Origin of the sequence: Vibrio sp. Isolate34, from assembly GCF_022397915.1 — a bacterium.
In the GTDB taxonomy this organism is placed as follows: Bacteria; Pseudomonadota; Gammaproteobacteria; order Enterobacterales; family Vibrionaceae; genus Vibrio.
In genome coordinates this window covers 1-57,671 of sequence record NZ_JAKEUO010000002.1, presented here as the reverse complement: position 1 = coordinate 57,671, position 57,671 = coordinate 1, and the positions used below count along the sequence as shown (strand labels likewise).

Below are 57,671 nucleotides of genomic sequence, written 5' to 3'. Positions count from 1 at the left end.
CGTTGGAAACACCCTGTCGAAGGCTACATCAGCCCTGCTGCTTTCATCCCAGTTGCAGAACGTGCAGGTCTTATCGAGCAGCTTGGCCGAGTGGTGATGCGTGAAGTATTCGCGACAGTTAAACGCTGGAAGATGCAAGGAATTCTCCCGGGTCGTGTGGCAATCAACCTTTCTCCTGAACAGTTTGGTAATCCAAAGCTGATTGATTACATGGAAAAACTGCTGCGTTCGACAGAACTAGACCCAAGTGCGATTACGTTTGAGCTAACGGAAAGCGCGGTGATGAGTGATAGTGAACACACACTTCAAATGCTTAACGCCATCAAGAAACTTGGCTTTGCTCTCTCCATTGATGATTTTGGTACCGGCTACTCTTCACTGTCTTACCTTGCTCGCTTCCCAATTGATGAACTTAAGATTGACCGGGCTTTCATCTCGGACATCGATACCCTGCCAAAGCAAATAACCGTGATTGAAAACATCATCAATCTGGGTAAGTCTCTCGATTTAACCGTGGTTGCAGAAGGTGTCGAAACCAGTGAGCAAGCGACGCTGCTATCGAACCTCAACTGTAGCTCCATTCAAGGTTTCCACTTCTATCGCCCACAGCCGAAACAAGATGTTGAAGAGCTGTTCGCACAAAACCGCCGTCATAAAAACTAATTAGACGATTCGAATACGCACCTCATTCAAAGCCAAAGCAACACACAAAACCACCGTTTGTCAGTACCTCAAACGGAGTAAAAGCAGATTTATCCATCTAAACCTGCCTTACATCAATTCCGTCATTCACAATTCTTCATAAAATGCTCGCTTCAACTTAATTCTACTGGTAGTGAGCAAATGGAACTCTTATGCCCAGCGGGTAACTTACCTGCTTTGAAAACCGCCATTGATTGCGGTGCGGATGCTGTCTATATCGGATTCAAAGACGATACCAATGCCCGACACTTTGCAGGCCTAAACTTTGCGGGTAAAAAGCTCGATCGTGCTGTGCAGTATGTGCATGACCGCAACAAGAAAATTCATGTTGCCTTAAATACGTTTGCTCACCCAAATGGCTTCGAACGCTGGACTAACGCCGTAGACAACGCAGCTGCGTTGGGTGTCGATGCACTGATCATCGCAGACATCGCGGTACTCGAATATGCGGCAAACAAATATCCAGACCTTGAATTGCACTTATCAGTACAAGCGTCAGCAACCAATGCCGCTGCTATCGACTTCTACCATAAAAACTTCAACGTTAAGCGTGTGGTATTACCGCGTGTATTATCGATTCATCAGGTCAAACAGCTTTCTCGTAACATCACTTCTGACGTTGACCTTGAAGTATTCGCTTTCGGTAGTTTGTGCATCATGGCAGAAGGCCGTTGCTACCTATCTTCATACATGACAGGTGAATCACCAAATACAGTGGGCGCATGCTCTCCTGCGAAATACGTTCGCTGGCAAGAAACTGAAACTGGCCTAGAGTCTCGCTTGAATGAAATCCTTATTGATAAATATGAAGCAGGTGAGAACGCGGGCTACCCAACGCTGTGTAAAGGTCGCTTTGAAGCGGAGATCGACGGTGAGCGTAAGCGCTACCATGCACTTGAAGAGCCGACTAGCCTTAACACTCTCTCAATGTTGCCTGAGTTGTTCGCCGCGAATGTTGCTTCGGTGAAGATTGAAGGTCGTCAACGCAGCCCTGCTTATGTAGAACAAGTAACTCGTACTTGGCGCGCAGCCATCGACCGCTACTTAGCAAATCCAGAACAATACCAAGTAGAACAAGCTTGGAATGCGACACTGGCGAATGTATCGGAAGGTACACAAACCACGCTTGGCGCTTATCACCGTAAATGGCAATAGAGCCAAATGGAGAACTCAATGAAATACGCATTAGGCCCTCTACTTTATTTTTGGCCAAAACAAGACGTTGAAAGCTTCTATGAGCAAGCGAAATCAAGCTCTGCTGATATCATCTACCTCGGTGAAGCCGTGTGTTCAAAGCGTCGTGAGATGAAAGCGAAACACTGGATGGACATCGCTAAAGAGCTGTCTGCTTCAGGTAAGCAAGTGGTACTGTCGACCATGGCATTGTTGGAAGCGCCAAGCGAAGTCAACATCATGAAGAAGTACATTGATAACGGTGACTTCGCGATTGAAGCCAATGACGTGTCTGCTATTCAACTGGCAAGCGAAAGCAAAGTCCCTTTCGTTGTCGGCCCAGCAGTAAACACCTACAACGCGCGCACGCTGAACCTGTTCTTGAAGCAAGGTATGACACGTTGGTGTATGCCGGTTGAGCTTTCTCGTGAATGGCTTAGCAATGTCATGACACAGTGTGAAGAGCTCAATATTCGTAACAAGTTCGAAGTCGAAGTATTTAGCCACGGTTACTTGCCTCTAGCTTACTCAGCACGCTGCTTTACCGCTCGCGCAGAAAACAAAGCTAAAGACGATTGTGAAACCTGTTGTATCAAGTACCCAACCGGACTACAGGTCGAGAGCCAAGAAGGCCAATCGGTATTCAATCTTAATGGTATCCAGACCCAATCGGGCTACTGCTACAACCTAGTGAATGATTTACCCAACATGCACGACTTGGTTGATGTGGTTCGTTTAAGCCCACTCGGCATCGATACCTTCTCTGAAATTAATAACTTCAGAGCTAACGAGCAAGGTCAAAACCCGATGAAGATTGAAAGCCGCCAATGTAATGGTTACTGGCATCAACTTGCAGGTTTAGACGTAAAAAACATCTAGTTCGATAATTAAACCTATCAGCAACAGATACAAAAAAGGTCTAGCATTCGCTAGACCTTTTTAGTTCAGTTCAAGAAACACGACCTATGCCGTCGCTGTTTCCAGTGGTGAAGCATCGAGCTTCTTTACGTCTTTGTAGAGCATCACCATTACCACCACGCTTAGCGCAATGTTAGACAATGGATACGCAATCCAGATCCCCGGCACACCGTACAACTTAGGCATAATGTACAAGAAAGGCAGTTGGATAAGCATATTGCCTATCGTCACAAACATCGCCTTGCTGCCCTTGTTCACTGCTTGGTAATAAGCGCCCGCGACCACTAAGAAACCATCAAGTGCCAATGCAAACATGTGTAGTCGAATACCCAACACTGTGTACTCTACTAACTGTGGTTCGTCCGAGTTAAAGACTGACACGAACTCACGAGGGAACGCGTTGAGAAGCAACACAAACGCCACACCAATCAATACTGAACTCAGCATCGCAATCTTCAGGAGCTTACGAATATTCGCTTGGTTACACGCACCATGGTTGTAACTCACTAATGGTTGCATACCGTTGGCGATACCTTCTGCCGTGAGATAATAAACCGTCACGATGTAGCCCAAGATAGCGTAAGCACCAATCATCAACTGGTCGCCATATTGAGAGAACAACGCATTGTGCAATGCCACCATCATCGAGCCATAGGCGTACATAAAGAAGCTTGATGTACCAATCGCGAAGATCTGTGGGATAACAGATAGCTTCAATCGCAGTTCATTCCAACGTAAGCGTAAGTTTGCTTGACATGAAAAGAAGTAAGCCAGACCCAAGCCTGTTACCACAAATTGTGCAATTGCTGTGGCTAATGCCGCGCCCATCAACTCCCAACCAAACTGAGCGATAAACAGGTAATCGAGCACGATATTAATCACCGCACCGACAATCATCAGTATCGTGGCTAAGTTCGGGCTGTCATCGTTACGCAGCAGAAACGGCATCGCGATAGAACCCAAAGTGAAGACACTGGCACCAATCAGGATGTGTAAATATTGCAGACCAAGTTCGTACACACGCCCTTCTGCACCCTGCCAAAGCAAAAAGTTGTCGGCAAACAGATACAGTAACGCGGAAACAATCGGTGTTATCGCCAGTAGCAAGGTTAGACCGGTCGCCAGGATCTGCTTAGCACCTTGAGTGTCTTTTTCACCTTGGCGAATCGAGACAAGCGCACCAGTACCTACGCCCACCAGCATACCAAGACCGAGAATCGAACCAATCACAGGCCACGCGACGTTAATACCCGCGAGTCCATCAGCGCCAACATAGCGGCCAATGAAAATGCCATCCACCACTTGGTACAGGCCATTAACCAACATCGCCGCCACGGTAGGGATTGTATATCGCCAAAATTGACGACTAATTGAGTTACTCATTTCTTACTCTACTTTCATTTGTGAGTCGCATATCAACGAGATATAACTCGAAAAATTAGTTAACAAGGCTAACTAAATATCTAAATTATTTACTTCAACGCTTTGTCTAATAATAGGTTCAGTTGCTTAGATTCTTGATCAGACAAACGACTTTCTAGTATTTGAGCCATCACTTGGTAGATCTTGCTCTCTTCTTCTAAGCCCAACTCCGCTTTGTTGGTCAATACCACTAACTTGGATCTTGCATCTTCAAGTGACGCCTTACGCTCAACCAGGCCTTTTCTCTCAAGCCTTTGCACCATAGTGGTCGCTGAGGGCTTAGTCACCTGCATTTCAATGGCAAGGTCAGTCAATCGAATCGGCTCTGGAGAAGCCTGAATGACCTTCAAATAGTCATACTCATTGAAGCTCAATTGGCAGATAGGATCTTCATTCACCTGAGTGCGCCATACCTTAGAAGCAAAGCGCTCAATCTTTTCTAAATTCTGGTTCAGCATACTCACCCTATCAAATAATAGCATTTAGTTAGTAAGGCTAACTATTTTAGTGTTGTTTAAATTAAAAGCAATCAAAAACAAGGCCCAGTTTATAAAAATACTGGAGCATAAAAAAACCGCTGACAGGCAGCGGCTTTTCGAAATCAAAATGTGTTGCTTATTTAGCGTTGGCTGCTTCTTCGGCCTCAGCCAACTTAACTTGCGCTAAATGTTCGGCTTTAAGCGTGGTGAAGATGCGGCTTAGCTCTAAGAAAGAGTAGCGGTGTTCTACATATTCATACACGTTGAAAGACACTGACAACTTATACAAAGAGATCGCATTCGCGTAGTCACCATTCATGTGGTAACGCTTAGCAAGGTAGAAATACGTCTCTGTAAGACGCTGTGCAAGTAACGTGTTGTCACGAGTACCCGTTAAGATCGCCTTGAAAGCCTGCTCTTCAGTAATGTCATCAAGCATAATCGCAACTAATACCCACCCCCACTGCTCATCACGACTCTCGTAACGCTTTTGCAAATCAAGCTTGGCTTGTTCTGGCGTTAGCTCATGTTGAATGATGTATAGCCACAAAGCGCGAAACGGATCGCTAGGATCATCGGCATAGTGCTTCATCATCTCTTCATTAGCTAAGTCGTAACGTTCGCCGTAGTAGAGAGCAATAGAGCGGTTTCTTTCTGCATAAGAGTTTGCAGGATCAAGCTCTAGCGTAGAATCAAAAGACTCGTAAGCCGCATCAAACTCCCCTACCTGCGTAAAGTAAACACCCAAAAGATTGAAGATATCAGGTTGAGCAGGGTTCAATGAAAGAGATTGGTTGAAGTCGAGACGCGCTAAGTCACGCAGACCAACACTGTCGTAGTAGTTACCACGTTCAAACAGCATCTTAGCTCTAACTTCATCGTTCAAATCCGGGCGCTGCAATAACTGACTAAGGCGTGCAATTTGAACTTCTTGCTGAACGCTTGGTTGCAGTGGTACAGCCATTGGTGGGTAAACCCAACGTGAGGCGTTATCTGATGTTGTTGCACAACCAGTTAGTACAAGCAGTAAACACATACTCGCGGTTTGAAACCATTTCACAAATAATTACTCCTGTTATGACCGCAATAAAAAAAGGGGAGCGATATGCTCCCCTTTATAACATGCTTTGTTGACGATAGGTTAGAAATCACTAAAAAGCGATATCACCATCGACACACTGAGAATTACTCAGCAGCAGGTGCTTCGCCTTCAGCTGGCGTTTCAACTGCTTCTTTCATGCTTAGACGTACACGGCCTTGACGGTCAATTTCAAGAACCTTAACAGGCACTTCTTGACCTTCAGTTAGGTAGTCAGACACTTTCTCAACACGCTTGTCAGCGATTTGAGAGATGTGTACTAGACCATCTTTACCTGGAAGGATAGTGACGAATGCACCGAAGTCAGCTAGACGAGCAACTTTACCTTGGTAAATGCGGCCAACTTCAACTTCAGCAGTAATCTCTTCGATACGACGGATAGCTTCTTTAGCAGCTGCGCCTTCAGTAGCAGCAATCTTGATTGTGCCATCGTCTTCGATTTCGATAGTAGTACCCGTTTCTTCACAAAGAGCACGGATAACTGCGCCGCCTTTACCGATAACATCTTTGATCTTATCAGAGCTGATTTTCATTGTGTGGATACGTGGAGCGAATTCAGAGATATCTTCACGAGCACCAGAGATAGCTTCATCCATTACAGAAAGGATGTGCTTACGTGCACCTTGCGCTTGGTTAAGAGCAATTTGCATGATCTCTTTAGTGATACCTTCGATCTTGATGTCCATTTGAAGAGCAGTGATACCTTCGTTAGTACCTGCTACTTTAAAGTCCATGTCACCTAGGTGATCTTCGTCGCCAAGGATGTCAGAAAGAACAACGAAGTCGTCGCCTTCTTTAACAAGACCCATTGCGATACCCGCAACAGAAGACTTGATTGGAACACCAGCATCCATAAGCGCTAGAGATGTACCACATACAGAAGCCATTGAAGAAGAACCGTTAGATTCAGTGATTTCCGATACAACACGAACTGTGTACGGGAACTCATCAACAGAAGGCATTACTGCAGCGATACCACGCTTAGCTAGCTTACCGTGGCCGATTTCACGACGCTTAGGAGAACCTACAAAACCAGTTTCGCCAACACAGTATGGAGGGAAGTTGTAGTGTAGTAGGAAGTTGTCTTTACGCTCGCCTGTTAGCTCATCGATGATTTGAGCGTCACGTTGTGTGCCAAGAGTAGCAGTAACGATAGCTTGAGTTTCACCACGAGTGAATAGAGAAGAACCGTGTGTACGTGGAAGAACACCAGTACGTACGTCTAGCGCACGAACCATGTCTTTTTCACGACCGTCGATACGTGGGTTGCCAGCGATGATGCGGCTACGTACAACGTTTTTCTCTAGAGAACCAAGCATGCCGCGGATTTCGCGCTCGTTTAGTTCTTCGTCTTGAGCTAGTAGTGCTTCAACAACGTCGTTCTTGATTGCGCCAACTTGCTCGTAACGAGCCATTTTTTCAGTGATTTGGTAAGCGTCAGATAGACGAGCTTCTGCAAGCTCAGCAACACGAGCTTTAAGCTCAGTGTTTACTACTGGTGCTTCCCAGTTCCACGCTGGAGTAGCAACTTCTGCTGCGAACTCGTTGATAGCGTTGATAACAACTTGTTGTTGATCGTGACCGAAAACAACTGCAGAAAGCATTTCTTCTTCAGTTAGGTTATCAGCTTCAGATTCAACCATAAGAACCGCGCCTTCAGTACCAGAAACCACTAGGTCTAGTTTAGAAGTTTCAAGTTCAGTTGTGCTTGGGTTAAGAACAAGTTGACCGTCGATGTGACCTACACGTGCAGCACCGATTGGACCGTTGAACGGGATACCAGAGATAGCAAGAGCTGCTGAAGTACCGATCATTGTTACCATGTCAGGTTGAACGTCTGGGTTTACAGACATTACTGTAGCGATAACTTGAACTTCGTTCTTGAATGAATCTGGGAAAAGAGGACGAATTGGACGGTCGATTAGACGAGCCGTTAGTGTTTCGCCTTCAGATGGACGACCTTCACGCTTGAAGAAGCCACCTGGGATTTTACCAGCAGCGTATGTACGCTCTTGGTAGTTAACTGTTAGAGGGAAGAAGTCTTGACCTTCTACCGCTTCTTTTTTACCAACAACAGATACGAAGACTGAAGTATCGTCCATTGTTACCATAACTGCTGCAGTAGCTTGACGAGCAATAACGCCAGTTTCTAGAGTAACTGTGTGGTTACCGTACTGAAACGTTTTTACAACTGGTTTCTCAAACATTGTATTTCCTTTATCTAAAGAGTGCTCTTTAGAGTCAGTAAGTTGGAACCCAGAAATCACCAATCGCGACTAGTCAAAGCAGACGGAATTGATTCGTTATATCAAAAATACAACGAGCATCCACTTTGAATAGTCGCGACCTATTGGCCGACATCTGTGACTGTAACTTCTGAGTCGTATAATACCTATACAGATAGCTGTACAGGCGAGGCATAGTATAAACTATTTTTATATACAGGGATATTTTCGCGCTGAAAAAGCTCCGTGAATTACTTCAAACTCTGTCTTTCAGGCACAAAAAAAGGAGCAATAAATGCTCCTTTTCTTCAAACAGTCTTTGCAGACATCGCTATTAGCGACGTAGGCCTAGGCGCTTGATTAGATCTTGGTAACGAGAAAGGTCTTTACCTTTCAGGTAGTCAAGAAGCTTACGACGGCTAGAAACCATACGTAGAAGACCACGACGGCTGTGGTGATCGCCTTTGTGTGCTTTGAAGTGACCTTGAAGGTGGTTGATAGAAGCAGTTAGTAGTGCTACTTGTACTTCTGGTGAACCAGTATCGCCTTCAGCGCGTGCGTATTCTGCAACGATTGCTGCTTTAGTTTCTGCATTCAGAGACATAATTCTCTCCTGATAAGAGTAGTTTAATATTTGTAGCAGCCAATCTCTGATTCAGCCGCTACGCGAGCCGAGGATTATAGGGAAGTTTGCCAGTTGGTGCAATAACAATCGAACGCCTTAAAAACGAAAAAAGCGAACCGCCTAAATTAGGCGTCCGCTTTCTGTCTTATTTGCTCGTCTTTAACGACTCAGCGCGAATATCTCACTCGATTTAAGCACTCGCTTGTGGTTCTTCATCTCTGAAAACAACCAAACGTTTCGGTGCTACTCGGCCATCTTCAGCAATTTGAGCAACGCCAACAAACAGCTTTTCTTCACCGCTTGTCATGCGAACCGTACCTTCCGTCGGCGCACCAGCAACCTGAACAGGCATACCGTGCTGAACTAGGTCAGTCAGTTCCGCATTCAAGTTTACTTCTGGCAAGTCTTCAACAGCAGTGTCCATTGGCATCAACAGTGGATCAAGCAGCTCTTTCGGTGCAATTTCTTGCGCCTGCGCTTGCTCTAAGATCTCGTTCAGTTGCTCCAACGTTACCATACGTTCGTAAGGGTACTTTGCTACACCAGTACGGCGAAGCATGGTCACGTGAGCACCACAACCTAGCATCTCACCAAGATCATCGGTGATTGTGCGGATGTAAGTACCTTTTGAACAATGCACTTCCATCTCAACTTCATCGCCTTCAAAGCGAAGCAGTTCAATAGAGTACACCGTGATCTTGCGAGACTCGCGAGGAACCTCGATACCTGCACGTGCGTATTCGTACAAAGGCTTACCTTGATATTTCAATGCAGAGAACATTGAAGGAATCTGGTCAGTTTCACCTTTGAAGGTTTCGATACAACGCTCAAGTTGTTCTTGAGTCACGTTTACATCACGTGTCTCTACCACTTCACCATCTGAGTCAGAGGTATTGGTACGCTCACCAAGCTTAGCGATCACTACGTAGCGCTTATCAGAATCTAAAAGAAACTGAGAGAACTTCGTTGCTTCACCAAGACAAATTGGCAGCATGCCAGTCGCAAGAGGATCCAGAGCACCGGTGTGCCCTGCCTTCTCTGCAAAGTAAATACGCTTTACTTTTTGCAGTGCATCATTAGACGAAATGCCTGTTGGCTTATCTAACAGAATTACCCCGTTAATAGGGCGACCTTTACGACGGCGAGCCATTACTCTTCGCCCTTAGACTGAGTTTCGTCAGTACGGCCAGCTTCTTGTTGCTTACGCTTATCATCGTTTAGCACTTCACTTACTAGATTAGACATACGCATGCCTTCTACTAGTGTGTTGTCGTAAGTAAAACGAACTTCAGGCGTTAGACGGTGACGAATACGCTTGCCTAGAGCCATACGGATTGGCACTTCGTGCTCTTTAAGAGCAGCAAGACATGATTCAGGTGTTTGCTCACCAATACATAGGAAAGTAACGAATACTTTTGCGTAAGCAAGGTCACGAGACACTTCTACGTCTGAGATCGTTACCATACCGATACGTGAATCACGAACTTCACGTTGTAGGATAAGTGCTAGCTCTTTTTGAAGCTGCTGAGACACACGTTGTGTGCGGCTAAATTCTTTTGACATTTTCTTTTCTCACTTAGAAAGATGGGGGGCTTGGTAATTACCAGCCCCCCATGGTGTATTCAACAACCGATTACTTATTACCTTTACTAGTAATGTTAGTAACCTTAGTCAATATGTCGAGTCGTACAGACTGATTAGTCTAGAGTACGTTGAACCTCAACGATTTCGAATACTTCGATCTGGTCACCAACGCGTACGTCGTTGTAGTTCTTAACGCCAACACCACACTCGTAACCATTCTTAACTTCTTGAACATCGTCTTTAAAGCGACGAAGTGACTCTAGCTCACCTTCGTAGATAACAACGTTTTCACGAAGTACACGAATTGGGTTGCTACGCTTAATCGTACCTTCAGTAACGATACAACCAGCGATTGCACCAAGTTTAGGCGACTTAAATACGTCACGAACTTGAGCAAGACCAATGATCTCTTGACGGAATTCAGGAGCAAGCATACCGCCCATTGCCTGTTTCACTTCGTCGATCAGTTGGTAAATGATTGAGTAGTAACGTAGATCTAGGTTTTCGTTCTGAACCGTGTTACGCGCAGTTGCGTCAGCACGAACGTTGAAACCAAGGATGATAGCGTTAGAAGCTGCTGCAAGTGTTGCATCAGTTTCAGTAATACCACCAACACCAGAACCTACGATGTTCACTTTAACTTCGTCAGTTGATAGTTTCAGTAGAGAATCAGCGATTGCTTCTACAGAACCTTGAACGTCAGCTTTTAGTACTACATTCAGTTCAGCAACTTCACCAGCAGCCATGTTCGCGAACATGTTCTCTAGTTTAGCTTTCTGTTGACGAGCTAGTTTAACATCACGGAATTTACCTTGACGGTAGTTCGCTACTTCACGTGCTTTACGCTCGTCACGAACAACCGTTGCTTCATCACCAGAAGCAGGAACGCCAGATAGACCTAGAATCTCTACAGGGATAGAAGGACCCGCTGTAGTTACTTCTTTACCGTTCTCATCGCGCATTGCACGAACACGGCCGTACTCTTGACCACAAAGAACGATGTCGCCTTTGTTTAGAGTACCAGACTGTACTAGTACTGTTGCAACTGGACCGCGACCTTTATCAAGGCGAGATTCAACAACAACACCAGACGCCATACCTTCTTTAACAGCTGTCAGTTCAAGAACTTCAGACTGAAGAAGGATAGCTTCTAGAAGACCATCAATGTTTGTACCCTGTTTAGCAGAGATGTGAACGAACATGTTCTCACCGCCCCATTCCTCAGGGATTACGTCGTATTGAGCTAGCTCATTCTTAACGTTGTCTGGGTTTGCACCCTCTTTATCGATCTTGTTCACAGCAACAATCAGAGGAACGCCTGCCGCTTTCGCGTGCTGGATTGCTTCGATTGTTTGTGGCATTACGCCATCATCTGCTGCAACTACTAGTACAACGATATCTGTCGCTTGAGCACCACGAGCACGCATAGCTGTAAACGCCGCGTGTCCAGGAGTATCAAGGAAAGTGATCATGCCGTTGTCAGTATCTACGTGGTAAGCACCGATGTGCTGCGTGATACCGCCAGCTTCGCCAGAAGCAACGTGTGCTTTACGAATGTAATCCAGTGTTGAAGTTTTACCGTGGTCAACGTGACCCATGATAGTAACAACAGGAGCACGACCTTCAGCAATTGCATCGCTATCACGGTCAGCTAGTACTGCTTCTTCGAGTTCGTTTTCTTTACGTAGGATTACCTTGTGACCCATTTCTTCAGCAACAAGTTGTGCTGTTTCTTGGTCGATCACTTGGTTGATAGTCGCCATAGCGCCCATCTTCATCATTACTTTGATAACTTCAGTTGCTTTAACTGACATTTTGCTAGCCAGTTCAGAAACAACGATTGTCTCGCCGATAGCAACGTCAGACTTAGCAACAGTTGCTGACTTATCGAAGCCTTGCTGCATTGAAGTTGGTTTCGCAAGCTTACCTTTAGCGCCACGGCCACGTTGGTTACGACCACCACGGTTGTTGCCAGGTTGGTTAGCTGGAGCTGCTTTCTTTTTACGACGACGAGGCGCTTTTTCTTCTTTCTGATCCGCTGCATCTTCAGCTTCACGCGCGTAAGTAGAAGTAGTCACGTGGTAGTCCGCAGACTTCTCTTGTTCTTTCTTCTTCTTCTCTTCTTCAGTCCAGCGAGCTTCGTTTTCTTCAGCTAGCTTACGAGCTTCCTCTACAAGCTTAGCTGCTTCAGCTTCGGCTTTACGAGTTGCTTCTTGCTCTTGACGAGCTTTTAGTTCATCCGCTTCTTTTTTCGCTTGTGCGTTAGCGTCTGCATTTTTTGAATTCATGTCTTTTTTAGCCTTTTCAGCTTGTGCGCGTTGAGCTTTTTCTTCAGCATCACGTTTTGCATCCGCTTCACGTTTTGCTTTCTCATCAGCTTCGCGCTGTGCTTTCTCTGCAGCTTCACGTTTCGCAAGCTCTTCAGCTTCTTGACGTGCTTTCTCTTCCGCTTCACGTGATGCTGCATCCTCAGCTTCACGTTTCGCTTCGTCTTCAATAGCGCTGCGCTTCACGTAAGTACGTTTTTTACGTACCTCTACTTGAACATCCTTACTCTTACCGCCTCCAGCGGCAACACTTAGCGTGCTGCGGGTCTTGCGTTGAAGAGTTAAACGAGTCGGCTCTGCTTCACCAGAAGTATCGCCATGCTCCTTTTTAAGGTGCGTTAGCAATGTTTGCTTCTCTGAATCAGTTACTTGATCCGACCCTGATTTCTTCATGCCTGCATCAGCAAGTTGTTCAATTAAGCGGTCAACTGGCGTACCAATCTCTTCACTCAGAGCTTTAACTGTTAATTGTGTCATACCGCTTTCTCTCCTTGCTGAATTATTCTTCGTCGCCGAACCAACAGATGTTACGCGCAGCCATAATTAGCTCGCCCGCACGCTCTGCAGTTAGGTCTTCAATGCCTTCTAGTTCATCAACGCCTTGGTCAGCTAGGTCTTCCAATGTTGCCACGCCTTTAGCTGCCAGTTTGTAAGCCATTTCACGTTCTAGGCCTTCAAGAGCTAGCAAGTCTTCAGCAGGCTCAACACCGTCGAAAGTTTCTTCTTTCGCTAGTGCTAGAGTCGTTAGTGCATCTTTAGCACGGCTACGAAGTTCTTCAACGATGCCTTCGTCTAGGCCATCTACTTCAAGAAGTTCGTTTACTGGTACGTAAGCCACTTCTTCTAGTGTAGAGAAACCTTCTTCAACAAGCAGTTGAGCAAAGTCTTCTTCGATGTCTAGGTGCTTCATGAAGTTTTCAATAGAAGCAACGGCTTCTTCTTGGTGTTTCTTCTGAAGATCTTCAACCGTCATTACATTCAGTTCCCAACCAGTCAGTTGAGATGCTAGACGTACGTTTTGACCGCTACGGCCGATAGCTTGTGCTAGGTTATCCGCTTCAACAGCGATATCCATAGAGTGTGCATCTTCATCAACAATGATAGAAGCAACGTCAGCAGGAGCCATTGCGTTGATTACGAACTGAGCCGGGTTATCGTCCCAAAGTACGATATCGATACGCTCGCCGCCAAGTTCACCAGAAACAGCTTGTACACGTGCACCACGCATACCAACACACGCACCAACAGGGTCAATACGCTTGTCGTTTGTTTTCACAGCGATTTTAGCACGAGAACCAGCGTCACGTGCAGCACCTTTAAGTTCAATTAGCTCTTCGCCAATTTCAGGTACTTCAACGCGGAATAGTTCAGCAAGCATTTCAGGCTTAGAGCGAGTAATGAATAGCTGGAAACCACGAGCTTCAGGCTTAACTGCGTATAGAAGACCACGAACACGGTCACCTGGACGGAAGTTTTCACGAGGAAGTTGGTCATCACGAAGGATTACCGCTTCAGCGTTGTTACCTAGGTCTAGGATAATAGTGTCACGGTTAACTTTCTTAACAACACCCGTTACTAGCTCACCTTCGTTGTCGATGAACTGTTCAACGATTTGAGCACGCTCAGCTTCACGTACTTTCTGTACGATAACTTGCTTAGCTGTTTGAGTCGTAATACGGTCAAATGTAACTGATTCGATGTCGTCTTCAATGAAACCGCCAAGTTCGATCTCTGGATCATCGTACTTTGCAGCTTCAAGAGAGATCTCTTTCGTTGGGAATTCAACTTCTTCAACAGCTTCCCAGCGACGGAAAGTTTCGAAATCACCCGTTTTACGGTCGATTTCAACACGAACTTCAATTTCTAGTTCGCTTTTCTTTTTAGTTGCTGTTGCAAGCGCGATTTCAAGCGCTTCAAAAATACGCTCACGAGGAACTGCTTTCTCGTTAGAAACAGCTTCTACTACCGCCAAAATTTCTTTGTTCATTAATCTAGCCTCTTAAGCTCTTCTCTCTAGGAGAACTAAAATTTAGGGATCAGGTTCGCTTTCGCAATATTGCTCAGGACGAATTCTTCTTCTTGTCCTTCAACCAATACTTTTACTGTCTCGCCTTCAATAGATTGGATATCACCTTTCCATTTACGACGGTTGCCGACAGCCATTTTCAAAACGATGCTTACCTCGTGACCAATAAATTGTTGGTAATGCTCTGCTTTGAACAGTGGTCTCTCTAAACCTGGTGAAGACACTTCAAGGTTATAAGCCACTGAAATTGGATCTTCAACGTCCATTACGGCACTTACTTGGTGACTAACTTCAGCGCAATCATCTACATTGATACCGTTTGGTGAATCGATGTAAATACGTAGCGTTGAGTGCTCACCAGCACGAATAAATTCTAATCCAACTAACTCATAACCTGATGCTGCTACTGGAGCGTCAAGCATTTCAGTAAGTTGTCTTTCTAAACCAGTCATTTAACCACTCCAGAAACAAAAAAAGGGCTCAAAGCCCAATTTAAATTCCAAGCAAACATTATCTAAATACATTTACAAATGCTTAGATAACAAAAAACCCCGTATAAGCCGGGGTTTTTGTTGCTGGACCCTTATATGCTAAGTGTCATCACATTGGATATCGCACTTAACTCACAGTGAGGTTCACACTGTGCAAACTTGCTACCAATACAAGCTATATAATAGCATTAAAATTGGTTGCGGGAGCCGGATTTGAACCGACGACCTTCGGGTTATGAGCCCGACGAGCTACCAAGCTGCTCCATCCCGCGTCCGACTTGCGAGCATTATACGCCCAACAAGATGTTTTACAAGTTTGTAAACATGGTGCCGAGAGAGGGACTCGAACCCTCACACCCTAAGGCACTAGCACCTCATGCTAGCGTGTCTACCAATTTCACCATCTCGGCATCAAATCTTTACAGATTATTGTGGAATTTCATCGCCTTGCGATGGAACTTCACTCACTGCATCATCAGCTTGTTGAATTACCTGACCTTGAGTCGGATCAATCCACTGTGACTCAGTCTTATGTGTAGACATATTACCAAGCACTAAGCTAAGGATAAAAAATGTAGTTGCAAAAATTGCAGTCATTCGGGTAAGGAAATTTCCTGAGCCACCAGCACCAAACACAGTGTTTGAAGCGCCAGCACCGAAAGAGGCTCCCATATCTGCGCCTTTACCTTGTTGAATCAACACTAGGCCAATTACACCAAGCGCTGCCAACAGGTAAATCACAAGTAGAACTGTAAACATTTTTCCACCTATGTTCCTAATTGTTGAGCCAGCGCCGTTCAAAAAACTATTTTTAAGAACAAGGCTAGCGACCTCCTAACTGAAGGCCGAGCAATACTAGCGAATGCGACGATGGCTGACAAGGAGAATTTGCTAAAAAATAAGCCTTTACCAAGTGAATGGTCAAAAAAAGGTCAAAAGCGACACAAAACTCATTTACGTCTCTTTTGACCGTTATATCTCTTGACCGTTATATAAGTCAATCACTTCAGATCACAGGCGCTACTCACTGCACCTATTCAGTAAAAGGTTAAATTAGCAGTTTGCTTTTACTGCATCAGCAATCTTAAGTGCAGATGCTTGAACAAGATCGGCATCTTCACCTTCAACCATCACACGCAGCAATGGCTCAGTACCAGATTTACGTAATAGCACACGACCTTTTTCACCAAGCTCAGCTTCTACTTCAACTACCGCAGCTTTCACCGCTTCTGCTTCTAGTGGATTTGAATCACCGCTGAAACGAACGTTTTCCAGAACCTGAGGGTATAGAGTCATACCTTGCGAAAGCTCGTTCAGTGTCATTTCACTGTCTACAACCGAAGCCAAAACTTGCAGTGCAGCAACGATCGCATCACCGGTTGTCACTTTATCTAATAGGATAACGTGACCCGAGTTTTCAGCACCGATCTTCCAGCCTTTAGCCAAAAGCTGCTCCATCACGTAACGGTCACCAACAGCGGCACGCACAAATGGAATACCTAGCTGCTTAAGGCCGTTTTCCATACCAAGGTTGGTCATTAGTGTACCAACAACACCACCTTTCAGCTCACCACGACGCAATGCATCACGTGCAATGATGTAAGCGATTTGGTCACCATCAACTTTGTTGCCTAGCTCGTCGACCATGATGATACGATCACCGTCGCCATCAAAGCCAAGGCCTAGCGCAGCTTTCTCTTCAACCACTTTAGCTTGCAGAGCGCGCACATCGGTTGCGCCAACTTCGTGGTTGATGTTCGTGCCGTTTGGCTCAACGCCCATAGCAATCACTTCAGCGCCCAACTCTTTAAATACCGCAGGAGCGATATGATAAGTTGCACCGTGCGCACAATCGACAACAATCTTCATACCAGCAAGCGTCATCTGGTTTGGGAACGTGCTCTTACAGAATTCAATGTAACGACCAGCCGCATCGTTTAAACGTACAGCTTTACCTAGCTCAGAAGAATCAACACACTCAATGTCTTTATCAAGCTCAGCTTCAATTGCTAGCTCGATATCGTCTGGAAGTTTTGTACCTTCAGAAGAGAAAAACTTGATGCCGTTATCGTAATAAGGGTTATGAGATGCAGAGATAACAATCCCTGCTTCTGCGCGGAATGTCTGTGTTAGGTATGCAACCGCAGGTGTTGGCATTGGTCCCGTAAATGTAGCTTGAAGGCCAGCAGCAGCAAGGCCTGCTTCTAAAGCTGATTCAAGCATGTAGCCAGAGATACGAGTATCTTTACCAATGATCACTTTCTTTGTGCCCTGCTTTGCAAGAACACGACCCGCAGCCCAGCCAAGCTTCAGAACAAAATCAGGTGTAATCGGGTACTGGCCTACTTTGCCACGCACACCATCTGTGCCGAAGTAACGTCTTTTATCAGACATGTTGATTTCCTTAATTATGATTAGTGATTGTTATTCATCACTTCGATTATCTTCATCGCTTCCAATGTATCTTCGACATCGTGAACGCGAATAATTTGTGCACCTTTCATTGCTGCGATGGTCGCGCAAGTCACGCTTGCTACCATGCAGTCTGCAGGCGCCTTGTCTAGTAGCTTAAAGATCATCGATTTTCTCGACATTCCCGCCAAGACAGGCAAGCCCAACGTATGAAACTTCTCAAGGTGCGCTAATAGGTGGTAATTGTGCTCGATGGTTTTACCAAAACCAAAACCTGGGTCTAGAATCAGCTGTTCTTTTGAGATGCCAACCGCCTCACATGCTTCTACCCTTTCTTGCAAGAATGCTTCTACATCCTGAAGAACATCATCATAACTTGGGTTAGTTTGCATGGTTCTCGGCTGGCCTTTCATGTGCATCAGACAAATCGGAACATTAGCATCAGCGGCGACTTGTAATGCTCCAGGCTCTTGCAAAGCGCGCACATCATTGATCAAATCAGCGCCCGCTTCAACAGCTTGGCGCATCACTTCCGCTTTACTGGTATCTATCGAGATCCACACATCAAACTTGGCACGAATGGCTTTAATAGCAGGAATGACACGGGCAAGCTCCTCTTCTAACGAAACATCAGGAGCGCCAGGTCGAGTTGACTCACCACCAATATCGATAATGCTAACGCCCGCTTGAACCATGCGTTCAGCTTGCTGTAAGGCATTATCAAGTGAGTTAAATTTCCCACCGTCAGAGAAAGAGTCAGGGGTGACATTGAGGATACCCATCACATGTGGGCGATCTAACACGAGAGTTTTATTATTTGCTTTTAATATCATGGAAAGCCGATCTTAAAGGGAAAAACACCATAGGCTATAAACAGAAAAACCCTGAGCGTACTCAGGGTTTTAATTGATAACTTAGCGATTAAGAATCTTTGTTTTGAGCATCATCTGTTTCAGATTTAACTTCTTCAACTTTTGACTCTTCAGCTTTAGGTTCCGCTTTAGCTTCTTCTGCCTTAGCTTCAGGTGTTGCTTCTTCCTTTGTAGGTTCAGCTTTTACCTGCTCCCCCCAACCAGCTGGATCACGAATCTCTTGCTTACGCTCCATCAAGTCATCAATTTGACCTGCATCGATCGTTTCGAACTTCATTAGAGCGTCTTTCATCGAATGCATGATATCCATGTTATCTTCAAGAATCTTCTTAGCTCTATCGTAGTTACGGTCGATAAGGATACGAATCTCTTCATCGATAAGCTTAGTCGTGTCATCAGAAACATGCTTAGCTTGGCTCATGCCGCGACCTAGGAAAACTTCACCTTCTTCTTCAGCATAAAGAAGAGGACCCAGTTTTTCAGAGAAGCCCCACTGCGTTACCATCTTACGAGCAATATCAGTTGCACGTTCGATATCGTTAGATGCACCCGTCGACACTTTGTCTTTACCGTAGATAAGCTCTTCAGCAAGACGACCACCGTACAAGCTAGAAATCATTGATTCTAGATGTTGACGAGACATACTTACACGATCTTGCTCAGGTAAGTACATTGTCACACCAAGTGCACGACCACGTGGAATGATTGATACCTTGTACACTGGATCGTGTTCCGGTACCAAGCGACCAACAATCGCGTGACCCGCTTCATGGTAAGCCGTTGACTCTTTCACTTCTTCAGACATAACCATTGAACGGCGCTCTGCACCCATCATGATCTTATCTTTTGCAAGTTCAAACTCAACCATAGAGACATTGCGCTTGTTACCACGAGCAGCAAATAGAGCCGCTTCGTTCACAAGGTTTGCCAGGTCTGCACCAGAGAAACCTGGAGTACCACGAGCAATCAGAGATGGTTCAACATCGCCAGATAGTGGAACTTTACGCATGTGTACTTTAAGAATCTGTTCACGACCACGTACATCAGGCAGACCAACCACAACTTGACGGTCGAAACGGCCTGGACGAAGTAGTGCTGGGTCTAGCACGTCTGGACGGTTAGTTGCGGCGATAACAATGATACCTTCGTTACCTTCGAAACCATCCATCTCAACCAACATTTGGTTTAGTGTTTGTTCACGCTCATCGTGACCACCACCAACACCAGCGCCACGTTGACGACCTACCGCATCGATTTCATCGATAAAGATGATACAAGGTGCTGCTTTCTTCGCTTGTTCGAACATGTCACGTACACGAGATGCACCAACACCAACAAACATTTCAACGAAGTCAGAACCTGAAATTGTAAAGAACGGTACTTTCGCTTCACCAGCAATCGCTTTTGCAAGCAGTGTCTTACCAGTACCTGGAGGACCAACCAACAGGATACCTGTCGGGATCTTACCACCCAGTTTTTGGAAACGACTTGGGTCACGAAGGTAATCAACAAGCTCTTTCACGTCTTCTTTTGCTTCGTCACAACCAGCAACATCCGCAAACAACGTTTTGATTTGTTCTTCGCTCATCATTCGAGCTTTACTCTTACCGAAAGACATAGCGCCTTTACCGCCGCCACCACCTTGCATTTGACGCATGAAGAAAATCCACACACCAATCAGTAAGATCATTGGGAACCAAGAGATGAAGATAGTGCCAAGCAGGCTCTGCTCTTCAGGTGGTGTACCCTGAACTTTTACGTTTTGATTAATTAAGTCATCAAGTAGCTTTTGATCATAAACAGGCATGTAAGTTACATACTTAGAACCACCGCCACGACGTGTGAAAGTAATTTCGCTGTTATTGAACTGTGCGTCTTGAATCTGGCCTTGGCCAACTTCCTGTACAAACGTGGTGTAATCTACTGCTCTGCCGTTACTTTCCCCAGGGCCGAAGCTCTGGAATACCGACATCAACACTACCGCGATAACAAGCCACAGAATTAAATTTTTTGCCATGTCACTCAAGGTGTAAGCCTCTCGATAACTAATTGTAATTAAAGGTAGGGTACTACAGTTTGTAACCTGTAGCCATGTTGTTAACTCTCACTCTTGGAAGAGAATCGTTAACCTTTGTAACCAGTGGCTACGATGAACACTTCACGAGATCGAGCACGAGAAGAGTCGGGTTTTCTAACTTTGACTGTTTTAAACATCTCACGGACGTCTTTAACATATTGGTCAAAGCCTTCGCCTTGGAATACTTTTACAACAAAACTACCATTGGTAGCTAGAACTTGTCGACACATATCCAAAGCTAATTCAACTAAATACATAGCTCTTGGCTGATCCACAGAATTGTTGCCTGCTATATTAGGCGCCATATCTGACATCACTACATCAACCATATTTGGTTGTATACGTTCCAATAGAGCTTCTAGCACAGCGTCTTCACGAAAATCGCCTTGTAAGAAGCTAACGCCAGCAATCGGATCCATCGGTAACAAGTCACACGCAATGATTTGTCCGTTGTCTCCAACAATCTTAGCAGCATATTGAGACCAACCGCCAGGCGCTGCACCTAAATCCACAATGGTCATCCCAGGAGACAGCAATTTATCTTTCGTTTGAATCTCTTCCATTTTGAAATAAGCACGTGAACGATAGCCTTTCTTTCTTGCTTCGTTTGCGTACTTGTCGTCGAAGTGTTCCTTCAACCAACGGCCTGAACTGGCCGAGTGTTTCTGTTTGCTCATTGGATACCTAAATTGGAGGAAAGTACTAATTGCTGAATAAATTATAGTCTTCAGCTTTAGATGGCGTTAAAATAGGTTTTTTCAACCCTAATAGTAAAGAAAATTGGCCGCGTAATGAACCTAAGTACCAAACAAAAGCAGCATCTAAAGGGCCTAGCTCACAGTTTAAAACCTGTTGTGCTAATGGGCGCAAATGGACTTACTGAAGCTGTTCTAGCGGAAATCGAATTAGCTCTAGACCACCACGAACTGATCAAGATTAAAGTTGCATCAGAAGACCGTGAGACTAAGCAACTGATTATCGATGCAATTGTACGTGAAACTAAAGCTGAGAAAGTACAGACTATCGGTAAAGTTCTAGTGCTGTTCCGTCAGTCAGAAGCACGTAAAATCGAGATTCCACGTAAATAAGAGCTTAATAGTAAGCTAACTTCACCAAGAGAAAGCCACTGCGCTTATCTTTTAGTGTAGCGTGAGAAACGAAAAAGGTCGCATTAAGCGACCTTTTTACTTATTAGAAACAAAGAAAATTCAATTAGATATATTCTACTTTGTCGATCTCGAAGTCTTTGTCACCACCTGGGGTAGAGATCATGACTTCGTCGCCTTCCATCTTACCGATAAGACCACGAGCAATTGGTGATTTCACAGAAATACGGCCAGTCTTGATGTCAGCTTCGTCTTCAGAAACGATTTGGTAGCGGAATTCTTCATCCGTATCCACATCAATCAAAGTCACTGTCGTACCGAAGATAATCTTACCTGTGTTATCCATCTGAGTTACATCGATGATCTGAGCAAGTGATAGCTTGTATTCGATATCTCGAATTTGAGCTTCACAGATACCCTGCTCTTCACGAGCTGCGTGGTATTCTGCGTTCTCTTTCAAGTCACCTAGTTCACGTGCTTCACCAATAGCTGCTGAAATAATAGGGCGCAGCTTAAGTAGGCGATCTAATTCATCACGTAGCTGCTGAGCGCCACGTACTGTCATTGGAACCTTTTCCATTTTTTACCTCTATGCCAAAGCTTTCTTTGGCCAACATAAATCCACCCAACATATTTATTGGGTGATAGAAACAAAACGATTTGGCTTAGTGTAAACAAACTTGATAGCTAAATCACCTTTATTCCACTTTGCGTTATAAAAGCTTTATCTAGGTCTAAATTACAGACATCACAAAAATGAATAATAACCTACCCATCAATAAGTCAGCGATAAAATACCTAAAAAAAACAAAAACAAACCAAATAAACACAGATCACACTTTTATAAAAACAAATTAAAAACAAACACTTAAATAACAGAAAATATAATAAAACAGTGTTCAGTATTTTTATTGATATCATTTTACTAACTGGTAATGGAACTTTAGAGGTAAAAAGTACCCCATGAATTGCTCTGGCAAGTTTCACGCTTTTGTTCTAAGCATGATTATGAAGCTTGATTAATACGAGCAATACACAAAAAGGATTCAAATCCTTGATAAATACCTTTATGGACAGTAATTAGGAATTAATAACATGAACAAGACTATGATCGCGCTTGCTGTATCTGCTGCAGCTCTTGCTACTGGCGCTAACGCGGCAGAACTATACAACCAAGACGGTAACTCTGTTGAAATGGGCGGCCGTGCTGAAGCTCGTCTATCTATGCAAGATGGAAAAGCTGAAGACAAAACACGTATCCGTCTTAACTTCCTAGGTAAAGTTGAAATCCAAGACGGCCTATACGGTGTTGGTTTCTACGAAGGCGAATTCACAACTGCTGAAAACGGTGGCGCTACTGACAGCAACAGCGACAGCATCACTAACCGTTACACATACGCTGGTCTAGGCGGTACATTCGGTGAAGTAACTTACGGTAAAAACGAAGGTGCTCTAGGTGTAATCACTGACTTCACAGATATCATGGCTTACCACGGTAACTCTGCTGCAGACAAGATCGCTGTAGCTGATCGTTCAGACAACATGCTTTCTTACAAAGGTCAATTCCAAGACCTAGGCCTAAAAGCAAGCTACCGTTTTGCTGACCGTTCAGAAACTAACGGTGAGTTCACTGACAACGGAAAAGACGGCTACTCTCTATCTGCTATCTACGCAATCGGCGAAACTGGCGTTAAGCTAGGTGCTGGTTACGCAGACCAAGACCAATCTAACGAGTACATGCTTTCAGCTTCTTACGCTATCTCTGATCTGTACTTCGCAGGTGTATTCACAGATGGTGAAAAGCAAACTACAGGTCTTAACTCTAACGACTCTGTAGACTACACTGGTTACGAATTAGCAGCGGCATACACTCTAGGCCAAACTGTATTCTCAACTACGTACAACAACGCTGAAACTGATAGCGAAACGTCTGCAGACAACATCGCAATCGACGCAACGTACTACTTCAAGCCTAACTTCCGTGGTTACGTATCGTACAACTTCAACCTAATCTCTGAAGGTGACACGATCGGTACTACTAACAAACTATTTAACGGCACAGCAAGCTCTGCTGACGCTGAAGACGAAATCGCTCTAGGTCTACGTTACGACTTCTAATTCTGATTATCTAATTGATTAATTAGTTAATTGAGAATCAAAATGCCCGCTATCTAGCGGGCATTTTTTATATCTGTATACTGAAAAAATCAGCCATCCAAGAAAATCTTCTATGCGCCTTCTACCTACTCTACTTCTATGTAGTTTTTCCATTAGCGTTTTCTCGATTAACGCTTTCGCATACGCCCCTTTAGATAAGCTGCCCGATGGCAGTAGCACAAGTCTAATCTTAGAGTCATTAAGTGGCAGTTCAAATAAAATAAATACCAACAGTGATGGCTTTTATCCACCAGCCAGCACTTTAAAACTGGTTACAGCTTTAGCGGCTAAATTGGAGTTAGGAGATGACTTTCACTACACAACCAGTATTGCCCGTTCTAATAGGGATGTTGTGATCTCATTCAGCGGTGACCCAACACTACAACGAGAAAATCTAAAAAGCCTTTTAGCTCAATACGCTAAGTCTCAATCTAGAACCATCGAAGGCAACTTATACCTGGATAACTCGGCTTATACCGGCTATCAACGTGCCGTTGGTTGGCCTTGGGATATTTTAGGTGTTTGTTACAGCGCGCCTTCCAGCGCGATGACATTAGACAGCAACTGTGCACAAGCCTCTATTTATACAAAAGATAACGGGACAACGCGCGTATATATCCCTGCGCATTATCCAATAGACGTGACAACCACCGCTGCCACCGTAACGCACTCAGGGCAAAAGGCTACACAATGCGACTTAGAGCTCATTACTACCCCTGACAACGCTTACAAGCTCTCTGGTTGCTTGGTTGAGCGCAAGAAACCACTGCCACTCAAGTTCGCGATTCAAAATCCAGAGCTTTACACTTATCAAGTCGTTACATCGCTTCTCAAAGAACTGAAAATAGAAGTAAAAGGTGATGTGATTATTGGTAAAAAAGCGAGAGCAGACAAAACCACACTGGTCGCTAGTCACAACTCAGAAAAGCTTCCTGAACTGCTTGATATCATGCTCAAGAAATCGGATAACCTTATCGCAGACAACCTAACCAAAACTCTGGGTGCGACGTTTTATGTTCAACCGGGTAGCTTCAATAACGGTACTGAAGCGATAAAGCAGATCTTACTGACTAAGGCCAACATCGATCTCAGCAAAGCGCAGTTAGTCGATGGTTCAGGGTTATCTAGAAATAACCGAATGAAGTCGCAGACCATGGTGCAAGTTCTGCGTTACATCTGGGAGAACAACAAACAGCTCAACCTGATTGAGGCTATGCCTACATCTGGCACAAATGGAACGCTCAAATACCGTCAAAGCATGAGAAAAGCACCGATTCAAGGCAACATTATCGCAAAAAGTGGTTCTCTATACGGCAGTTACAACATGGCGGGGTTTGGTTTAGATAAATCAGGAAAACCAAACTCTCTGTTTGTACAGTTTGTCCGTGATTACTTCCCTGAAGAACAAGACCCAGACAAACCAGTGGAAGCACCGATCACTCAGTTCGAACGCGCTTTCTACAAAGATGTGGTCGAGTTTAGCCAAACACAGGGCAAAACTCAGTAGCGGCTAGCTTCTTGTAAGCGGTCAATTAAACAATAAAATGGCGCTGAAGATCTTGAATCTTCAGCGCCATTTTTGTTTCTAAGGTGTTTTTAGTTATTTTTATAGGTACCTATTTTTATAGGAACTAAGCGATACCGAGGAATGAATTCACGACCGTGAAATAGATCCACATTCCTGATATATCGACTATCGATGCAAGTACTGGGCTCACTAACACAGCCGGATCTAGCTTGAATAGCCTAGCAACGATCGGTAACCCACCACCGAGCACTGTAGATATCGTCACCTGAATAAATAGGGCTACGGCAATCGCTAGTGCAAGCATGTTGATGTCATAACCGCCTGTTGATTGGTTTTCGCTAAACAGCAAAATACGACCAATCATTACCACTGCAATTGCCAGAGCTAAGCAAATAGCAACTCTAAACTCTTTCCATAAAACGTTAGCCCATTGGCGCTTCTTCAACTCGCCGGTGGCTAAGGCTCTAATCACTAGAGTCGCAGCTTGTGTTCCTGTGTTACCACCCGCAGCGGCGATTACCGGCATATAAATAGCTAGAAGTACTAACTGGCTAAGGATGTCGTCATACTGAGCGATGATAAGCCCAGAAACGATACCTAGTAATGCTAAGGCAATAATCCAACCGATGCGCTGCCTAACGTGGCTCATCACCCCTGTAGAGAGATAGCCCTGTTGAGGTTCAACCTCTGAGTAGATCAGCCCTAGTTGGTGAGCTAGATGTCGAGAGCGCTTCTCAAAGCCCTGCTCTTCTAGCTCACTAAGTAAAGTCTGAATCGTACTAAGAGAACATTGCCCAAGTACTATCACCGCATCTTCAAGTGGCATGCGGTTCAAAAGGTTAACTTGTTGCTCACGTCCGTATTGTTGAAATGCATTCGATACAGCTTGGATGTCTTGCTCTGAGTACAGAGCTTCAATAGATAAAAAAGTGTTGTTCATTACCGTCATGGCGAATCTCCCGATTGGCAAAGGTAACGACCATCAAAACAAATAGCCAATAGCGAATACACCAAGGGCATATAACGTTTACACCAAGAGGATGTAGCCAAGCGCACCAAGAACGTATAACTAGGCGCACCAAAAGCTGAAAACTACTGGTGTGTCTACTTGTTAGAATCTAGAGTGTGGAAAAGAATGAGGGGGAAAAACAAAGATACCCTACCTGAACGGCAGGACAATAGATCAATACCGAGACAGGTTACTCTTCTCCATTCAAACTAGGAGGATGGTCGGTATTGTTCATAAAAATCTCCAGAATTACTGTCAATTTGACAGCGCGCATAGTGTAGCAATAGCCGTTCAAAAACTTCGTCAAATTCCTGTCAATAAATAGAGGTCAATAAAAAAGGCATCCGTAGATGCCTTTGGTTCAATTATTGATGAGCGTTATTACTTGATAGTAATACGAGCAAACTTGCGCTTACCAACTTGGTAAACCGCAGTACCAGCTTCAGGTACGAATTTGCTGTCTTCAATCTTCTCGCCTTCAAGCTTAGCTGCGCCTTGCTTGATCATACGCATCGCATCAGAAGTCGAGTTTACTAGACCCGCTTCTTTTAGAACGTTAGCAATTGGTAGGCCAGCTTCGAATTCGAATTCAGGCATATCATCTGGCACTTGGTTCTTAGCAAAACGGTTAACGAACTCTTGTTCAGCTGCATCAGCATCCGCTTCAGAGTGGAAACGAGCAATGATCTCTTTCGCTAGAAGTACTTTCACGTCACGCGGGTTTTTACCTGCATCAACGCCAGCTTTCAGTTCCGCAACTTCTTCAAGTGGACGGAAAGACAGTAGCTCGTAGTAGCTCCACATTAGATCGTCAGAGATAGACATGATCTTACCAAACATCTCGCTTGGTGCTTCGCTGATACCGATGTAGTTGTGCGCAGACTTAGACATCTTCTTAACGCCGTCTAGACCAACAAGTAGTGGCATCATCAGTACCGCTTGTGGTTTTTGACCTGCTGCTTTTTGCAGTTCACGACCCATTAGAAGGTTAAACTTCTGGTCAGTACCGCCAAGCTCAACGTCGCTCTCTAGTGCAACAGAGTCGTGACCTTGTAGAAGTGGGTACATGAATTCGTGGATTGCGATCGGTTGACCACCAGCGTAACGTTTTTTGAAGTCATCACGCTCAAGCATACGAGCAACAGTTTGGTTAGAAGCAAGACGAATCATGCCTTCAGCACCAAGCTCAGATAGCCACTCAGAGTTGAAACGAATTTGCGTTTTCGCAGGGTCTAGAATCTTGAATACTTGCTCTTTGTAAGTTTCAGCATTCTTCAATACGTCTTCACGGCTTAGTGGTGGACGCGTTGAGTTTTTACCTGATGGATCACCAACCATTGCAGTGAAATCACCGATAAGGAATGTCACTTCATGACCAAGCTCTTGGAAAGCACGAAGCTTGTTAAAGATAACCGTATGGCCTAGGTGGATATCTGGAGCTGTTGGATCGGCACCCAGCTTAATGCGTAAAGGACGACCTTCTTTTAATTTAGCAATCAGTTCGTCTTCTGGAATCAGTTCTTCTACGCCACGTTTGATCTCGGCTAGTGCAGCTTCAATACTCGCCATTCTTGTTCACTCCCACAGATTTGGCAAAAATACATTAATTAGACATCTTACTTGAATAGCGATGTATTTTGAAACCAGTTACACTATTCCGTCGTCGATTTTCATAATATTTACAGAACGAACCGGAACATGTTGTCTATTTTTGCACGCCTTCCTATTTTGCACCGGGCTTTTATCGCATTTTTTAGTGCCGTAATTTTCGTCGCGATTTTCTTACTCCCCGACGTCAACAGTTTACGTGACGATTCGGGTGCTTTGGTCGTGGGAAAACATTATCCATTGACTATCGATGCATCTGCGCTGGTTAACTCAAGTGACGCACCACCAACGGCAGTACTCAATTGGGAAAAATACACCGTTCGTTCTGGCGAAAGCACCTCTGTTTTATTCGAACGTATTGGCCTCTCATACCGCCTGTTAATCACGCTACTCAATACCAATAATGATATTAAGAAACAGCTGTCTAACCTAAGACCTGGCGATGTATTGCAATTCGGCTTTGATGAAAACAACGACCTTATTCAGTTAAAACGCCAACTTAGTGCATTTGAAAGCTTCAAGATCACTAAATCTGGCGATTCATTTTCTTCTAGCTTCGACAAGAAAGAGGTTGCCTACCAATACAATTATGCTGAAGCCAACATCACGTCTAACTTCTGGAATGCTGGTGTCAGTGCAGGCCTAACTGCAAACCAGATTATGGAATTGGCGGGGATCTTCGGTTGGGACATTGACTTTGCGTTGGATATTCGTAAGAACGACAGTTTCAAGATCTTGTATCAAGAGAAGGTAGTTGAAGGTGAAGTGATTGGTCGCGGCAAGATCATGGCGGCAGTGTTCAAAAACCAAGGTGATTCATTTACCGCGGTATTGGATGACAAGAGCGGCAATTACTTCGATGAAAATGGTCGAGCAATGAAGAAGGCCTTCCTGCGCTCTCCGATCGATTTCCGTCGCGTGACATCGAACTTTAACCCTCGCAGAAAACACCCAGTCACCGGCAAGGTTCGTGCCCACCGTGGTACTGACTACGCGGCTCCTGTTGGCACTCCTATCTGGGCAGCAGGTGATGGTATCGTTCAGAAGTCGGGTTACAACCAATTTAATGGTAATTACGTGTTCATCCGCCACAGCAACACCTATATCACTAAATACCTGCACATGAAGCGACGCATGGTGAAAACAGGTCAACGAGTCAAACAAGGCCAAACCATTGGTACCTTGGGTGGTACAGGTCGTGTGACTGGTCCGCACTTACACTATGAATTCTTAGTTAATGGCGTACATAAGAATGCGCGTACCGTGAAGTTACCTCAATCTAAGTCGCTAACCGGTAAAGCAAAAGCTACTTTCATTGCGAATTCAGAGATTCGATTGAAGAACCTTGAGCGATACGGTCAGTTGCTGGCGACGAATTAGATTGAAAGCCTAATCACTATTAAGACAAAAAAGAGCGCCCACCAAGGCGCTCTTTTTATTTTCGTTAAATCCAAATGTTCTGTTATTTTTCAGGTTTCTTTTCTCGACCTAACATTAACAAGCATGGTGTCAGTACCAAGGTCAATACCGTCGCAAACGCCAGTCCACCTGCAATAGCAGTCGCTAGCTGTGACCACCATTGTGTACTTGGCGCGCCAAACTCTATCTTTTGATTAATCAGGTCGATGTTCATCTCTAACACCATCGGCATCAAACCTAAAATGGTTGTGACCGTCGTGAGCATTACTGGCCTTAAACGCTGAACACCGGTTCTCAGAATCGCATCTCGCTTGTCCAAGCCTCTTTTGATTAGCTGGTTATAGGTATCAATCAGTACGATGTTGTTGTTCACCACTATCCCTGCAAGTGCGATCACTCCAATACCAGACATCACGATGCCAAACGGGCGTTGGAAAATAAGCAAACCAACAAACACACCAACCGTTGAGAACAGCACCGCACTTAGAATTAAGAACGCTTGATAGAAACTGTTGAACTGAGTAATCAGAATCAAAGCCATTACCGCTAAAGCCGCCAAGAAAGCACTTTGTAAGAAGGCTGACGAATTCTCTTGTTCTTCGTTTTGACCACGGATACGAAACTCAACACTACTCGGCAGCCCCAATTCACTTAACGCTTGCTCGATCTTTGGCAGTTCGAGCGCAAGATTATAGCCCTCTTCCATATCCGCCATGATGTTCACCACACGCTTTCCATCGAGGCGCTTAATCGTGTCCTGTTTATGGTCGGGAACAATCTGGGCAAAGTTGGTGATAGGCACTAAACCTGCTGGCGTTTTCACTCTCAACTGATCAAAGCGTCCAATATCCCTCTTGTCATTAGGGTAACGCACCAAAATATCGACCTCTTCTGATGAGTCATCAGGTAAGTAATCACCAATCTTTAGCCCGTTAGTGACAAACTGAACGGTGTTGCCAACCAAGGTCGCGTCTGCTGCAAAACGGGCGGCATCGTCTCGGCGGATATCCACCTTCCAATCGATACCATCTTTACTCGCAGTGTCGCTGATATTAGTCAGTGCTTGATTACCATCCGCCCAGTTTCTCACAATTTTTGCAGCCTGATTAAGTTGCTCCGGTGTTTTAGCCGACAGCTCAATCACCAAGTCATTTTCAACTGGAGGCCCTGCATCTGGGAATTTGTATTCAATCTCAACACCAGCGTATTGATCGGTTTGCACCTTTAACTCATCAATGATCGCCTTAACACTGCGGCGGTATTGCCAATCGACTGGTGTAATCGAGATCAAACCAATCTGGTCGTCACCACCGGTACGCGTATAAACCGTATCGAATTCATCATGATTCAACATCATCTGTTCAATATCACGCATGATGTCATCTTTTTCTTGAATAGAAAGATCACCGTGAGAGCGAACTTTGACGTTAAAGAATGGCGGATCAACTTCAGGGAAAAACTCGGCACCGAGCCCCGCTTTTGAATACGTGAAACCAACTGCAACCGCGAGCAGTATCGCACTGAACAGAATCTTAAATGGGTGCTTAATCGCAATCGATAATGTGTGGTAATACGCCTTGGTTAAGCCTGTCGCCTGTGAGAAATCACCATTATGCAAAGCTACCATTCGAGCTTGGCTCTGAGACGAAACGTATTGCGGTTTGCCGATCAAACCGCCTAATACAGGCACAAATAACAACGCCATAATCAATGAAGCAGTTAAGGTAGCGATCAGAGTGAGCGGCAGAAACTTCATGAATTCGCCCGTCACATCCGGCCAAAAAAGAAGTGGAGCAAACGCCGCCAAGGTTGTAGCCGTTGATGCCGTTATTGGCCATGCCATTCGTTTGGCTGCATCTCGATAGGCCGCTTTACGCCCTTCCCCTTCTTGCATTCTCCGGTCGGCAAACTCGGTCACCACAATCGCACCATCGACGAGCATCCCCACCGCCATAATCAGTGAAAACAGCACCACGATATTAACGGTTAACCCGAATACAGAAAGAACCAATAAACCCGTGAGGAATGATCCAGGAATTGAGATGCCCACCAATAACGCAGTACGCACACCAAGAATCGCGATAATCACAATCACGACTAGAATAATGGCGGATAAGATATTGTTTTGCAGATCATTAAGCATGATCTTCACATCTTTAGATTCGTCCCAGGTGTATTTAACCAACAGGTTATTTGGCCATTCAGCTTGCTGTTGAGCGCCAGCCATTACGGCTTTGACTAGCTCAACGGTTTCGATGATGTTCTCACCTGCGCGCTTCTTGATGTCCAACACCACCGCAGATTTACCATCTAAACGCGCAAAGCTCTCTGGGTCTCTAAACGCTCGGCGAACTGTAGCGACATCGCCAAAAGTGACCACCTGTTTGCCATCCACTTTAATAGGTAGCTCAAGCACATCCTTTAAGGAATTAAACACCGAAGGAACCTTGACCGAGAAACGACCATAGCCAGTATCAACAAAACCCGCGGCAACCACTCGGTTGTTCAAAGCGATCAAGTTGTAGATATCCGCTTGATCTAGGCTGTAACTTTCCATTAAAAGAGGGTCAACGATGATTTCAACGATATCTTCCCTATCACCTGCAATATCGACCTCTAATATCTGGCGATAGCTTTCGAGTTTATCCCCCACTTCTCGGGCAATTTGTACGATAGTACGTTCAGGAACAGTACCGAATAGCACAACAGAAAGTACTGGCTGCTCAGAAGCGAGTGTGACTTCATTTACGGTTGGTTCATCACTGTCTTCTGGTAGCTTTGGTTTGGCAAGATCAACGGCATCACGCACATCCGCCATCGCTTTGGTAAGATCGACTCCAACGTTAAACTCCAAAACCACAGAGGCATGACCTTCCGCTGCAGTGGCTGTCATCTCTTTTACGCCCTCAATCGACCTCAGCTCTTGCTCTATAGGCCTAACCAATAAACGTTCAGCATCAGTTGGCGAGATCCCTTGGTGCCCGACTGAAACGTAGATAATCGGAATAGTGATGTCAGGGCTCGACTCCTTGGGTATCGTGATATAGGTAATAACACCTGCAACCAGAATAAGCGCCAAAAGGGAGAGCATTGTTCGAGCACGAGACAAAGCTGCATCAATAATTGAATACATCAGTTATCTCCTACTCAGTTGTTACGTTTGAGAGTTCAGCACCTTGCTCGACCGCAATCACCGAATCACCATCACGCACAAACCCTTGCCCTACGGTGATGATATCGACCCGTTGACCTAAACCCGTGAGCCACACACCATCTTGTTCTGCCTTCACTAGCTGAATCCCAACAAACTTCACGATGGGTGAGTCATCGACTGAAACCAACGTTTTGACCCCAAGATTGCCAGCCTCATCCAAAGCCAACATCGCAGGTGTCACCTTGATTGCGTCTCTTGTTTCTAGGTTGAGTTTCACTTCAGCGCTGACACCGGCGGGTAATAGGCCTTCAGAATTATCGATTTCAATCTCGATTGGAAAAGTATTGGTTGAGGCCGAAGAAATTCGAGACACATAACGCAAGCGCCCTTCCGCCTCTTCTCTTCCTAGCAAACGGACCAAAGCAGATTGATTGACTAACAGATGTTGGATATGGCGCTCACTGACATCGGCTTCAATCACCAGAGGATCTAGGTCAATTACACCTGCGACTGGGTCGCCTACACCAACAAAATCACCCAACTCGACCATCAAATCTTGAACTACACCCGAAAAAGGCGAGGTAATAACAGTATTCTTTAAAGCCAATTCTGCATTGCGCATCATGGCTTTCGCTTCAGTTAACGAAGCCTCAGCGGTGGTATAAGCTATCTCACCTTGCAGACCTCTTTTCTTCAGTGACTGCGCCGCTTTGAACTCTTTCTGCTTTAAACGATATAAAGCCGATGCTCGCTCTAACTGTATTTCCAAATCACCTTTATCTATTTGAGCAATGGCCTGCCCAGCTTTAACCACATCGCCCTTCACAACGTTCAAGCGAACAATCTTACCCGCCACTTCCGCCCCTAATCGAGCATGCCTGTCGGGGGCCGTACGACCGTATAAGTCAATGGTTTTAAAGGTGGGTGATGAGGTGAATGTTTGAAAGGAGACCTTGGCCAACGGGATTTCTGTCGCTTTTTTCTCTGGTGATTCTTCTGCTTGCCCCACTCCTAGACCAAGCCAGATAGACAAGAACATCACTAAAATCAGAGACACCAGCCACGGCTGTTTCAGTTTCTGAAAAAGTGGTGAGTTAGAAAATAGAGTGGGCATAGCAAATCCTTTTGTCCGATGTGATTAAGACGCGCTAAATGGCTTAACACTGTCATGTGCAACTTCCTGATACACATAGGTAACCTTAACAGACCAAAACCAAACGAAGTTGGACGCTATCGACAGTTTAAAAAATATGCCGTGTACTAAAAATGACAAAATAGAGGGTTGGAATGGTTTTAAAAGCAATGGCTTAATATGTCTTAGCAATTTTGAGGCTGCGTGAAAAACAAGAGCCTTGATCAGAACCGAGTTTTGTTATGAAGAGAAATTTGGGAGATATAAAAACAAAAACGCCGAACATAAGTTCGGCATTTACAACCTTCTGTGTAGCTTTCAGCTAAAGCTGTCTTTTAACTCTAGCTATCTTTCAAGCTATACGCTGAATGATGCGCCACAACCACATGTTGTTGTAGCGTTCGGGTTGTTCACAAAGAAGCGTGCGCCTTCTAGGCCTTCTGTGTAATCAACCATGCCGCCCATTAGGTATTGTAGGCTCATTGGGTCAACAACCAGCGTTACACCGCTGTTTACAATCGTAGTGTCGCCATCATTTACTTTTTCATCAAATGTGAAGCCGTATTGGAAACCACTACAACCACCACCTGTAATGTATACACGTAGTTTTAGTTCTGGGTTTTCTTCTTCAGCGATTAGCGTTTGTACGCGGGTAGCTGCTGCATCAGAAAAAGACAATGGGATATTTACTTCGCTCACGACAACCTCTCTTACCTGTGTCAAAAACAACATGATACAAATCTAATTCGAGACCAGTGTTGTTGAGTATTTTCTTATATTCGGGTGATTATCTAATACCTGACTGAAACGTTCAAGTATTCACCATCGGATCCTTCCTTTTACTGCTGTAAACTCGTCAATATCTGGCAATTAAAACGTGTAACCACACAAAACAACCAGATTCGGGTGATTATCTGGGCGAAAGCATTCCTAGTTGGATTAGGGATAGGTACAATGCGTGCCAATTGGTCCGACAGTCAAAAGAGGATATATCAATGACCAAATCAGCAGAGCTGTACGAAAAAGCACAGCAAACTATTCCTGGTGGCGTAAACTCTCCAGTTCGTGCATTCAATGGCGTAGGTGGTTCTCCAATCTTCGTTGAACGCGCTGATGGCCCACTTATTTTTGATGCTGATGGTAAAGCATATATCGATTACGTTGGCTCTTGGGGTCCAATGATCCTTGGTCACAACCACGTTGTTATCCGTGATGCCGTTATTGAAGCAGCTCAACGCGGCCTTAGCTTCGGTGCTCCAACCGAAACTGAAATCAAAATGGCTGAGCTGGTATCTGAGATGGTTCCATCAATGGAACAGCTACGTATGGTTAGCTCAGGCACTGAAGCAACAATGAGTGCGATTCGTCTTGCTCGTGGCTTCACTGGTCGTGACAAAATTCTTAAGTTTGAAGGCTGCTACCACGGCCACGCAGACAGCCTACTTGTAAAAGCAGGTTCTGGTGCTTTGACTCTAGGTCAACCTAGCTCTCCTGGCGTACCAGCTGATTTTGCTAAACACACGCTGACTGCAACCTTCAACAACCTAGATTCAGTACGTGAGCTATTCGCAGCGAACAAAGGCGAGATCTCGTGCATCATCGTTGAACCAGTTGCGGGCAACATGAACTGTATCCCACCAGTAGAAGGCTTCCACGAAGGTCTACGTGAAATCTGTGACCAAGAAGGTGCATTGCTAATCTTTGATGAAGTCATGACAGGTTTCCGCGTTGCAGAAGGCTGTGCGCAGGCTTACTACAACATCAAGCCAGACCTAACGTGTCTTGGTAAAGTTATCGGCGGCGGCATGCCTGTGGGTGCTTTTGGTGGTCGTAAAGAAGTGATGCAATACATCGCACCAACAGGCCCAGTTTACCAAGCAGGTACGCTTTCAGGTAACCCTGTTGCAATGGCTGCTGGCTACGCATGTTTGAACCTTCTACGTGAAGAAGGCAACGAAAAGCGTCTAGCTTCAAAAACTAAGCAGCTAGCGAATGGCTTCAAGCAGCTTGCTGACAAGCACGGCATCCCGATGCTAGTACACCAAGTTGGCGGTATGTTTGGTTTCTTCTTCACAGACCAAGAAACTGTAACGTGCTACGAAGATGTAACTAAGTGTGATGTAGAACGCTTCAAGCGCTTCTTCCACCTAATGCTGGATCACGGTGTTTACCTTGCCCCTTCAGCATTTGAAGCAAGCTTTACTTCTCTTGCTCATGGTTCAAAAGAGCTTGATGCGACACTAGAAGCTGCTGACCGTTCTCTTGCTATCATTGCTGCTGAAAGCAAATAATCGAAAGCACTTTCTACGTCGCTAACCGATTGAATTTAGGGCTGCATTAACGCAGCCCTTTTTAATGCATCGACTAAATTAAACTCGAGTATTTCCGCTTAGATTACCCGTCAATTGGTTAGAAAATTTAACGAAAAGCGTCTAACGTTCCCAGAAAAGGAAAACCAACAACATCAGCGTACCAAGGAACATTCTGAACCAAGGGATCTCTTTTTTTGTTTGCTGTTGTTCGTCTTGGCATTTCTTATCTTTATCACAACATCCCATAATCAAAACTCCTCATTGCTAACTCTCTGTTTTGCAGCCATTATAAACTCAGAACGCAAATATAGAGACCATTACCGTGTCAGAAAAAATCAAAATCAATTCTAGCCACTGGGTGATCATCATTGCCCTGCTTGCGGCGGCTTATGCTTGTTACCTGCTTATCGAACCATACGTTAACTCGATTGTGATGGCCTTTATCATTTCACTTTTAATGTTCCCGATCCATGAGTGGCTTGAAAAGAAGATACCGAATAAAGAGAACGTGGTCTCCCTGCTTTCTTGTGTCATCTTAACCTTTATTATTGTTATCCCTTTGTTGGCGGTGTTTGCAGCTATTGTCCAGCAAGGTTCTTTGTTCTCTCAGAACACCTACCAATGGGTAACACACGGCGGCATTCAAACACTGTTCGAACACCCTTTAGTTGTGAAAGCCCTGTCGTTCGTGAACAACTATCTACCTTTTGACAATATTGAACCTCAAGCTATCGCGCAGAAGGTCGGCGAATTCGCGACAAGCTTCGGTTCTAAACTTGTTGGAGTCAGCGCAAAAATCCTTGGTGATGCGACCAACTTCTTGATGGATTTCTTCTTGATGTTGTTTGTTCTGTTCTTCTTGTTGAGAGATCACGACAAAATCATCAGTGTAGTACGTCATATTCTTCCGCTATCTCGCAGCCAAGAAGACAAGCTCCTCACTGAGATTGAGCAAGTTTCTAAATCAGCAGTTATGGGCTCATTCTTAACGGCGATTGCACAAGGTTTTGCCGGCGGCTTAGGTATGTGGATTGCAGGTTTCCCAGGGCTATTCTGGGGCACAATGATGGGCTTCGCCTCGTTCATCCCTGTGGTCGGTACTGCACTAATCTGGATCCCTGCAGCGACCTACTTGTTCCTAACGGGTGATACTACATGGGCAATTTTCCTAACGGTTTACTGTGTCGCAATTGTTGGCTCAATTGACAACCTTCTGCGTCCGCTGCTAATGCAAGGCAGCGCGGGCATGAACACCTTAATGATTTTCTTCTCATTGCTAGGCGGTATTCAACTATTTGGCTTGATTGGTCTTATCTACGGCCCACTGATTTTTGCTATTACTATCGTCCTATTCAATATTTACGATGAAGAGTTTAAGGACTTTTTAAATCAGCAAGACAAGAGTTAAACCGCTCTTCAATCACTTACTGCCGAACGAGTATTAAACACTTCAAGCTTTGGGCGGATTATGCGAAAATCCGCCCTTATTTTTTGCTAACGATTCAATAGAGTGTCCTATGTCAGCTTATATTGCCCCAAGCCAGATTGCTGAGCGCCAACTTGCCTACTTCGAAGGCAAACATGTTTTAGTTGCCGGTGAGGCTGAAGACTTATTCCCTGTTGAATTAGTAAAACACTGTGAATCAGTCACTGTATTTACTTCAAACTACAGCTACTACCGTCAGCTTGAAGGTTATAGCAGCATCCAACGTTTTTACGGTGCTGAGTTTAACGAAGAGACCAAAGCTGACTTAGTGATGCTCTACTGGCCGAAAGCCAAGGCAGAAGCTGAGTATTTGTTGGCGATGCTGTTCGCTAAGCTAGGCAAAGATACTGAGATTGTCGTTGTCGGTGAAAACCGCTCTGGCGTAAAAAGTATTGAGAAGATGTTTGCGCCTTACGGCAAGGTCGTAAAATACGATTCAGCGCGTCGCTGTTCTTTCTACTGGGGCCAATGCTTCGAACAGCCACAAGTTTTCAACTTACAAGACTGGTTTAAAACCTACACGGTTAACATTGGTGAGCAATCACTGACCGTGAAAAGCCTTCCTGGCGTATTCAGCCACGGTGAATTCGATGTGGGTAGTCAACTACTGCTTGATACTTTGCCAAAACTGAAAGGCAAAGTACTGGACTTCGGTTGTGGTGCAGGCGTGTTAGGCGCTGTAATGGCATCTCGTAACCCTGATATCGAGCTAGAAATGTGCGATATCAGTGCATTTGCCGTAGCATCAAGCCAAGCGACACTGGAAGCAAATGGTTTAACAGGTAAAGTCTTCGCGTCAGATGTCTATTCTGATACAGCACAAGACTACCAGTTCATCATCAGTAACCCACCATTTCACTCAGGTTTAGACACCAGCTACAGCGCGACTGAAACCTTACTCGCTCAGGCACCTAAACATTTGAAGCGCTCTGGTGAGATGATTATTGTCGCGAACAGTTTCTTAAAATACATCCCCATTATTGAGCAAGCATTTGGAAAATGCGCGACTCTAAATAAGACCACTAAGTTCGCGATCTACCACGCAAGTAAGTAGCCTCTCTAGCACAGCGCAGGGTCATTATCTGCGCTGTCTGTTCATATTTTTATCAAAAGTCTATAAAAGTGAGCTTTTGCACACGCTTTAAATACCACTTACTTGTCAAAGTAAAAAAACTCGTTAATTTCGTTAAATTGGAAACCATTAATTCTATTCTCTGTACTTGTTTTCGCCCCTTTTAGCAGTACATCAAAGGAAAGTAGTACCCAATTTATGTTTAGATTTTATCGTAAGCAGAAGTTTAAGCGCCTTCAAAATACCCTAATGCTGGCATTTCTTGTCCTCAGTATTACCCCAGTGACACTTATCGCGATATTTTTCCTTCAATCGCACAGTCAGGACCTTCAGGAACAAAGCACCTCACACCTTGTTTCGGTCCGCGATACTAAGCAACAGCAAATTGTCGATTACCTGCAAGCTCAAGAATCCCAAGTGATGGGCTTTGTTCGCTCAGAATTAGCCAATGCCAGTGGCGGCCGATTCTATGGTTTGATCAATGCCTTCCAACGACTTGGTCTCGATATTGATGAAGCACGCAGTAATGCACAGCAGCGTTACATTCAAGGATCGGGCGATCAGATCAAAACATCGATTCTTCCAGAATCGAGCAGCTATATTGGTAGTGAACGTTATCGCCTACTGCACAAGCGCTACCATAACGCTTACCTAGAGCTGCTTAAACGCTCCGATTTTGACGATATTCTATTGGTTGATATCAATGGTAACGTCGCTTACTCCGTCTTTAAAAATGACGATTACGGCACTAACTTGCTGACTGGTAAATACAAAGACTCAAATCTAGGTGTTACCTTTCAACGACTCGCTAAAGATGTCACCGATCGCCGTAAATCCAACGAAGATTACACACCAGTTATTGTATCGGACTTTAAAGACGAGAACGGTAAACAAACCGCATGGCTAGGTGCGCCTATCGTACAGCAGGGTTACCTACACAGTTATGCGATGTTCAGACTGCCGATCAATGGCATCACCAAACTGATTGCCGATCTCAACAAGAGCTCTAACATTCAAACGCTTCTTGTAGGTAGTGACCACTTACCTCGTAGTCTTGCGCACTCTCAAGAATCGATTAACTTAAGCCTAGACGTGGTTGATAAAGCACTTGCGGGCGAAACAGCCGTAGGCACATTTGATAACACTCTCGATCAGGCGATCATCGCGGCCTATACACCAATTGAACTTAAGTACGCAACTTGGGCTCTCGTTGTCGAACTTCCGGAAAAAGAGGCATTTGCCCGTATTCATCAACTAGAAAAGATCTTCGTGATCGTGATGCTAACGGCGATCATTCTGGTTGTTGTCGCATCGCATTACCTTTCTAACTTCATCACCTCACCGCTGCTTAAATTGACATGGGCAGCCGAAAAAGTATCCGCTGGTGATCTTGATGAGACGATGATCAACACCGAACGTAAAGATGAAATCGGTCGCTTGGCAGTCAGCTTTGAACGAATGCAGCGCTCTATTCGTGAAAAGATGCAACTCATCAAGAGCCAAAATGATGAGCTTGAAGACAACCTCAAGACCATTCAAAAGCAAAATGAAGAATTACAGCTTGCCAATAAACTGAAAGATGAATTCTTAGCGACTACCTCTCACGAATTAAGAACACCACTGCATGGCATGGTTGGTATTGCTGAAGCACTTATATCTGGCGCGAATGGTCCTATTCCGGCTAACCAGAAGTACCAGTTAGATATCATCATCAATAGTGGTCAAAGGTTGGCTACGCTGGTTGATGACCTACTTGATTACCACAAGATGCGTTATGGCAGCCTAGATATTAAGAAATCCGCGGTTGACCTGTCCGCAGCCACCAGCTTGGTGCTTGAGTTGTCTCATCACCTGTTGGGCAACAAGCCCATCCGTATTATTAACCAAGTCCCAAGCGATCTAGGGCTCGTCTCATCCGATCCTCAACGACTTGAGCAAGTGATGTATAACTTGGTCGGTAATGCCATCAAGTACACATCCGAAGGTAAGATTGTTATCTCAGCGAGCGTTATCGACGATAACATTCGTGTGCAAGTGGTCGATACTGGCCAAGGCATACCAGCAGAGTACCTTGAGCACATCTTTGAGCCGTTAATTCAAGCAGGACAAGATGCGAGTAACTATCGCCAAGGTGCAGGGCTTGGATTATCAATCAGTCGCCAGCTAATCGAGCTAATGGGTGGATCGCTGTATGTAAGTAGCCAACCGATGCTTGGTACCACATTCAGCTTTACTCTGCCTTTGGCTACAGAAGAAGAACTTAAAAACTACAACGAATCAGGCAGCTACTCGCACTTCCAAGCGCCTGATTTAATTGATAACGCGCAGCAAGAGAACAGTGTTATCAGTGAGAACCCTGACGGTCCACTATTAGTTATCGCTGATGACGAACCCGTGAACCTGCGAGTATTGGACAGCTTCTTGAAATTAGAAGGCTACCGAGTACGCACAGCCTGTGATGGCCCTGAAACCATTGAATTGATTGAGAAAGAGAAGCCAGAACTACTTCTACTCGACATCATGATGCCGGGCATGAGTGGCTATCAAGTGTGTGAATCGCTGCGTAAGCAATATGACCATGCACAATTGCCAATCATCATGCTAACGGCACTCAACCAAGCAGAAGACCGTGTTCGTGGTTTCGAAGCGGGTGCTAATGATTACTTATCGAAGCCATTCAACAAACAGGAACTGGCTGCACGAATCACGGCTCACTTATCAGCAAGTAAAGCAGAGCAGAGACGCCTTGAGAATGACCAATTACAACTTGAGCTCAAACACAGAGCCATGGTTGAAGCTAACCTGCTAGAAACTCAAGGACGTTTGCTAGAACAGTTAGAGTCGGCTCCAGAAGCCATCATCTGTATTCGTGATGACCAGCGTATTCGCTTTGCCAATGAAGCGGCAGCGAAACTGTTTAGGCGTGGGCAAGAACAACTTAAGCGCTCCATGGCCGACGAGATCATCGCACCTAAGTACCTTAAGGTGGAACAGGCGCACTATTGTGGTGATATCGACATCTATATCGACGATACCCGTCAGCGCATACCAAGTGACATCCTCAAGCTGCCAGAAGGTTCTGGGCTCGACACAATGTATATCTTCAATGTTGGTGGTGGCGTTAACTCAAACCGTATCAATAACCTTGAGACTGCGGTTGAAGCTCTTTCAAGCTATGCCTTTGAAGGTGACAAAGATAAGTTGCAACAACTCAAAGAGCTTGGTGGTGAGTTTACGCGCCTTGCAGATAAGGCAACCGGCGAAGGGAAAAACAAACAGGTGTTGATGCGTGAAGTCCTAGTGGATGCCATGACTAACGCCATCATCTACTGGGAGTCTGTTACCGGTGAAACTAAGTTTGCTTTCGCAGAGAAGAGTGGCTTATGGCGCGTCTATTTAGACCGCAGCACGCTTCAAACGCGAACGTTGGACAAATACCTACGCGTAGAAACGCTGCCGAAAACACCTCGCTGGCGAACGGTATTGAGCTCTATCGAATTCATACTCGAACACTGCAAAGAGCAGACACCAGAAAGAACACACATTGAGATGCTCAGAGACAAGCTACAGAAATTACTGACCAGCTAATCCTGAACTAACATCACGATACTTCAAATAATGAAGCCCACCTCGTGTGGGCTTTTTTGTGCATGGCATTCCAGTAAAAGGCACAATAACGCCTCCTTAAAACCACTTTTTTCACATCATTAAACAAGCGAAATATCACGTTACTTGAGCACAAACAGCACTGTTAAAATTCACGGTTACTTGCCCTTTTCTTCACCATTCTTAACCATTAGCTGACTCTTTGTTGCAGTTTGAGAAGCGAGTCACAACAGAACGGCAGATTTAATTTTCTAGGGAAATTTAACGTAAAACGAGCAAGTGACCAAGATCTACAATTACATTAAAACAGAACAAGGCTATATAATTAAAAGAACAAAAAGTAAGTAAGCACTAACATTTAATTACCAACACAAATTCAATTGCGAGTCACATCACCATAACAATTGCGTGCAAAAAACCATCAAACCACCCTATTTTGACGTTAATGACGTGTGGTTATGTGTTTTTAACGTTTTTGACGGGAAACGAGTTTGATTAATTCATCGATAAGGTGTTTTCTTACTCCTGCCAAAGGCCTACAGGCCACTCTTACCACTTCTCGGAATCAACGATGAATCTGGAGCAACGAAGAAGAGGTAGGCCTTTAACTAGAGTGTGTATCTACTAAACCATTTAGCGACAGATAACATTCAATCCATTAGTGAAATGAAAGCAAATAGTAAGGAACAGCTATGCTTGCCAATATAAAAAAAACAGCAATAGCAACAGCAATTATTGCGACCGCTACAACAGGTTTTGCATCAGTAGCAACAGCTGCAGAACGCAGTGAACTGACCGTTCACCCGAAAGAGTACACTACATTCGTACGTAACTTTAACCCGTACCTTGGTGCTACTAACCTACATACTACAACTGACTTCATGTATGAGCCGCTAGTAGTATTTAACGAAATGCACGGTAACACTCCAGTGTTCCGTCTAGCTGAAAACTTCAAGATGTCAGATGATCTGATGAGCGTAGTTTTCGACATTCGTAAGGGTGTTAAATGGTCTGACGGAGAAGCTTTCTCTGCTGATGATGTTGTTTTTTCTTTCAACCTTGTAAAAGAGAAGCCAGAGCTTGACCAATCTGGTATCAACTCTTGGGTAACTTCTGTAGAAAAACTGAACGACAACCAAGTTAAGTTCAGCCTAACAGAAGCAAACTCGAACGTACCTTATGAGATTGCTAAAGTACCTGTAGTACCTAAGCACATCTGGAAAGACGTTAAAGATCCATCAACGTTTACCAATGAAAATCCAGTTGGTTCTGGTCCGTTTACAGAAATCGATACGTTTACAGCGCAACTATACATCCAGTGTGCAAACCCGAACTACTGGGATGCAGACAACCTAGATGTTGACTGTCTACGTGTTCCACAAATTGCGAACAACGACCAATTCCTAGGTAAAGTTGTAAACAGTGAAATGGACTGGACGTCTTCTTTCGTTCCAGATATCGACCGTACATACGCAGCAGCTAGCCCTAAACACCACTACTGGTACCCGCCAGCAGGTACACAGGCATTCATCGTTAACTTCAAACACCCTGATGCTGCGAAGCATGAAGCGTTGAGCAACGTTGACTTCCGTCGTGCTTTCTCTATGGCTCTTGACCGTCAAACAATCATCGACATCGCATTCTACGGCGGCGGTACTGTGAACGATTTCGCATCGGGTCTTGGTTACGCGTTTGAAGCTTGGTCTGATGAAAAAACTCATGACAAGTACAAAGGCTTCAACACTTACAACGCTGAAGGCGCGAAAAAACTTCTTGCTGACGCTGGCTTCAAAGATGTAAACAAAGATGGTTTTGTTGACACTCCATCTGGCAAGTCTTTCGAACTAATGATCCAATCGCCAAACGGCTGGACTGACTTCAACAACACAGTTCAACTAGCGGTAGAACAGCTAAACGAAATCGGTATTAAAGCGAAAGCTCGTACGCCAGATTTCTCTGTGTACAACCAAGCAATGCTTGAAGGTACATACGACGTAGCATACACAAACTACTTCCACGGTGCGGATCCATACACGTACTGGAACAGTGCTTACAACTCATCACTACAATCTGGTGATGGTATGCCTCGTTTCGCAATGCACTTCTACAAAAACGAAAAGCTAGATGGTCTTCTAAACAGCTTCTACAAAACAGCTGATAAGAACGAGCAGCTAGATATTGCACACGGTATCCAGCAAATCATCGCTGCAGACCAAGTGACAATCCCTGTGATGTCTGGTGCTTACATGTACCAATACAACACAACTCGCTTCACTGGTTGGTGGAACGAAGAAAATCCAAAAGGCCGTCCAAACATTTGGGCTGGTATTCCAGAGCGTCTACTTCATGTACTGGATCTAAAACCAGTTAAATAAGTAATCGTTCAATCCTTGCGGCGTAACCTCTTACGCCGCTTATAAAAACCCCCACACTCTCAATTGAAAGTATGGCGCTAGTCGTCAGGGGGTTTTTCGTTCCAAATTTCGCTAGGAGCGACCTGAATCCAGAAACAGGGAAACAATCTGGGTGAGTAAGGTGTGAGTTATGGGTTATTTTTTAAGACGTTTGTCATTTTATTTTGTCGCGCTGTTAGTTGCTGCGACGTTAAACTTTATTATTCCAAGAGCAATGCCTGGTGACCCAGTTACCATGATGTTTGCGAACGCTTCTGTACAAGTTACTCCTGAGCGTATTGCTGCAATGAAAGAACTATTAGGCTTCGTCGATGGTGGCTTACTGGTTCAATACGTAGCGTACATGAAGAACATTCTGAGCTGGGAACTTGGTACATCAATTCAATTCTACCCACTTTCTGTAAACACACTGTTGGGCGGAGCATTCGGTTGGTCGCTTTTCTTAGCTGGCACCGCAGTAATTCTTTCTTTCTCGATTGGTTCAATCCTAGGTATTTTCGCAGCGTGGAAACGCGGCAGTAAATACGATGCTTTCGTAACGCCAGGGATGCTGATTCTACAAGCCGTTCCTCAAGTTGTTATCGCGATGATTGCACTATTTACCTTTGCAATTGGCTTGAAGTGGTTCCCAACCGGTTATGCCTACACCGCAGGTACCATGCCTGATTGGACAAGCTGGGCATTCATTAAAGATGTCGCTTACCACGCCTTCTTACCACTGTTCTGTGCTTCTATTGTTCAAATTGGTGGCTTCCTAGTCAACATGCGTAACAACATGATCAACCTACTAGCAGAAGACTACATCACTATGGCGAAAGGCAAAGGCCTGAGCGAAAACCGAGTGGTATTCAACTACGCAGCTCGTAACGCGATGCTACCAAGTGTGACAGCACTTTCAATGTCGCTAGGTATGGCAATCGGTGGGCAGTTAATTATCGAAATCATCTTTAACTACCCAGGTCTTGGCAGTGTACTTTTCAACGCAATTAACGCTCGTGACTACCAAGTACTGCAAGGCCAACTGCTTATCATGACGCTATTCATGCTGTTCTTTAACCTAGTTGCAGACATGCTTTACGTTGTTCTTGACCCTCGTCTTCGTAAGGGTGGTAAATAATCATGAAAGACTTTCTAAAACTCATTTGGCGTAACCCGATGGCCCTAACAGGCGTCATCATCCTAAGTATTTTTATCCTTGGCGCACTTGCAGCTCCATTGATCACTAAGCATGTACCAGACAAGCGTACCGGTAATCCACACGAATACCCTGGCTTCGTCGTTAAATCAGCACAAACTAACCCTGAAGGTTGGGTTGCTCAAAACCTAGCAGATGATCGTCGTACATTGATTATGTCTAAAAAGGCAGACCACGTACTTGGTACAACTCGTATGGGTCGTGACGTTTGGTCTCAAGTGGTATACGGCGCACGCGTATCTCTTGCTGTAGGTTTTGGTGCGGGTCTAACCGTATGTCTATTAGCAACCGTTATTGGTGTTTCTGCAGGCTACTTCGGTGGACGTGTTGATGACGTTCTAACCGCTGCAATGAACATTATGTTGGTTATCCCTCAATACCCATTACTGTTCGTAGTAGCAGCCTTTATCGGTGAGGCAGGGCCACTCACCATAACCTTGGTTATCGGCTTTATGTCCTGGGCTTGGGGCGCCCGTGTTGTTCGCTCCCAAACCTTAGCTTTACGTGAAAAAGAGTTTGTAAAAGCTGCTGAAGTATTGGGTGAATCTTCATTCCGAATCATCTTCGTAGAAATTCTGCCAAACCTTATCTCTATCGTTGGTGCGAGCTTCATCGGTTCGGTGATGTACGCAATCATGATGGAAGCAACCATCTCGTTCCTAGGTCTTGGTGACCCGAACACAATCAGTTGGGGCATCATGCTTTACAACGTTCAAACCTCTTCATCAATGCTGATTGGCGCTTGGTGGGAACTGTTGGCTCCTTGTATCGCACTGACACTACTCGTAACGGGCCTTGCTCTACTTAACTTTGCTGTCGATGAAATTGCTAACCCGCAACTGCGTTCTCACAAAGGAATGAAGCGTTGGAAGAAACTAGCAGCTCAAGACAAAGAAGAACGTGAACCAGAACTACCACCACAAAATGCACTTTGGAGCGGAGATAAATAATCATGTCTGAACCACTAATTTCTATCCGCAACTTATGCGTGGATTACATCACAGAGTCTGGCGATGTTCGTGCGTGTAACAACGTAAGCTTCGATATTGCGCCAGGTGAAGTATTCGGCCTAGCTGGTGAGTCTGGCTGTGGTAAATCAACCGTTGCTTTCTCTTTAATGCGCCTTCATAAGCCGCCTGCTTACATCAGTGGTGGTGAGGTTATCTTCAACGGTGAGAACATCCTTGAATACAGTGATGACCGTATGCAAGCGTTCCGTTGGAGCGAGATGTCGATGGTATTCCAGAGTGCGATGAACGCGCTCAACCCTGTACTACCGATGGAAGAGCAGTTCTGTGACGTAATCATGCGTCACACCAACATGACTCGCGAGCAAGCTAAACAACGTGCTGAAGGTCTACTAGAAATCGTAGATATTCACCCGAGCCGATTGAGTGACTACCCTCACCAATTCTCTGGTGGCATGCGTCAACGCTTGGTTATTGCTATAGCTCTAGCCCTGAATCCAAAACTGATCATTATGGATGAACCAACGACAGCACTTGATGTGGTTGTTCAACGCGAAATCCTACAAAAGATCTATGCACTGAAAGAAGAGTTTGGCTTCTCGATTCTGTTCATTACCCATGACTTGTCATTGATGGTCGAGTTCTCTGACCGCATCGGCATCATGTACTCAGGTGAGCTTATCGAGGTCGCTAAATCTCAAGATATTCTAGAAAACCCTTACCACCCTTACACCAAAGGGCTGGGAAGTTCTTTCCCTCCACTAACAGGGCCAAAGACAAAACTAGCAGGTATTCCGGGCAACCCTCTGAACCTATTAGAGATTCCTGAAGGGTGTCGTTTCCAAGCTCGTTGTGACCGTGTACATGAAACCTGTACCAAGGTGCCAACCAAGCTGCGTTCTATCGAACCGGGACATTTGTCTAACTGCCACCTGTACGGCGACCCAATAGTACAAAGGAAGCTATAGCTTGCACGCTTTTCGGCGTGAATAACTAAACAGGCGGCTCGACCGCCTAAAAACAAGCAAAGCGAACAAGGATTCTGGAGACAATTATGAGCAAAGATTTCGGTCAATTATTAGTAGAAGGTAAGAATGTCGTAAAAGACTTCCCAATAAGCAGCACCACCATTCAAACCCCAATGATGCGTGCAATCAACGACGTGTCATTCAAGATGTACAAAAGCCGTGGTTTAGCGGTCGTTGGTGAATCTGGTTCAGGTAAATCAACAACAGCAAAAATGATCGCAAAGATGTACGCGCCTTCAGGCGGTACGATTGAATACAAAGGCCGTGACATCCAAGAGATCTCAAGCAGAAAAGATCTTATGCACTACCGTGAAGGTGTGCAGATGGTATGGCAAGACCCGTTTGGTTCACTCAACCCAACACACAATATCTTCCACCACATTGCTCGACCACTGCTGATCCACAAGAAGGTAACTCCGGGCAATAAGAGAGAACTAGAAGAACGTGTTTACGATCTTTTAGAGCAAGTTGGCCTGATCCCACCAAAAGAAACAGCGAAGAAGTACCCTCACCAACTGTCTGGCGGCCAACGTCAGCGTGTCAACCTAGCACGTAACATCGCAGTGGGTGCTGAGGTTGTTCTAGCGGATGAGCCAACTTCAATGCTAGACGTTTCAATTCGTGCTGGTGTTTTGAACCTGATGGAAGAGATGAAGTTTGAGAAGCAAATGTCTCTGCTTTACATCACTCACGACATCGCTACGGCTCGTTATATTGCTGAAGACCTTTCAGTGATGTACGTAGGACATATGGTGGAATGGGGCGATACCGATGACGTTATTGCGAACCCTCAACACCCTTACACTCAACTACTGGTTTCTGCCGTTCCAGATCCTAAGAAATCGATCCACGAACAATTGGCAGGTAACAAGGGTGAGATTCCACTGTGGACACCAGTATCAGCTGGCTGCCCGTTTGCAGGCCGTTGTACTCACGCAATGGACAAGTGTAAAGAGCAACTACCGGGTGTGACTCAATTAGCCGATAACCACTTTGTTCGTTGTTATCTACACGAAAGCTAAACATTAAGACTGAGTTAGGGTCTGCGGACCCTAACTACTCATATCCAAACTAATTCAGGTACCTAGCCAAAAGAAACTGGGACCTTTGGAGAACATTGATGCTGTTATTGACCAACCATATTGGCTACGAATCTTCGGCTCCCAAGCAGGCGATCTTACAAACTAAAAAGGCTCGTTTATCGAGTACGACTGCACTTTTGGTGTGTGCCGACAACCACATTACTGTGGGCAACTTTGATGTTGTGAAACAAGGCCCGGTAGCAAACTGGCATCAAGGACAATTCTTCACAATCGATTTCAGTTCATTCACCGAATCCGGTCGCTACTACCTGCGCTTTGATAACCTACGTTCAGAAGTGTTTGAGATTGGCAGCAACCTAATAATGAACCACACTTTTTCTGATGTGCTTCATTACTTTAAGTCTCAACGTTGTGGCGGCACTTTTGACAAGAAAGATCGACAAGCACAAATTCTCGGCACAGACAGATACGTCGATGTCCACGGTGGCTGGTACGATGCATCAGGTGATGTAAGCAAGTACTTTAGCCACTTGTCTTACGGCAACTACCTCAACCCACAACAGATTCCTATGGTGGTTTGGAACATGCTCAAAAGCGTGCGCTTAACTAGCGACAATCCAGACTTCCCTAAATTCTCGATGACTCGCCTAACAGAAGAAGCACTATTCGGTGCTGATTTCTTGGTTCGTATGCAAGACGCGGCTGGATACTTCTACATGACAGTATTCGACAAGTGGAGCAAAGATATCAACCAACGCGACATCTGCGCATACGCCACTCAAGAAGGTCATAAGTCTACAGATTTGCAAGCAGGCTACCGACAAGGTGCCGGTGTTGCTATTGCAGCATTAGCCGCAGCTTCTGAGCTTGAGGTTTCAGGCAGCTACTCTAGCCAAACCTATCTTGATACCGCAACCAAAGGTTACTGGCATCTCAAAGAGTACAACCTGCAGTACCTAAACGATGGTGAAGAGAACATCATTGATGAGTATTGCGCCCTACTCGCAGCCAATGAGCTGTACCGAGTAACACAAGACGAACAATACCTATCAGAAGCAAGAACTTGGGCGACTCGTTTAATCTCTCGCCAACAGTCAGATGACTCATTTGAGCACTTCTGGTCAGCAAACGCTGATGGCACTCGACCATACTTTCATGCAGCTGAAGCTGGCCTTCCAGTGATTGCTCTGTGTGAATACATCGACAATGAAACCGATACTGAGCTGAAAGAACAGGCTCGCACCGTTGTTGAACAAGCATGTCAGTTCGAAATCAACATCACCGATAAAGTAACCAACCCATTTGGCTACCCACGACAATACGTTAAAAATGTTGATGGTGATAAGCGCCATGCTTTCTTCGTCGCTCAGAAGAACGAGACTGGCTACTGGTGGCAAGGCGAAAACGCTCGTCTTGGCTCAATCGCAACCATGGCGTACTTAGTTCAACCACACATTCAAGACAGCGAGCTACAAAAGCGTTTAATCCAACTTTCACAGAACAGCCTAGATTGGATTTTAGGTCTCAATCCATACCACATGTGCATGCTTGATGGTCATGGTCATAACAACCCTGACTACTTACCTCAACTTGGTTTTTTCAATGCCAAAGGCGGTATCTGTAACGGCATTACCGCTGGCTATGAAGATGATCAAGACATCGCGTTCAATCCACCAGCACAAAAAGATGACATGCTTCAAAACTGGCGCTGGGGCGAACAATGGATCCCTCACGGCGCATGGTTCCTATTGGCAACCGCTGCGCAATTCAATTACCTAGCACAACGTAAGGAGCAATAATCATGACGCTTTACTACGTAGGTATTGATGGTGGCGGCACCTCTTGCCGTGCTCGTATTCGCGATGACCAAGGCACACTCATTGGTGAAGCGAAAAGCGGCAGCGCTAACATCCTTTTGGGTGTTGATGTGGCGATGAGCTCAATTGTCGATGCTATTACTCAAGCGGCACAGCAAGGGCAACTCGATTCAAGTCATTTTTCAAATATGCATGTCGGCCTAGCGCTGGCAGGTGCTGAGCAAAAGTCAGCATGGTTCGACTTCATGACACAACCGCACCCTTTCGCCAGCATGACTTTAAACACAGATGCTTACGGTGCTTGTATTGGTGCTCACAATGGCCAAAACGGCGCCATCATGATAGGTGGAACAGGCTCATGCGGCATCTACCTACAAGATGGTGAGCAACATGTCGTTGGTGGCCGTGAGTTTCCAATTTCCGATCAAGGTGGTGGCGCGGTGATGGGTCTTCGTTTGATTCAACAAGTCCTGCTTGCAGAAGACGGTATTCGCAACAAGACACCACTGACTCAACACGTAATGAACCACTTTGGCAATGATGTTGATGCCATCGTCGAATGGTCAAAAGGCGCTATTCCAAAAGACTACGGTCAATTCTCGCCAGTGATTTTTCAACTGGCTAACGAAGGCGATGAGCTTGCGATTGAGATGCTCAAGCAAACCGCCGCTGATATTGAAATGTTTGTACTAGCACTGCATCGCAAAGGTGCGGACAAGGTGTGCCTAATGGGAAGTATCGCAGAGCGCATTCTCAACTGGCTATCACCACCAGTACAACAATGGATCGTTGAACCTCAATTTGACGCTATCGAAGGCGCATTGATGTTTGCCGGAAAACCACAACACAACTTGTATCAACAGGCTTAGCAGGGAAGTTATATGAATTATCGCATCGACTTAGCTGTTCTTTCTGAACAAAAAAATAACTGCCGATTTGGCCTTACGGTACATAACTTAAGTGATCTTGACGTTACAGATTGGTCACTCCACTTTGCGTTTGACCGATTCATCCTTCAGGAGAGTCTGTCGCAAGGCGAACTGACTCAAGTTGGCAGTTTTTGTTCGTTCAAACCAAGTTCGTCAGTGTTAAAAGCGAACAACCATTACTACCTTGAATTCAGCATTCAAAGCGCCCCATTCCGTTTTTATTCTGACGGTCTAAACGATGCCTTTATCCAAACGCATCACCAAGGCGAAACCTCAGTACTGCCAGTTGCAATATCACCCATCGTTCTGGCGTCACCATACCGTGAACGCAATCAGATACCTGAAGTGAACGCTGCTGAGGTGGCATTAATTCCTCAGCCGAACCAGATCGAACTTAAGCAAGGTAGCTTCGCCCTAAACAGCGAATGCAAGATTGAGGTTCAATCTCACCTTGCAGATAAAGCCGTCACTTGGCTGAAACAAGAATTACTTTCTACCTTTGAACTGTCGATTTCGAATCAGCTTCCAACGGGAGAAGGCGATGACCTTCTATTTCGTAGTAATCCGACTTTAGACGAAGCCGAATACAAACTCCGCATTACTGAACAACAAATAATTGTTGAATCAGGTAGCCAGTCTGGATTTACACACGCTGTAGCAAGTCTGATTCAATTGGTTCAACAACAAGATGCTGAACACTTCTCTGTCCCATGTTGCAAAATCGCCGACCAACCGCGCTTCAAATACCGCGGCATGATGTTGGACTGTGCTCGTCACTTCCATTCAGTGGAGCAAGTGAAGCGCTTAATCAACCAATTGGCATATTACAAGTTCAACGTTTTTCATTGGCACCTAACTGATGATGAAGGTTGGAGGATCGAGATTAAAAGCCTACCTCAACTAACTGAAATTGGTGCTTGGCGTGGTCCTGACCATGCTTTGGAGCCGCAATATACCCACATTGCAGAGAATTATGGTGGCTTCTACACCCAGCAACAGATTCGAGAAGTCATTGAATACGCAGAACAGCGCAGCATCACGGTTATCCCTGAGATCGATATCCCGGGACACTGCCGCGCCGCGATCAAATCACTGCCTGAGATGTTGGTAGAGCAAGCTGACACTACTCAATACAAGAGCATTCAGCACTACAACGACAACGTGCTAAACCCAGGCTTGCCAGGTACTTACCAGTTCCTAGATGCGGTTATTGAAGAAGTCGCAGAGCTCTTCCCAAGCGAATTGATTCACATGGGCGCAGACGAAGTACCACCGGGCGTGTGGACTAACAGCCCTGCAGCTCAAGCGCTGATGAAAGAGCACCAGTACCAAGACAGCAAGGACTTGCAAGGTCACCTATTCCGCTATGCCGAGAACAAACTTAAGCAACTAGGCAAGCGCATGGTGGGCTGGGAAGAAGCTCAGCACGGCGACAAGGTGAGCAAAGAGACCATTATCTACTCGTGGCTCAGCGAAGAAGCGGCTATGAACTGTGCACGCCAAGGCTTTGATGTGGTTCTGCAGCCTGCACAATTTACCTATCTCGACATGACCCAAGATTATGCGCCGGAAGAGCCGGGCGTAGATTGGGCTGCCGTTATCCCATTAGAACAAGCTTATACCTACGAAGCGATTGCTGAGATATCCGACACCGACCCAATTCGTAAGCGGATCCGCGGAATTCAGTGTGCTTTATGGTGTGAGATCGTCACCAACCAAAAGCGTATGGATTACATGGTATTTCCAAGAATTAGCGCTTTAGCTGAAGGATGTTGGACACATAAAAACAACCGAAACTGGCTAGATTACCTATCTCGCCTAAAGGGTCACTTGCCACTACTCGACAGGCTCAATGTCGATTATCGCAACCCTTGGAAAGCTGAATAAAACAAAACCACAGCACACTCACATCGAGTGATTGCTGACTCAAATTAAGGTGCTCAGTCTAATAAAACTCAGCATCACTATTTAAAAATTAGCTGCATAGATGCAGTTTGTTAAAAAGGAAATGACAATGAAATACGGCTATTTCGATAACGACAATCGCGAATACGTCATCACTCGCCCTGATGTACCAGCACCTTGGACCAACTACCTAGGCACTGAAAAGTTTTGTACCGTGATTTCGCACAATGCGGGCGGTTACTCGTTCTACAATTCTCCGGAATACAACCGTGTTACTAAATTCCGTCCAAACGGTACCTTTGACCGTCCTGGACACTATGTTTACCTGCGTGATGATGAGACGGGTGATTACTGGTCTATCTCTTGGCAGCCAGTGGCAAAGAGCCTAGATGAAGCGAATTACGAAGTTCGCCATGGCTTGTCATACTCAAAGTTCAAATGTGAATACAGCGGTATTACAGCGACCAAAACGCTATTCGTACCTAAAGGCGAAGATGCCGAAGTTTGGGACGTTGTGCTAAAGAACAACACGGATAAGCCTCGTACTATCAGCACATTCTCATTTGTAGAGTTCTCGTTCAGCCACATCCAATCGGACAACCAGAACCACCAGATGTCTTTGTACTCTGCGGGCACTTCTTACCAAGAAGGTGTGTTGGAATACGACCTGTACTACAACACTAACGACTTTGAAGGCTTCTACTACTTAGCGTCAACTTTCTCACCAGATAGCTACGACGGCCAACGTGACAACTTCCTTGGCATGTACCGTGATGAAGCTAACCCAATTGCGGTTGAAAACGGTAAATGTTCTGACAGCGCTCAAACCTGTTACAACCACTGTGGTTCTCTGCATAAGCAATTTACCATTCAACCGGGTGAAGAAGTTCGCTTTGCCTATGTACTAGGTATCGGTAAAGGCAACGGCGAACGCCTACGTGAAAAATACCAAGACACAGCAAACGTAGATGCGGCGTTCCAAGGCATCAAAGATCACTGGGACGAGCGTTGCAACAAGTTCCAAGTTAAGTCTCCAAACGAAGGCTTAGACACCATGATCAACACCTGGACACTATACCAAGCAGAAACCTGTGTGGTGTGGTCGCGCTTTGCATCATTCATTGAAGTTGGCGGCCGCACAGGTCTTGGTTACCGTGATACTGCGCAAGATGCGATCTCAGTACCTCATGCCAACCCACAAATGACTAAGAAACGTATTATCGACCTGCTTCGTGGCCAAGTGAAAGCGGGCTACGGTCTACACCTATTCGATCCGGATTGGTTTGATCCAGAGAAAGCAGACGTTGAGCCATCGAAATCACCAACGGTTGTTCCAACACCGTCAGATGACGACAAGATCCACGGCATTGAAGATACTTGTTCGGATGATCACCTATGGATCGTACCAACCATCATCAAATACGTGATGGAAACCGGTGAGCACGACTTCTTTGACGAAGTAATTCCATACGCAGACGGTGGCGAAGCGACTGTTTACGAACACATGAAAGCGGCACTGAACTTCTCTGCTGAATACGTTGGTCAAACAGGTATCTGTAAAGGCCTACGTGCTGACTGGAACGACTGCTTGAACCTTGGTGGCGGTGAGTCTTCAATGGTTTCATTCCTTCACTTCTGGGCACTACAAGAATTCTTAGACCTTGCTAAGTTCCGCAATAACGACGCTGATGTTGTGAAATACACTGAAATGGCAGCGAATGTTCGCGAAGCGTGTGAAACGCACCTTTGGGATGACGAGGGTGGCTGGTACATCCGTGGTCTAACGAAAAATGGCGACAAGATTGGTACTGCTCAGCAAGCTGAAGGTCGTGTACACCTCGAGTCAAACACACTAGCAGTTCTGTCTGGTGCAGTTTCTCAAGAGCGCGGCGAGAAAGCGATGGACGCAGTTGATGAGAACCTATTTTCTGAATACGGCCTGCACCTAAACTCTCCATCGTTCGCGACACCAAACGACGATATCGGCTTCGTAACTCGTGTTTACCAAGGCGTAAAAGAGAATGGCGCTATCTTCTCTCACCCGAACCCATGGGCTTGGGTAGCAGAAGCGAAACTTGGCCGTGGCGACCGTGCGATGAAATTCTACGATGCACTCAACCCATACAACCAAAATGACATGATTGAAACGCGTTACGCAGAACCATACTCGTACGTGCAGTTCATCATGGGTAAAGACCACCAAGACCACGGGCGTGCAAACCACCCATGGTTAACCGGTACTTCTGGTTGGGCTTACTTTGCGGTAACCAACTTCATTCTTGGTGTTCGTACAGGCTTCGAAGGCTTAACTGTCGATCCTTGTATCCCAACGGATTGGCCAGAGTTCGAGGTCACTCGTCAATGGCGCGGTGCAACTTACAACATCACGGTGCAAAACCCGAATGCAGTAAGCAAAGGGGTTGCTTCTATCACTATCAACGGTGAGTCAGTAGAAGATGCAATCCCAGTACAAGCAGAAGGCAGCGTGAACGATGTTGTCGTTGTTCTAGGCTAGTCACTCAATTTAACGAACAGCTATTGTCTCAAGTCTTTACAGGCTTGAGACAATGAGACTAAAAGGATTTTCTAATGATTAAATTTGGTACAGGTGGCTGGCGCGCTTTCATTGGTGAAGAGTTCACCAGAGAGAACGTTCGCCTTGTGGCACAAGCGCTGGCAAACATCATCAACAATGAAGATGCGGCTAAAAACGGATTTGTGATCGGTTATGACCGTCGCTTCCTTTCCGATAAAGCTGCATGTTGGTTTGCTGAAGTTTTAGCCGCTAACAACATCAAAGTCAGCTTCATCGATAAGTTTGTTCCAACCCCTATCGTCATGTTCCAAGCTAAAGAGATGGGCTGCACCTACTCGGCATGTATTACCGCTTCTCACAACCCGGCGGACTACAACGGCATTAAGATCTTCATTGAAGGTGGTCGTGATGCTGACGAGATCATCACAGAGAAGATCGAGCAGCAAATCGCAACTCTAACCAACGAAGACGTTATCCGTGTCGACTTCGAACAAGCGTTAAGCGACAAAGAGATCGAAATCATCAATCCAATGAACGACTTTGTTGATTCGATCATTAATGCCATCGATATTGAATCGATTAAGAAAGCGAACCTACGCGTACTGATTGACCCTATGTTTGGTGTAGCGAAGAACGCTCTACAAACGGTACTTATCAATGGTCGTTGTGATGTCGACGTGATCAACGATGGTAAAAACCCAGATTTTGGTGGATTGATGCCATCGCCAAGCGCAGCTACGCTCTATCGCTTGAAGCACTTAGTTGCCGCTGAAGGGTATGACATCGGTATTGGTACCGATGGCGATGCCGACCGCTTAGGTATTATCGATGAGAAAGGTCACTTCATTCACCCTAACGAAGTGCTACTGCTGCTTTACTACTACTTATTGGAATACAAAGGCTGGAAAGGCTCGGTAGTTCGCAATATCGCAACCACTCATCTACTCGATAAAGTGGCAGCCGATCATGGTGAGAAGAGCTTTGAGGTTCCAGTAGGCTTTAAGCATATCAGCTCGCAAATGGAAGCCGACGACTCTCTGATTGGTGGGGAAAGTTCGGGTGGTTTAACCATTCGCGGCCACATCAAAGGTAAAGATGGTGTCTTCGCGTCAAGCCTACTGGTTGAGATGATCAGTGTAACGGGTAAGAAATTGTCTGAACTGCTTGATGAGATCTACTCTAAGTATGGCTACGCCTACACCGCTGAAGGCGATTGCAAATTCAAGCCTTCAGAAAAAGAAGCGCTCTACACCAAGATCTACGTAGAGAAACAGTTGCCTGAGTTCGAGTACGAGATTGAAAAAGTCAGCTATGAAGATGGTGCCAAGGTGTACTTCAAGAATGGCGGCTGGGTGATTGCTCGTTTCTCTGGGACAGAGCCTTTACTACGAATCTTCGCAGAAATGGAAGATAAAGAGACAGCAGAACGTGTTCTTCAAATAGTGAAAGACTTCCTCTCTCTATAGGCTTATAGAGTGCAGCAGTTTTGGATGGGACTTAACAAATCACTGCCTTGTTAAAGCCTATAGATGAAGAACTCTTGCCCAGTACTTTGATAAAGTGCTGGGCTTTTTTATGGTTCATCGCGGCTTTCCGGGGAAAGCCGCTTTTATCTTCAAGAAGAAGTAATCTGTATCTCGATATCCATACCCCATTCGCTTGATTAGCTTTATCTTGTTGTTTATCCCTTCTAGTGTGCAGGTGTTTAACGGGTAACTTGCCGATGCAATAATGCCGTGAAGATAAGGCCTCAGTTTTCGTGCGAACTCTTTCAATGGCTTAATTCCACTCTCTTGCACTTGTGCCCACCATACC

44 protein-coding genes and 2 tRNA genes (1 of these 46 running past the window's edge) are annotated in these 57,671 nt (G+C 45.2%); 21 read left to right on the top strand and 25 right to left on the bottom strand.

From position 1 onward, the window contains the following. The 3 genes from L1D22_RS02880 to L1D22_RS02870 form a co-directional block, all read left to right on the top strand. Window positions 1–663: the 3' portion of a bifunctional diguanylate cyclase/phosphodiesterase gene (locus L1D22_RS02880; RefSeq protein WP_017629626.1), read on the top strand. Its footprint begins 1,377 nt before the window's first position; 663 of the gene's 2,040 nt are visible here — the last part of the coding sequence; its start codon lies beyond the left edge, outside the window; its stop codon occupies window positions 661–663. 180 nt (window positions 664–843) lie between these two features. Next, complete coding sequence (locus tag L1D22_RS02875; RefSeq protein ID WP_017629625.1) at window positions 844–1,857, top strand: peptidase U32 family protein; 1,014 nt, start codon at window positions 844–846, stop codon at window positions 1,855–1,857. An 18-nt stretch (window positions 1,858–1,875) separates the two neighbouring features. Next, entirely contained in the window at window positions 1,876–2,754 is an 879-nt protein-coding gene (locus L1D22_RS02870; protein ID WP_176680389.1) for a U32 family peptidase, read from the top strand. 84 nt (window positions 2,755–2,838) lie between these two features. On the opposite strand, the gene L1D22_RS02865 is transcribed toward L1D22_RS02870, so the two are convergent. The 17 genes from L1D22_RS02865 to rlmE form a co-directional block, all read right to left on the bottom strand. Continuing rightward, window positions 2,839–4,176, bottom strand: a complete 1,338-nt coding sequence (locus L1D22_RS02865; RefSeq protein ID WP_239828638.1) for an MATE family efflux transporter — start codon at window positions 4,174–4,176, stop codon at window positions 2,839–2,841. Between the two features lie 89 nt (window positions 4,177–4,265). Continuing rightward, entirely contained in the window at window positions 4,266–4,673 is a 408-nt protein-coding gene (locus tag L1D22_RS02860; RefSeq protein ID WP_239828637.1) for a MarR family transcriptional regulator, read from the bottom strand. Window positions 4,674–4,830: 157 nt separating this feature from the next. After that, window positions 4,831–5,754 (bottom strand): lipoprotein NlpI, encoded by a 924-nt coding sequence (gene nlpI / locus L1D22_RS02855; protein ID WP_239828636.1) that lies wholly within the window; start codon window positions 5,752–5,754, stop codon window positions 4,831–4,833. A 125-nt stretch (window positions 5,755–5,879) separates the two neighbouring features. Further along, window positions 5,880–8,000: a polyribonucleotide nucleotidyltransferase gene (pnp, locus tag L1D22_RS02850; protein ID WP_017633285.1), complete on the bottom strand. Its 2,121-nt coding sequence runs from the start codon at window positions 7,998–8,000 to the stop codon at window positions 5,880–5,882. A 352-nt stretch (window positions 8,001–8,352) separates the two neighbouring features. Continuing rightward, window positions 8,353–8,622, bottom strand: coding sequence for a 30S ribosomal protein S15 (rpsO, locus tag L1D22_RS02845; RefSeq protein ID WP_004728948.1), 270 nt, complete (start codon window positions 8,620–8,622; stop codon window positions 8,353–8,355). A 211-nt stretch (window positions 8,623–8,833) separates the two neighbouring features. Continuing rightward, on the bottom strand, window positions 8,834–9,793 hold the full coding sequence (gene truB, locus L1D22_RS02840) for a tRNA pseudouridine(55) synthase TruB (protein WP_176680392.1): 960 nt from the start codon (window positions 9,791–9,793) through the stop codon (window positions 8,834–8,836). Then, window positions 9,793–10,206 (bottom strand): 30S ribosome-binding factor RbfA, encoded by a 414-nt coding sequence (gene rbfA / locus L1D22_RS02835; protein ID WP_017633284.1) that lies wholly within the window; start codon window positions 10,204–10,206, stop codon window positions 9,793–9,795. The genes truB and rbfA overlap by 1 nt, the downstream gene beginning before the upstream one ends. Window positions 10,207–10,340: 134 nt before the next feature. Beyond that, entirely contained in the window at window positions 10,341–13,031 is a 2,691-nt protein-coding gene (gene infB, locus L1D22_RS02830; protein ID WP_176680393.1) for a translation initiation factor IF-2, read from the bottom strand. Window positions 13,032–13,053: 22 nt separating this feature from the next. Then, window positions 13,054–14,541, bottom strand: coding sequence for a transcription termination factor NusA (gene nusA, locus L1D22_RS02825; protein ID WP_017633283.1), 1,488 nt, complete (start codon window positions 14,539–14,541; stop codon window positions 13,054–13,056). Window positions 14,542–14,576: 35 nt separating this feature from the next. Further along, entirely contained in the window at window positions 14,577–15,032 is a 456-nt protein-coding gene (gene rimP, locus L1D22_RS02820; protein ID WP_004738265.1) for a ribosome maturation factor RimP, read from the bottom strand. Window positions 15,033–15,266: 234 nt separating this feature from the next. Next, window positions 15,267–15,343, bottom strand: a tRNA-Met gene (locus L1D22_RS02815). A gap of 53 nt (window positions 15,344–15,396) precedes the next feature. Then, window positions 15,397–15,481 (bottom strand) — tRNA-Leu (locus L1D22_RS02810). Window positions 15,482–15,497: 16 nt separating this feature from the next. Further along, the gene (gene secG / locus L1D22_RS02805) at window positions 15,498–15,830 is read right to left on the bottom strand and encodes a preprotein translocase subunit SecG (RefSeq protein ID WP_017633282.1); all 333 of its coding nucleotides are present in this window, start codon (window positions 15,828–15,830) and stop codon (window positions 15,498–15,500) included. A gap of 294 nt (window positions 15,831–16,124) precedes the next feature. Continuing rightward, a complete protein-coding gene (gene glmM / locus L1D22_RS02800) occupies window positions 16,125–17,465 on the bottom strand; it encodes a phosphoglucosamine mutase (RefSeq protein WP_176680394.1) in 1,341 nt (446 codons plus the stop codon). A gap of 20 nt (window positions 17,466–17,485) precedes the next feature. Continuing rightward, the gene (gene folP, locus L1D22_RS02795; protein WP_239828635.1) at window positions 17,486–18,316 is read right to left on the bottom strand and encodes a dihydropteroate synthase; all 831 of its coding nucleotides are present in this window, start codon (window positions 18,314–18,316) and stop codon (window positions 17,486–17,488) included. An 88-nt stretch (window positions 18,317–18,404) separates the two neighbouring features. Beyond that, window positions 18,405–20,372, bottom strand: a complete 1,968-nt coding sequence (gene ftsH, locus L1D22_RS02790) for an ATP-dependent zinc metalloprotease FtsH (RefSeq protein WP_239828634.1) — start codon at window positions 20,370–20,372, stop codon at window positions 18,405–18,407. A gap of 107 nt (window positions 20,373–20,479) precedes the next feature. Beyond that, a complete protein-coding gene (gene rlmE / locus L1D22_RS02785; RefSeq protein ID WP_017633278.1) occupies window positions 20,480–21,109 on the bottom strand; it encodes a 23S rRNA (uridine(2552)-2'-O)-methyltransferase RlmE in 630 nt (209 codons plus the stop codon). Window positions 21,110–21,223: 114 nt separating this feature from the next. Between rlmE and yhbY the strand changes: the two genes are divergently transcribed. Beyond that, window positions 21,224–21,520 carry a ribosome assembly RNA-binding protein YhbY gene (gene yhbY, locus L1D22_RS02780; protein ID WP_004738252.1) on the top strand — a complete coding sequence of 99 codons (297 nt, stop codon included), beginning with the start codon at window positions 21,224–21,226 and terminating at the stop codon, window positions 21,518–21,520. Window positions 21,521–21,644: 124 nt separating this feature from the next. On the opposite strand, the gene greA is transcribed toward yhbY, so the two are convergent. Beyond that, the gene (greA, locus tag L1D22_RS02775) at window positions 21,645–22,118 is read right to left on the bottom strand and encodes a transcription elongation factor GreA (RefSeq protein WP_017633277.1); all 474 of its coding nucleotides are present in this window, start codon (window positions 22,116–22,118) and stop codon (window positions 21,645–21,647) included. A 515-nt stretch (window positions 22,119–22,633) separates the two neighbouring features. Between greA and L1D22_RS02770 the strand changes: the two genes are divergently transcribed. Next, on the top strand, window positions 22,634–23,656 hold the full coding sequence (locus L1D22_RS02770; protein ID WP_239828633.1) for a porin: 1,023 nt from the start codon (window positions 22,634–22,636) through the stop codon (window positions 23,654–23,656). A 112-nt stretch (window positions 23,657–23,768) separates the two neighbouring features. Next, the gene (dacB, locus tag L1D22_RS02765; protein WP_239828632.1) at window positions 23,769–25,202 is read left to right on the top strand and encodes a serine-type D-Ala-D-Ala carboxypeptidase; all 1,434 of its coding nucleotides are present in this window, start codon (window positions 23,769–23,771) and stop codon (window positions 25,200–25,202) included. A 124-nt stretch (window positions 25,203–25,326) separates the two neighbouring features. Here the strand turns inward: dacB and L1D22_RS02760 are convergent, their stop codons facing one another. Beyond that, window positions 25,327–26,172: a magnesium transporter gene (locus tag L1D22_RS02760; RefSeq protein WP_239828631.1), complete on the bottom strand. Its 846-nt coding sequence runs from the start codon at window positions 26,170–26,172 to the stop codon at window positions 25,327–25,329. A 441-nt stretch (window positions 26,173–26,613) separates the two neighbouring features. Then, window positions 26,614–27,801, bottom strand: a complete 1,188-nt coding sequence (gene tyrS / locus L1D22_RS02755) for a tyrosine--tRNA ligase (protein ID WP_017633272.1) — start codon at window positions 27,799–27,801, stop codon at window positions 26,614–26,616. Between the two features lie 129 nt (window positions 27,802–27,930). On the opposite strand from tyrS, the gene L1D22_RS02750 reads away from it, so the two are divergent. After that, window positions 27,931–29,220 carry a peptidoglycan DD-metalloendopeptidase family protein gene (locus tag L1D22_RS02750; protein ID WP_239828630.1) on the top strand — a complete coding sequence of 430 codons (1,290 nt, stop codon included), beginning with the start codon at window positions 27,931–27,933 and terminating at the stop codon, window positions 29,218–29,220. 82 nt (window positions 29,221–29,302) lie between these two features. Here L1D22_RS02750 and L1D22_RS02745 read toward each other — a convergent pair whose 3' ends face one another. The 3 genes from L1D22_RS02745 to erpA form a co-directional block, all read right to left on the bottom strand. After that, entirely contained in the window at window positions 29,303–32,392 is a 3,090-nt protein-coding gene (locus L1D22_RS02745; protein ID WP_239828629.1) for an efflux RND transporter permease subunit, read from the bottom strand. A gap of 10 nt (window positions 32,393–32,402) precedes the next feature. Continuing rightward, window positions 32,403–33,527: an efflux RND transporter periplasmic adaptor subunit gene (locus L1D22_RS02740; protein WP_239828628.1), complete on the bottom strand. Its 1,125-nt coding sequence runs from the start codon at window positions 33,525–33,527 to the stop codon at window positions 32,403–32,405. 375 nt (window positions 33,528–33,902) lie between these two features. Then, complete coding sequence (erpA, locus tag L1D22_RS02735) at window positions 33,903–34,244, bottom strand: iron-sulfur cluster insertion protein ErpA (RefSeq protein WP_004734539.1); 342 nt, start codon at window positions 34,242–34,244, stop codon at window positions 33,903–33,905. Between the two features lie 296 nt (window positions 34,245–34,540). Here erpA and hemL point away from each other — a divergent pair, with 296 nt between their 5' ends. Continuing rightward, window positions 34,541–35,836 carry a glutamate-1-semialdehyde 2,1-aminomutase gene (gene hemL / locus L1D22_RS02730; RefSeq protein WP_048605689.1) on the top strand — a complete coding sequence of 432 codons (1,296 nt, stop codon included), beginning with the start codon at window positions 34,541–34,543 and terminating at the stop codon, window positions 35,834–35,836. Between the two features lie 141 nt (window positions 35,837–35,977). Here hemL and L1D22_RS22285 read toward each other — a convergent pair whose 3' ends face one another. Continuing rightward, window positions 35,978–36,103 carry a hypothetical protein gene (locus L1D22_RS22285; RefSeq protein ID WP_048658168.1) on the bottom strand — a complete coding sequence of 42 codons (126 nt, stop codon included), beginning with the start codon at window positions 36,101–36,103 and terminating at the stop codon, window positions 35,978–35,980. A 76-nt stretch (window positions 36,104–36,179) separates the two neighbouring features. Between L1D22_RS22285 and L1D22_RS02725 the strand changes: the two genes are divergently transcribed. The 13 genes from L1D22_RS02725 (at window position 36,180) to L1D22_RS02665 (ending at window position 57,322) form a co-directional block, all read left to right on the top strand. Then, a complete protein-coding gene (locus L1D22_RS02725; protein WP_239828627.1) occupies window positions 36,180–37,265 on the top strand; it encodes an AI-2E family transporter in 1,086 nt (361 codons plus the stop codon). A gap of 109 nt (window positions 37,266–37,374) precedes the next feature. Further along, a complete protein-coding gene (gene rsmC, locus L1D22_RS02720; protein WP_239828626.1) occupies window positions 37,375–38,397 on the top strand; it encodes a 16S rRNA (guanine(1207)-N(2))-methyltransferase RsmC in 1,023 nt (340 codons plus the stop codon). A 216-nt stretch (window positions 38,398–38,613) separates the two neighbouring features. Then, window positions 38,614–42,003 carry a response regulator gene (locus tag L1D22_RS02715; RefSeq protein WP_239828625.1) on the top strand — a complete coding sequence of 1,130 codons (3,390 nt, stop codon included), beginning with the start codon at window positions 38,614–38,616 and terminating at the stop codon, window positions 42,001–42,003. Window positions 42,004–42,713: 710 nt separating this feature from the next. Beyond that, complete coding sequence (locus L1D22_RS02710) at window positions 42,714–44,396, top strand: ABC transporter substrate-binding protein (protein ID WP_017633263.1); 1,683 nt, start codon at window positions 42,714–42,716, stop codon at window positions 44,394–44,396. A 169-nt stretch (window positions 44,397–44,565) separates the two neighbouring features. Further along, the gene (locus L1D22_RS02705) at window positions 44,566–45,552 is read left to right on the top strand and encodes an ABC transporter permease (protein WP_239828624.1); all 987 of its coding nucleotides are present in this window, start codon (window positions 44,566–44,568) and stop codon (window positions 45,550–45,552) included. A gap of 2 nt (window positions 45,553–45,554) precedes the next feature. Beyond that, on the top strand, window positions 45,555–46,580 hold the full coding sequence (locus tag L1D22_RS02700; RefSeq protein ID WP_239828623.1) for an ABC transporter permease: 1,026 nt from the start codon (window positions 45,555–45,557) through the stop codon (window positions 46,578–46,580). Between the two features lie 2 nt (window positions 46,581–46,582). After that, on the top strand, window positions 46,583–47,566 hold the full coding sequence (locus L1D22_RS02695; RefSeq protein WP_017633260.1) for an ABC transporter ATP-binding protein: 984 nt from the start codon (window positions 46,583–46,585) through the stop codon (window positions 47,564–47,566). Between the two features lie 86 nt (window positions 47,567–47,652). Next, the gene (locus L1D22_RS02690) at window positions 47,653–48,648 is read left to right on the top strand and encodes an ABC transporter ATP-binding protein (RefSeq protein WP_017063264.1); all 996 of its coding nucleotides are present in this window, start codon (window positions 47,653–47,655) and stop codon (window positions 48,646–48,648) included. Window positions 48,649–48,746: 98 nt separating this feature from the next. Next, on the top strand, window positions 48,747–50,468 hold the full coding sequence (locus L1D22_RS02685; protein WP_239828622.1) for a glycoside hydrolase family 9 protein: 1,722 nt from the start codon (window positions 48,747–48,749) through the stop codon (window positions 50,466–50,468). Between the two features lie 2 nt (window positions 50,469–50,470). Further along, entirely contained in the window at window positions 50,471–51,355 is an 885-nt protein-coding gene (locus L1D22_RS02680; RefSeq protein ID WP_239828621.1) for an N-acetylglucosamine kinase, read from the top strand. A 12-nt stretch (window positions 51,356–51,367) separates the two neighbouring features. After that, window positions 51,368–53,302: a family 20 glycosylhydrolase gene (locus L1D22_RS02675; protein WP_239828620.1), complete on the top strand. Its 1,935-nt coding sequence runs from the start codon at window positions 51,368–51,370 to the stop codon at window positions 53,300–53,302. 127 nt (window positions 53,303–53,429) lie between these two features. Then, on the top strand, window positions 53,430–55,835 hold the full coding sequence (locus tag L1D22_RS02670) for a N,N'-diacetylchitobiose phosphorylase (protein ID WP_239828619.1): 2,406 nt from the start codon (window positions 53,430–53,432) through the stop codon (window positions 55,833–55,835). 74 nt (window positions 55,836–55,909) lie between these two features. Further along, window positions 55,910–57,322: a phosphoglucomutase/phosphomannomutase family protein gene (locus tag L1D22_RS02665; protein ID WP_239828618.1), complete on the top strand. Its 1,413-nt coding sequence runs from the start codon at window positions 55,910–55,912 to the stop codon at window positions 57,320–57,322. A 114-nt stretch (window positions 57,323–57,436) separates the two neighbouring features. Here the strand turns inward: L1D22_RS02665 and L1D22_RS02660 are convergent. After that, window positions 57,437–57,671: transposase (locus L1D22_RS02660; RefSeq protein ID WP_239828271.1), on the bottom strand; the 235-nt coding region annotated here is incomplete at its 5' end.

Bases quoted from the DNA above. Each gene is read 5' to 3' on its own strand.
- L1D22_RS02875 (WP_017629625.1), top strand. From the start codon at position 844: ATGGAACTCTTATGCCCAGCGGGTAACTTACCTGCTTTGAAAACCGCC.
- L1D22_RS02870 (WP_176680389.1), top strand. From the start codon at position 1,876: ATGAAATACGCATTAGGCCCTCTACTTTATTTTTGGCCAAAACAAGAC.
- L1D22_RS02865 (WP_239828638.1), bottom strand. From the start codon at position 4,176: ATGAGTAACTCAATTAGTCGTCAATTTTGGCGATATACAATCCCTACC.
- L1D22_RS02860 (WP_239828637.1), bottom strand. From the start codon at position 4,673: ATGCTGAACCAGAATTTAGAAAAGATTGAGCGCTTTGCTTCTAAGGTA.
- pnp (WP_017633285.1), bottom strand. From the start codon at position 8,000: ATGTTTGAGAAACCAGTTGTAAAAACGTTTCAGTACGGTAACCACACA.
- rpsO (WP_004728948.1), bottom strand. From the start codon at position 8,622: ATGTCTCTGAATGCAGAAACTAAAGCAGCAATCGTTGCAGAATACGCA.
- truB (WP_176680392.1), bottom strand. From the start codon at position 9,793: ATGGCTCGCCGTCGTAAAGGTCGCCCTATTAACGGGGTAATTCTGTTA.
- rbfA (WP_017633284.1), bottom strand. From the start codon at position 10,206: ATGTCAAAAGAATTTAGCCGCACACAACGTGTGTCTCAGCAGCTTCAA.
- infB (WP_176680393.1), bottom strand. From the start codon at position 13,031: ATGACACAATTAACAGTTAAAGCTCTGAGTGAAGAGATTGGTACGCCA.
- nusA (WP_017633283.1), bottom strand. From the start codon at position 14,541: ATGAACAAAGAAATTTTGGCGGTAGTAGAAGCTGTTTCTAACGAGAAA.
- rimP (WP_004738265.1), bottom strand. From the start codon at position 15,032: ATGACTGGTTTAGAAAGACAACTTACTGAAATGCTTGACGCTCCAGTA.
- secG (WP_017633282.1), bottom strand. From the start codon at position 15,830: ATGTTTACAGTTCTACTTGTGATTTACCTGTTGGCAGCGCTTGGTGTA.
- glmM (WP_176680394.1), bottom strand. From the start codon at position 17,465: ATGTCTGATAAAAGACGTTACTTCGGCACAGATGGTGTGCGTGGCAAA.
- folP (WP_239828635.1), bottom strand. From the start codon at position 18,316: ATGATATTAAAAGCAAATAATAAAACTCTCGTGTTAGATCGCCCACAT.
- ftsH (WP_239828634.1), bottom strand. From the start codon at position 20,372: ATGGCAAAAAATTTAATTCTGTGGCTTGTTATCGCGGTAGTGTTGATG.
- rlmE (WP_017633278.1), bottom strand. From the start codon at position 21,109: ATGAGCAAACAGAAACACTCGGCCAGTTCAGGCCGTTGGTTGAAGGAA.
- yhbY (WP_004738252.1), top strand. From the start codon at position 21,224: ATGAACCTAAGTACCAAACAAAAGCAGCATCTAAAGGGCCTAGCTCAC.
- greA (WP_017633277.1), bottom strand. From the start codon at position 22,118: ATGGAAAAGGTTCCAATGACAGTACGTGGCGCTCAGCAGCTACGTGAT.
- L1D22_RS02770 (WP_239828633.1), top strand. From the start codon at position 22,634: ATGAACAAGACTATGATCGCGCTTGCTGTATCTGCTGCAGCTCTTGCT.
- dacB (WP_239828632.1), top strand. From the start codon at position 23,769: ATGCGCCTTCTACCTACTCTACTTCTATGTAGTTTTTCCATTAGCGTT.
- L1D22_RS02760 (WP_239828631.1), bottom strand. From the start codon at position 26,172: ATGACGGTAATGAACAACACTTTTTTATCTATTGAAGCTCTGTACTCA.
- tyrS (WP_017633272.1), bottom strand. From the start codon at position 27,801: ATGGCGAGTATTGAAGCTGCACTAGCCGAGATCAAACGTGGCGTAGAA.
- L1D22_RS02750 (WP_239828630.1), top strand. From the start codon at position 27,931: ATGTTGTCTATTTTTGCACGCCTTCCTATTTTGCACCGGGCTTTTATC.
- L1D22_RS02745 (WP_239828629.1), bottom strand. From the start codon at position 32,392: ATGTATTCAATTATTGATGCAGCTTTGTCTCGTGCTCGAACAATGCTC.
- L1D22_RS02740 (WP_239828628.1), bottom strand. From the start codon at position 33,527: ATGCCCACTCTATTTTCTAACTCACCACTTTTTCAGAAACTGAAACAG.
- hemL (WP_048605689.1), top strand. From the start codon at position 34,541: ATGACCAAATCAGCAGAGCTGTACGAAAAAGCACAGCAAACTATTCCT.
- L1D22_RS22285 (WP_048658168.1), bottom strand. From the start codon at position 36,103: ATGGGATGTTGTGATAAAGATAAGAAATGCCAAGACGAACAACAGCAA.
- rsmC (WP_239828626.1), top strand. From the start codon at position 37,375: ATGTCAGCTTATATTGCCCCAAGCCAGATTGCTGAGCGCCAACTTGCC.
- L1D22_RS02715 (WP_239828625.1), top strand. From the start codon at position 38,614: ATGTTTAGATTTTATCGTAAGCAGAAGTTTAAGCGCCTTCAAAATACC.
- L1D22_RS02710 (WP_017633263.1), top strand. From the start codon at position 42,714: ATGCTTGCCAATATAAAAAAAACAGCAATAGCAACAGCAATTATTGCG.
- L1D22_RS02705 (WP_239828624.1), top strand. From the start codon at position 44,566: ATGGGTTATTTTTTAAGACGTTTGTCATTTTATTTTGTCGCGCTGTTA.
- L1D22_RS02700 (WP_239828623.1), top strand. From the start codon at position 45,555: ATGAAAGACTTTCTAAAACTCATTTGGCGTAACCCGATGGCCCTAACA.
- L1D22_RS02695 (WP_017633260.1), top strand. From the start codon at position 46,583: ATGTCTGAACCACTAATTTCTATCCGCAACTTATGCGTGGATTACATC.
- L1D22_RS02690 (WP_017063264.1), top strand. From the start codon at position 47,653: ATGAGCAAAGATTTCGGTCAATTATTAGTAGAAGGTAAGAATGTCGTA.
- L1D22_RS02685 (WP_239828622.1), top strand. From the start codon at position 48,747: ATGCTGTTATTGACCAACCATATTGGCTACGAATCTTCGGCTCCCAAG.
- L1D22_RS02680 (WP_239828621.1), top strand. From the start codon at position 50,471: ATGACGCTTTACTACGTAGGTATTGATGGTGGCGGCACCTCTTGCCGT.
- L1D22_RS02675 (WP_239828620.1), top strand. From the start codon at position 51,368: ATGAATTATCGCATCGACTTAGCTGTTCTTTCTGAACAAAAAAATAAC.
- L1D22_RS02670 (WP_239828619.1), top strand. From the start codon at position 53,430: ATGAAATACGGCTATTTCGATAACGACAATCGCGAATACGTCATCACT.
- L1D22_RS02665 (WP_239828618.1), top strand. From the start codon at position 55,910: ATGATTAAATTTGGTACAGGTGGCTGGCGCGCTTTCATTGGTGAAGAG.